52 protein-coding genes (2 of these 52 running past the window's edge) are annotated in these 55,864 nt (G+C 65.8%); 29 read left to right on the forward strand and 23 right to left on the reverse strand.

What is annotated here, in order from left to right; all coding sequences use genetic code 11:
- Positions 1–334, reverse strand: partial view of a ComF family protein gene (locus AC4PRM_RS13475; RefSeq protein ID WP_492040254.1) — the 5' end (the start) only. Its footprint begins 470 nt before the window's first position; the window shows 334 of its 804 coding nt (coding positions 1–334); its start codon is at positions 332–334; the stop codon falls past the left edge of the window.
- Here AC4PRM_RS13475 and AC4PRM_RS13480 point away from each other — a divergent pair.
- The gene (locus AC4PRM_RS13480; protein WP_492040255.1) at positions 333–1,217 is read left to right on the forward strand and encodes a methyltransferase domain-containing protein; all 885 of its coding nucleotides are present in this window, start codon (positions 333–335) and stop codon (positions 1,215–1,217) included. The two genes, AC4PRM_RS13475 and AC4PRM_RS13480, sit on opposite strands and share 2 nt — an antisense overlap.
- A 7-nt stretch (positions 1,218–1,224) precedes the next feature.
- Here AC4PRM_RS13480 and AC4PRM_RS13485 read toward each other — a convergent pair whose 3' ends face one another.
- Genes AC4PRM_RS13485 through AC4PRM_RS13500 form a run of 4 tightly spaced genes read right to left on the reverse strand, consistent with a single transcriptional unit; the run spans position 1,225 to position 4,133 of the window.
- The gene (locus AC4PRM_RS13485; RefSeq protein ID WP_373256436.1) at positions 1,225–1,407 is read right to left on the reverse strand and encodes a Flp family type IVb pilin; all 183 of its coding nucleotides are present in this window, start codon (positions 1,405–1,407) and stop codon (positions 1,225–1,227) included.
- 25 nt (positions 1,408–1,432) lie between these two features.
- Positions 1,433–1,843 (reverse strand): (deoxy)nucleoside triphosphate pyrophosphohydrolase, encoded by a 411-nt coding sequence (locus AC4PRM_RS13490; protein WP_492040256.1) that lies wholly within the window; start codon positions 1,841–1,843, stop codon positions 1,433–1,435.
- Positions 1,840–3,231, reverse strand: coding sequence for a bifunctional glutamate N-acetyltransferase/amino-acid acetyltransferase ArgJ (gene argJ / locus AC4PRM_RS13495; protein WP_492040257.1), 1,392 nt, complete (start codon positions 3,229–3,231; stop codon positions 1,840–1,842). Before argJ ends, AC4PRM_RS13490 begins: the two co-directional genes overlap by 4 nt.
- A complete protein-coding gene (locus AC4PRM_RS13500) occupies positions 3,228–4,133 on the reverse strand; it encodes a peptidylprolyl isomerase (RefSeq protein ID WP_492040258.1) in 906 nt (301 codons plus the stop codon). Before AC4PRM_RS13500 ends, argJ begins: the two co-directional genes overlap by 4 nt.
- Positions 4,134–4,378: 245 nt before the next feature.
- Between AC4PRM_RS13500 and secA the strand changes: the two genes are divergently transcribed.
- Positions 4,379–7,276 carry a preprotein translocase subunit SecA gene (gene secA, locus AC4PRM_RS13505; RefSeq protein ID WP_492040259.1) on the forward strand — a complete coding sequence of 966 codons (2,898 nt, stop codon included), beginning with the start codon at positions 4,379–4,381 and terminating at the stop codon, positions 7,274–7,276.
- 84 nt (positions 7,277–7,360) lie between these two features.
- The gene (locus AC4PRM_RS13510; RefSeq protein WP_492040260.1) at positions 7,361–8,530 is read left to right on the forward strand and encodes an aminotransferase class V-fold PLP-dependent enzyme; all 1,170 of its coding nucleotides are present in this window, start codon (positions 7,361–7,363) and stop codon (positions 8,528–8,530) included.
- Positions 8,531–8,537: 7 nt separating this feature from the next.
- Here AC4PRM_RS13510 and AC4PRM_RS13515 read toward each other — a convergent pair whose 3' ends face one another.
- The 4 genes from AC4PRM_RS13515 to AC4PRM_RS13530 all read right to left on the reverse strand — a co-directional run bounded on the left by AC4PRM_RS13515 (position 8,538) and on the right by AC4PRM_RS13530 (position 12,574).
- On the reverse strand, positions 8,538–9,482 hold the full coding sequence (locus AC4PRM_RS13515; protein ID WP_492040261.1) for a hypothetical protein: 945 nt from the start codon (positions 9,480–9,482) through the stop codon (positions 8,538–8,540).
- A gap of 86 nt (positions 9,483–9,568) precedes the next feature.
- Positions 9,569–11,071, reverse strand: a complete 1,503-nt coding sequence (locus AC4PRM_RS13520; protein ID WP_492040262.1) for a CoA-acylating methylmalonate-semialdehyde dehydrogenase — start codon at positions 11,069–11,071, stop codon at positions 9,569–9,571.
- 91 nt (positions 11,072–11,162) lie between these two features.
- Entirely contained in the window at positions 11,163–12,053 is an 891-nt protein-coding gene (locus tag AC4PRM_RS13525; protein WP_492040298.1) for an alpha/beta hydrolase, read from the reverse strand.
- A gap of 44 nt (positions 12,054–12,097) precedes the next feature.
- Positions 12,098–12,574 (reverse strand): Fur family transcriptional regulator, encoded by a 477-nt coding sequence (locus tag AC4PRM_RS13530; RefSeq protein ID WP_492040263.1) that lies wholly within the window; start codon positions 12,572–12,574, stop codon positions 12,098–12,100.
- 127 nt (positions 12,575–12,701) lie between these two features.
- Between AC4PRM_RS13530 and AC4PRM_RS13535 the strand changes: the two genes are divergently transcribed.
- Positions 12,702–13,493, forward strand: coding sequence for a SapC family protein (locus AC4PRM_RS13535; protein ID WP_373256446.1), 792 nt, complete (start codon positions 12,702–12,704; stop codon positions 13,491–13,493).
- A gap of 80 nt (positions 13,494–13,573) precedes the next feature.
- Here the strand turns inward: AC4PRM_RS13535 and AC4PRM_RS13540 are convergent, their stop codons facing one another.
- Together AC4PRM_RS13540 and AC4PRM_RS13545 are read right to left on the reverse strand one after the other, a co-directional pair.
- Positions 13,574–13,981: an acyl dehydratase gene (locus tag AC4PRM_RS13540; protein WP_492040264.1), complete on the reverse strand. Its 408-nt coding sequence runs from the start codon at positions 13,979–13,981 to the stop codon at positions 13,574–13,576.
- A gap of 10 nt (positions 13,982–13,991) precedes the next feature.
- Positions 13,992–15,014, reverse strand: a complete 1,023-nt coding sequence (locus tag AC4PRM_RS13545; RefSeq protein ID WP_487921426.1) for an NADP-dependent oxidoreductase — start codon at positions 15,012–15,014, stop codon at positions 13,992–13,994.
- Positions 15,015–15,359: 345 nt separating this feature from the next.
- Here AC4PRM_RS13545 and AC4PRM_RS13550 point away from each other — a divergent pair, with 345 nt between their 5' ends.
- Positions 15,360–15,719, forward strand: a complete 360-nt coding sequence (locus AC4PRM_RS13550) for a hypothetical protein (RefSeq protein WP_373256449.1) — start codon at positions 15,360–15,362, stop codon at positions 15,717–15,719.
- Positions 15,720–15,803: 84 nt separating this feature from the next.
- On the opposite strand, the gene phyR is transcribed toward AC4PRM_RS13550, so the two are convergent.
- Positions 15,804–16,595: an anti-anti sigma factor/receiver protein PhyR gene (gene phyR, locus AC4PRM_RS13555; protein WP_492040265.1), complete on the reverse strand. Its 792-nt coding sequence runs from the start codon at positions 16,593–16,595 to the stop codon at positions 15,804–15,806.
- Positions 16,596–16,785: 190 nt separating this feature from the next.
- On the opposite strand from phyR, the gene nepR reads away from it, so the two are divergent.
- From nepR to AC4PRM_RS13585, 6 genes are all read left to right on the forward strand, one after another.
- Entirely contained in the window at positions 16,786–16,980 is a 195-nt protein-coding gene (nepR, locus tag AC4PRM_RS13560) for an anti-sigma T factor NepR (protein WP_373256452.1), read from the forward strand.
- On the forward strand, positions 16,977–17,588 hold the full coding sequence (locus AC4PRM_RS13565) for a sigma-70 family RNA polymerase sigma factor (RefSeq protein WP_373256454.1): 612 nt from the start codon (positions 16,977–16,979) through the stop codon (positions 17,586–17,588). Before nepR ends, AC4PRM_RS13565 begins: the two co-directional genes overlap by 4 nt.
- A 1-nt stretch (position 17,589) precedes the next feature.
- The gene (gene phyK / locus AC4PRM_RS13570; protein ID WP_492040266.1) at positions 17,590–19,359 is read left to right on the forward strand and encodes a sensor histidine kinase PhyK; all 1,770 of its coding nucleotides are present in this window, start codon (positions 17,590–17,592) and stop codon (positions 19,357–19,359) included.
- Positions 19,360–19,398: 39 nt separating this feature from the next.
- Positions 19,399–19,536 (forward strand): entericidin EcnA/B family protein, encoded by a 138-nt coding sequence (locus tag AC4PRM_RS13575; protein WP_373256457.1) that lies wholly within the window; start codon positions 19,399–19,401, stop codon positions 19,534–19,536.
- A gap of 183 nt (positions 19,537–19,719) precedes the next feature.
- On the forward strand, positions 19,720–21,396 hold the full coding sequence (locus tag AC4PRM_RS13580) for an MFS transporter (protein WP_492040267.1): 1,677 nt from the start codon (positions 19,720–19,722) through the stop codon (positions 21,394–21,396).
- Positions 21,397–21,454: 58 nt separating this feature from the next.
- Positions 21,455–22,909 (forward strand): NAD-dependent succinate-semialdehyde dehydrogenase, encoded by a 1,455-nt coding sequence (locus AC4PRM_RS13585; protein WP_492040268.1) that lies wholly within the window; start codon positions 21,455–21,457, stop codon positions 22,907–22,909.
- Between the two features lie 212 nt (positions 22,910–23,121).
- Here AC4PRM_RS13585 and AC4PRM_RS13590 read toward each other — a convergent pair whose 3' ends face one another.
- Positions 23,122–23,589, reverse strand: coding sequence for an Lrp/AsnC family transcriptional regulator (locus AC4PRM_RS13590; protein WP_373256800.1), 468 nt, complete (start codon positions 23,587–23,589; stop codon positions 23,122–23,124).
- 146 nt (positions 23,590–23,735) lie between these two features.
- On the opposite strand from AC4PRM_RS13590, the gene ald reads away from it, so the two are divergent.
- The 11 genes from ald (at position 23,736) to AC4PRM_RS13645 (ending at position 34,855) form a co-directional block, all read left to right on the forward strand.
- Positions 23,736–24,854 (forward strand): alanine dehydrogenase, encoded by a 1,119-nt coding sequence (gene ald, locus AC4PRM_RS13595; protein ID WP_492040269.1) that lies wholly within the window; start codon positions 23,736–23,738, stop codon positions 24,852–24,854.
- A gap of 89 nt (positions 24,855–24,943) precedes the next feature.
- On the forward strand, positions 24,944–26,002 hold the full coding sequence (gene obgE / locus AC4PRM_RS13600) for a GTPase ObgE (protein WP_492040270.1): 1,059 nt from the start codon (positions 24,944–24,946) through the stop codon (positions 26,000–26,002).
- Positions 25,999–27,162, forward strand: a complete 1,164-nt coding sequence (gene proB, locus AC4PRM_RS13605; protein ID WP_487921421.1) for a glutamate 5-kinase — start codon at positions 25,999–26,001, stop codon at positions 27,160–27,162. The genes obgE and proB overlap by 4 nt, the downstream gene beginning before the upstream one ends.
- Before the next feature lie 36 nt (positions 27,163–27,198).
- Positions 27,199–28,491, forward strand: a complete 1,293-nt coding sequence (locus tag AC4PRM_RS13610; protein WP_492040271.1) for a glutamate-5-semialdehyde dehydrogenase — start codon at positions 27,199–27,201, stop codon at positions 28,489–28,491.
- 97 nt (positions 28,492–28,588) lie between these two features.
- The gene (locus AC4PRM_RS13615; RefSeq protein WP_492040272.1) at positions 28,589–29,275 is read left to right on the forward strand and encodes a nicotinate-nucleotide adenylyltransferase; all 687 of its coding nucleotides are present in this window, start codon (positions 28,589–28,591) and stop codon (positions 29,273–29,275) included.
- Positions 29,276–29,372: 97 nt separating this feature from the next.
- Positions 29,373–29,792, forward strand: coding sequence for a ribosome silencing factor (rsfS, locus tag AC4PRM_RS13620; protein ID WP_373256467.1), 420 nt, complete (start codon positions 29,373–29,375; stop codon positions 29,790–29,792).
- A 15-nt stretch (positions 29,793–29,807) separates the two neighbouring features.
- Positions 29,808–30,272 carry a 23S rRNA (pseudouridine(1915)-N(3))-methyltransferase RlmH gene (gene rlmH / locus AC4PRM_RS13625; RefSeq protein WP_373256468.1) on the forward strand — a complete coding sequence of 155 codons (465 nt, stop codon included), beginning with the start codon at positions 29,808–29,810 and terminating at the stop codon, positions 30,270–30,272.
- The gene (locus AC4PRM_RS13630; protein WP_492040273.1) at positions 30,272–31,354 is read left to right on the forward strand and encodes a murein hydrolase activator EnvC family protein; all 1,083 of its coding nucleotides are present in this window, start codon (positions 30,272–30,274) and stop codon (positions 31,352–31,354) included. The genes rlmH and AC4PRM_RS13630 overlap by 1 nt, the downstream gene beginning before the upstream one ends.
- 206 nt (positions 31,355–31,560) lie before the next feature.
- On the forward strand, positions 31,561–32,970 hold the full coding sequence (locus AC4PRM_RS13635) for a S41 family peptidase (RefSeq protein ID WP_492040274.1): 1,410 nt from the start codon (positions 31,561–31,563) through the stop codon (positions 32,968–32,970).
- 111 nt (positions 32,971–33,081) lie between these two features.
- A complete protein-coding gene (locus tag AC4PRM_RS13640; RefSeq protein WP_492040275.1) occupies positions 33,082–34,284 on the forward strand; it encodes a divergent polysaccharide deacetylase family protein in 1,203 nt (400 codons plus the stop codon).
- Between the two features lie 97 nt (positions 34,285–34,381).
- Positions 34,382–34,855, forward strand: a complete 474-nt coding sequence (locus AC4PRM_RS13645; protein ID WP_487921413.1) for an RNA pyrophosphohydrolase — start codon at positions 34,382–34,384, stop codon at positions 34,853–34,855.
- Positions 34,856–34,999: 144 nt separating this feature from the next.
- On the opposite strand, the gene AC4PRM_RS13650 is transcribed toward AC4PRM_RS13645, so the two are convergent.
- The 6 genes from AC4PRM_RS13650 to AC4PRM_RS13675 form a co-directional block, all read right to left on the reverse strand.
- Complete coding sequence (locus tag AC4PRM_RS13650; RefSeq protein ID WP_492040276.1) at positions 35,000–35,329, reverse strand: DMT family transporter; 330 nt, start codon at positions 35,327–35,329, stop codon at positions 35,000–35,002.
- A 281-nt stretch (positions 35,330–35,610) separates the two neighbouring features.
- On the reverse strand, positions 35,611–35,880 hold the full coding sequence (locus tag AC4PRM_RS13655; protein WP_492040277.1) for an ATP synthase F1 subunit epsilon: 270 nt from the start codon (positions 35,878–35,880) through the stop codon (positions 35,611–35,613).
- Positions 35,881–35,883: 3 nt separating this feature from the next.
- A complete protein-coding gene (atpD, locus tag AC4PRM_RS13660; protein WP_373256476.1) occupies positions 35,884–37,452 on the reverse strand; it encodes a F0F1 ATP synthase subunit beta in 1,569 nt (522 codons plus the stop codon).
- Between the two features lie 46 nt (positions 37,453–37,498).
- Complete coding sequence (locus tag AC4PRM_RS13665; protein ID WP_373256477.1) at positions 37,499–38,377, reverse strand: F0F1 ATP synthase subunit gamma; 879 nt, start codon at positions 38,375–38,377, stop codon at positions 37,499–37,501.
- Positions 38,378–38,409: 32 nt separating this feature from the next.
- Positions 38,410–39,945, reverse strand: coding sequence for a F0F1 ATP synthase subunit alpha (gene atpA / locus AC4PRM_RS13670; protein ID WP_373256479.1), 1,536 nt, complete (start codon positions 39,943–39,945; stop codon positions 38,410–38,412).
- A gap of 66 nt (positions 39,946–40,011) precedes the next feature.
- Positions 40,012–40,566, reverse strand: a complete 555-nt coding sequence (locus AC4PRM_RS13675; protein ID WP_492040278.1) for a F0F1 ATP synthase subunit delta — start codon at positions 40,564–40,566, stop codon at positions 40,012–40,014.
- A 284-nt stretch (positions 40,567–40,850) separates the two neighbouring features.
- On the opposite strand from AC4PRM_RS13675, the gene AC4PRM_RS13680 reads away from it, so the two are divergent.
- Positions 40,851–41,696: a TerC family protein gene (locus AC4PRM_RS13680; protein ID WP_373256481.1), complete on the forward strand. Its 846-nt coding sequence runs from the start codon at positions 40,851–40,853 to the stop codon at positions 41,694–41,696.
- A gap of 2 nt (positions 41,697–41,698) precedes the next feature.
- Positions 41,699–42,490: a glutaminyl-peptide cyclotransferase gene (locus tag AC4PRM_RS13685; protein ID WP_492040279.1), complete on the forward strand. Its 792-nt coding sequence runs from the start codon at positions 41,699–41,701 to the stop codon at positions 42,488–42,490.
- A gap of 2 nt (positions 42,491–42,492) precedes the next feature.
- On the opposite strand, the gene AC4PRM_RS13690 is transcribed toward AC4PRM_RS13685, so the two are convergent.
- Positions 42,493–44,655, reverse strand: coding sequence for a primosomal protein N' (locus AC4PRM_RS13690; protein WP_492040280.1), 2,163 nt, complete (start codon positions 44,653–44,655; stop codon positions 42,493–42,495).
- Positions 44,656–44,832: 177 nt separating this feature from the next.
- Here AC4PRM_RS13690 and fsa point away from each other — a divergent pair, with 177 nt between their 5' ends.
- From fsa to AC4PRM_RS13705, 3 genes are read left to right on the forward strand one after another with little or no spacing between them, the layout of a single operon-like run.
- Complete coding sequence (fsa, locus tag AC4PRM_RS13695) at positions 44,833–45,486, forward strand: fructose-6-phosphate aldolase (RefSeq protein WP_490334592.1); 654 nt, start codon at positions 44,833–44,835, stop codon at positions 45,484–45,486.
- Between the two features lie 21 nt (positions 45,487–45,507).
- Entirely contained in the window at positions 45,508–46,209 is a 702-nt protein-coding gene (locus AC4PRM_RS13700; protein WP_492040281.1) for a DUF484 family protein, read from the forward strand.
- Positions 46,206–47,147: a tyrosine recombinase XerC gene (locus AC4PRM_RS13705; RefSeq protein ID WP_492040282.1), complete on the forward strand. Its 942-nt coding sequence runs from the start codon at positions 46,206–46,208 to the stop codon at positions 47,145–47,147. The genes AC4PRM_RS13700 and AC4PRM_RS13705 overlap by 4 nt, the downstream gene beginning before the upstream one ends.
- A gap of 8 nt (positions 47,148–47,155) precedes the next feature.
- On the opposite strand, the gene AC4PRM_RS13710 is transcribed toward AC4PRM_RS13705, so the two are convergent.
- From AC4PRM_RS13710 to AC4PRM_RS13720, 3 genes are all read right to left on the reverse strand, one after another.
- On the reverse strand, positions 47,156–47,947 hold the full coding sequence (locus tag AC4PRM_RS13710) for an SDR family oxidoreductase (RefSeq protein ID WP_492040283.1): 792 nt from the start codon (positions 47,945–47,947) through the stop codon (positions 47,156–47,158).
- Between the two features lie 3 nt (positions 47,948–47,950).
- On the reverse strand, positions 47,951–49,384 hold the full coding sequence (gene lpdA, locus AC4PRM_RS13715; protein ID WP_492040299.1) for a dihydrolipoyl dehydrogenase: 1,434 nt from the start codon (positions 49,382–49,384) through the stop codon (positions 47,951–47,953).
- 341 nt (positions 49,385–49,725) lie between these two features.
- Positions 49,726–52,548 (reverse strand): TonB-dependent receptor, encoded by a 2,823-nt coding sequence (locus AC4PRM_RS13720; RefSeq protein WP_487921403.1) that lies wholly within the window; start codon positions 52,546–52,548, stop codon positions 49,726–49,728.
- A gap of 257 nt (positions 52,549–52,805) precedes the next feature.
- Here AC4PRM_RS13720 and AC4PRM_RS13725 point away from each other — a divergent pair, with 257 nt between their 5' ends.
- Positions 52,806–53,903, forward strand: coding sequence for a phytase (locus AC4PRM_RS13725; protein WP_492040284.1), 1,098 nt, complete (start codon positions 52,806–52,808; stop codon positions 53,901–53,903).
- A 458-nt stretch (positions 53,904–54,361) separates the two neighbouring features.
- Positions 54,362–55,864 carry the 5' portion of a tyrosine-type recombinase/integrase gene (locus AC4PRM_RS13730; RefSeq protein WP_492040285.1) on the forward strand. It continues 291 nt past the right edge of the window, so 1,503 of the gene's 1,794 nt are visible here — the first part of the coding sequence; its start codon is at positions 54,362–54,364; the stop codon falls past the right edge of the window.

Consider the following 55,864-nt stretch of genomic DNA (forward strand, 5'->3'; position numbering starts at 1 on the left):
CCAGGCCACGCGACGCCTCGTCATAGACACAGGCCGCACGCGCGCGGGCGAAGGCATAGGGCTGGGCCAGGCACGCCGCGCACCGGCTGGCGGCGAAAGCCCCACCATCGGCCTCGAACGCCGCACCGCAGCCGTCGCAGACCGGGTCTTCCAGAAACACGACCCGGCTCCAGGCGTCCGGCGTCAGCCCTGCGGAGGCCGTGGCCTCGGGACTGTCGTGCGCCAGCGAGGGCAGCAGCAGGTCCGCCAGGCCTCGCCCCATACGCCGTCCGAACAGCCCGACAGGCCCCGCACCTTTCAATCGCGCGCGCCAGCCCCCATCCTGAAGGTTCATGAACGCCTCCTCCGGTCCCCCCGCCATCTTCGACGCCCGTCGTCGTGCCGCCCGCCTGGCCCGCAGCGAACGCCTGTTCGCCGGGGCCGACTTCCTGCATGACCGCGCCGCCGAGAATGCGGTTCATAGCTTGGACGTCATCCTGCGCGACTTTCCGGACGCCGTCGACCTGTCGGCCCACCCGGAGCCTTTTGCGCGGCAACTGGCGGACAGCGTGGCGGCAACCAGGGTCGGGAACGTATTGTCGGTCGGCGATCCAGCGGCGCGCACGGCACCGGGGGCGCAGCCTCTACCTTTGGCCGATCAATCGCAGGACCTGATCGTCTCTTTGATGAGCCTGCACTGGGCCAACGATCTGCCCGGTGCCCTGACGCAGATCCGCCGCGCCCTAAGGCCGGACGGCCTGTTCCTGGGAACCCTGTTGGGAGCAGGCACTCTGAAGGAGTTACGAGGAGCTCTGACCCAAGCCGAACTGGAGGTGAGTGGCGGAGCCCAGGCGCGGGTGTCCCCCTTTGCCGACGGGTTCGACGGGGCTGCCCTGTTGCAGCGGGCTGGATTTGCACTGCCCGTCAGCGATGTTGACCGGGTGGTGGTGCGCTATCCCGACCTGCTGGCCCTGGTGCGAGACCTGCGGGCCATGGGTGAAACCAATGTGTTGACAGGCCACGTCAGACCGCTGACCCGCAAGATTTTGACGCGTACAGCGGAGCTATATGCGGAACGACACGCCGAGGCCGACGGGCGCATACCCGCCACCTTTGAGATCATCCACCTCGCCGGATGGGCCCCCCATGAAAGCCAGCAGAAGCCGCTGGCGCGAGGGTCAGCGAAAATGAGGCTGGCGGATGCACTCGGTGTTCAGGAGCAGACCGGCGAAGGCTGAGTAAGACTCAGCCGCCTGCGATAGCGGCGCTGATTTTGTTAAGCGCGGCGTTGAACATATTGGTGCTGGCTCCGCCAAAGGCGGTAATCGCGCCAAGCGCTACCAGAAAGACGAGAGAGGCAATAAGGCCGTACTCGATCGCGGTGGCGCCGCTGTCATCAACTATGAAGCGCGAAATCAGGCGTCGCATTCGGCCCCCTTTCGCGGCGGCGAGGTCAAAGCAGATCGCGCAACCAGGCGACCAGGGGTTCATCCGCCGGGGGCATGGGATAGTCCCGGAGCTGATCCGGTTTCACCCACTTCAGTGCCGCATGCTCGCGCCGTTGCACCGTGCCCGACCAGCGCCGGAGCAGATACAGTGGCATCAACAGGTGAAAGGATTCGTAAGCGTGACTGGTAAACACGAAGGGGGCCAGGCAGGCGGCATTGACGTCGATGCCCAGTTCCTCGTGCAGCTCGCGGATAAGCGCCTGCTCGGGCCGCTCGCCCGACTCGATCTTGCCGCCGGGAAATTCCCATAGGCCTGCCAGCGCCTTGCCCTCGGGCCTTTGCGCGATCAGCACGCGTCCGTCGGCATCGATAAGGGCCGCTGCCACGACCAGAACGGTGGGGAGGGTGCCGGTCACGAACGATAATCGCCGTTGATCTCGATGTAGCGCTTGGTCAGGTCGCAGGTCCACACGGTGGCAGAGGCGCGGCCCGAGCCGACATCGACCGTGATGTCGATCTCCGACTGTTTCATATAGGCGCTCATCTTCGCCTCGTCATAGGTCGGCGATGGCGCTCCATCGATGGCCGCCTGGTGCGGACCGAAGCGTATAGCCAGGCGGTCGCGGTCCACCGGTTCCTCGGTCTTGCCGACGGCCATGACCACGCGGCCCCAGTTGGCGTCCTCGCCGGCGATGGCGGTCTTGACCAGCGGGCTGTCGGCGATCGACTTGGCCAGTTTACGGGCCGAGGCGGGACTGGCGGCCCCGTCCACTGTGACTTTTACGAACTTGGTCGCCCCTTCCCCATCCCGGACGAGCTGATGCGCCAGGTCCAGCATGACCTTGTCCAGCGCGGCGGAGAACGCCTTCAGCCGCCGGTCGCCGACCCGGCCGATGCGCGGCGCACCGCTGGCTCCGGTGGCGAACAGCAGGCAGGTGTCATTGGTCGACGTATCGCCGTCCACGGTCACAGAGTTGAAGGTGGTTCGCACATGCAGACCCAGCAGGGCCCGCAGCACGCTTGGGTGGATGTCGGCATCGGTGACGATGAAGGCCAGCATTGTGGCCATGTCGGGCGCGATCATGCCCGAACCCTTGGCGATGCCGGCGATCCGGACCGTGTGTCCTTCGATCTGGCACTCTGCGAACGACCCCTTGGGGAAGGTGTCTGTGGTCATGATGCCCAGACCGGCTTTTGCCCAACCATCGGCATCCAGACCGGCCTCAATGTCATGCATCCGGGCCGCGATCTTCTTGTCGTCCAGCAGGACACCGATCACGCCCGTGGAGGCCAGCATCACGTCACGCTGGCGACAGCCGAACCGTTTGGCGACCTCTGACGCCGTGCGCCGTGCCGCATCGGCTCCGGCCTTGCCCGTGAAGGCGTTTGCGCAGCCCGCATTGACCACCAGCGCCCGCACATCCTTGCCGCCCTCGTCAGCATCAAGATGTCGCTTGCACCAGTCCACGGGGGCTGCACCGATCTTGTGGCGCGTAAAGACGCCCGCACAGCTCGTGCCCCGCGCGAAGGAAAAGACGACCAGATCGTCTCGTTCATGCTTGTAGAAGCCCGCCCTCGCCGTGGCGATCTCGACCCCGCCGATCGGCGGAATGGCGGGAAACGGCACGGCCAGCGGCGATATCTCCAGCCCGGGCTTTCCGGGCACGGCAACAGTGGCAGGCGACGTCGAGACAGCAGGCTTGCCCGCGCGTTTCAGCGCCGTGGCCAGCGGGTCCAGCGCCTTTTCGATGGCGTGCTCGATCTTCTGTCCCGTGGAACGGCCGGTCGTGGGAGTCTTGCTCATGGGGCAGGGGTCGCGGGCGCTTGAGTAGGGGCAGGAGACCCCGCCGCTGATTCGTCCAGCAGGCGCTCGATCTTCGCCCGACCTCGCAGGGTTTCCAACTGCTGGCGGATACCTTCGTACGTTAGGTAGCGGACAATTTGGGGCCGCGCCTGTTCCAGCGTCGGCGGGGTTTCGCGGCGCCGGTCCTCGACACGCAGGACGGCCCATCCCGCCTCGGTCTGGACGGGGCCGATGGTAGACCCTGCCGGTTGATCGCGCAGGGCGTCGGCATAGGCCTGGGGCAGGACATCCAGCGTGCGATAGCCCAGGTCACCCCCCGAAAAGCGCGTGGCGTCATCGATCGAACTTTGTGCCGCCACGGCCTCGAACGCAGCACCTTGGGCCAGGACGCCGATCACGGCCGCGGCCTCCTCGCGCGTACGACTGAGGATTAAGCGGACCCTCACCTCGTCGGTCGTCTGGGCCTGACGGACCTGGTCGCGGTAAAGTTCCTGGATTCTGGCCTCGCTAACCTGGCCGGCAACCTGCTCCTCGATCAGGACGTCGCCCAGAATGCGCTCGCGCGTCGCCACGAGTCGGCGCTGGACCAGGGCGTCATCGTCGAGCCCGCGCCGCTCGGCCTCGGCGGCTAGAAGTTTTCGGTCGATGACCTCGTCCAGCACGCGGCGGAACAGGTCTGAGTTGGTATCCAGGGGCTCAGCCTCGCCGATCAGCCCCTGGGCCACGGCTTCGCGTTTGACGTCAGAGGCCCAGACCGTCTCGTCCTGAACCCTGGCCACGGCGCGATCGTCGGCTTCCGGCGGGCGGTCATTACCGCCGCCACGTCCACAGGCTGAAAGTGCCAGGACGAGGGCCAGAAGAACCGGCGCGACAGTCATCACGGGGGGGCGAAAAGGCTGCATGAAGGCAGGCTCCGTCACAGGGCGGCAAAGGCCCTCGCGTTGACAGGGATAAGGTCGGTGCTTAAGTCCCGCCTGCGCCCAAGTCGAGGGGTTTCATCGTCCGCGCGGCCCCATGCAGCGCGCCCTGTTTCAGGTGCGACGGGCCGCCGCCGAAGAAGCCGCCGTCTCGGCGTCAGACCTTCGCCGCTCCTTCGGGACCGTTCCAGTACCAGAGCCCTACCCGCTCGCCCGCCTTCGGATCATTCATGCTCGGCATCGCCAAGAAGTTTTTCGGCTCCTCCAACGACCGCAAGGTCAAGGAATTCATGGGGCGGGTGCAGAAGATCAATGCACTCGAGGACAAGTTCGCCGCCCTGTCGGACGACGAACTGCGCATGATGACCGACGCTTTCCGCGATCGTCTGGCTGGCGGCGAAACGGTCGACAAGATCATGAACGAAGCCTTCGCCGTCGCGCGTGAGGCCTCCAAACGGGTGCTGGGCCAGCGCCAGTATGACGTGCAGCTGACCGGCGGCATGATCCTGCACGACGGCGGCATCGCCGAGATGCGGACTGGCGAAGGCAAGACCCTGGTCGCCATCGCGCCTGCCTATCTGAATGCCCTGAGCGGCAAGGGCGTCCACGTTATCACCGTCAACGACTATCTGGCCCGCCGCGACGCCGAATGGATGGGACGGGTCTATCGCTTCCTGGGCATGGAGGTCGGTGTGATCGTCAACGGCCTGTCCTCGGGCCAGCGCCAGGCCGCCTATGCCGCTGACATCACCTACGGCACCAACAATGAGTTCGGCTTCGACTATCTGCGCGACAACCTGGTCTATGACCGGCACGAGATGGTGCAGCGCCCGCACCATTTCGCCATCGTCGACGAAGTCGACTCCATCCTGATCGACGAGGCGCGCACGCCTCTGATCATCTCGGGCCCGACCGAGGATCGTTCGGACCTGTATCTGATCGTGGACGGCATCATCAAGGAGATGATCCAAGACAAGACCATCTATGACCTGGACGAAAAGCAGCGCCAGGTCCTGCTGACCGAGGAAGGCTCCGAAAAGGTCGAGCAGATCATGGAAGAGCGCGGTCTGTTCGCCGAGGACACGACCGGTCTGTACGACGCCGCCAACATCACCCTGGTGCACCACATCAACCAGGCACTGCGGGCCAACACGCTGTATCAGCGCGACAAGGACTATATCATCAAGGCCGGCGAGGTCGTGCTGATCGACGAATTCACGGGCCGGATGATGAGCGGCCGCCGCCTGTCCGAGGGCCTGCACCAAGCCATCGAGGCCAAGGAAGGCGTCAAGATCCAGCCTGAGAACCAGACCCTGGCCTCGGTCACGATCCAGAACTATTTCCGCCTGTACGAAAAGCTGTCGGGCATGACCGGCACCGCCGCGACCGAGGCTCAGGAATTCCTCGACATCTACAAGATGGACGTTCTGGAGGTTCCGACCAACCGTCCCGTCAAGCGGATCGACCACGACGACGAAATCTTCCGCACCGAGGCCGAGAAGAACCAGGCCATCGCCAATCTGATCGCCGAATGCCACGTCAAGGGCCAGCCGATCCTGGTCGGCACCGTCTCGATCGAGAAGTCCGAGACGTTGTCGGAACTGCTGAAGACCCACAGCTACGAAGTCCAGATCAAGACGCTGAAGCCCCAGCACCAGCATCTGCAGACCGAGGCGATCAGTGACGATCCCAAGGTGCGTGCCGCTGCCAAGAAGGCCTATCATGCGCTGAAGGACGAAGATTTCGACATCGAGATCAAGTCCGGCACCGGCATTCCGCACAGCGTGCTGAACGCCCGCCAGCACGAGCAGGAAGCCTTCATCGTCGCCGATGCGGGTCTGCCGGGCGTGGTGACCATCGCCACAAACATGGCTGGTCGCGGCACCGACATTCAGCTGGGCGGCAACCTGGAAATGAAACTGCAGAAGTGGCGTCAGGACCAGCGGAACCTGGCCATCGAGGTCACGCCCGAGGACGAGGCGGCCATGGAGGCCCAGTTCAAGGCCGAGATCGCGGTCCAGAGGGAGAAGTCGCTGGCGGCCGGTGGCCTGTTCGTCCTGGGCACCGAGCGTCACGAAAGCCGCCGTATCGACAACCAGCTGCGCGGCCGGACGGGTCGTCAGGGCGACCCCGGCGTGTCCAAATTCTTCCTGTCCTGCGAGGACGACCTGCTGCGCATCTTTGCCGGCGATCGTCTGGACTCGATCATGCGCAGCTTCGGTGTGGCCGAGGGCGAGGCGATCTCGCACCCCTGGCTGAACCGTGCCGTCGAGACCGCTCAGAAGCGCGTCGAAACCCGCAACTACGACATCCGCAAGAACCTGCTGAAATACGACGACGTCGTGAACGACCAGCGCAAGGCGGTCTTCGAGCAACGTCAGGAATTTATGGACTCCACCGACCTGTCCGAACTGGTCAATGAGTTCCGCGCCGACGTCATCTCCGACCTGGTCGAAAGGCACATGCCGCCCAAGGCCTATGCCGAGCAGTGGGATATCGACGGGCTGGACGAGAAGGTGAAGTCGACTCTCGGTCTGGACCTGCCGCTGCACGACTGGGCCGCAGAGGAAGGCGTCTCCAACGAGGAGATCGAGGAGCGGATCGTCGCCGCCACCGATGCCCGTGCCGCCGAACGTCTGGAAATGCTGGGCGCCGATCAGACGCGCGGGCTGGAGCGCCAGTTCCTGCTGCAACAGATCGACATGGCCTGGCGCGAGCACCTGGTTCACCTGGACCACCTGCGCGGCGTCATCGGCCTGCGCGGCTATGGCCAGCGCGATCCGCTGAACGAGTACAAGACCGAGGCCTTCAACCTGTTCGAGACGCTGCTGTACGAGCTGCGCCACAACGTCACCCGCTGGCTGATGACGGTCGAGTTCCGCTTCCAGGAAGCGCCCCCGCCCATGGACATGCCCGAGTTTCAGGAAATCCACCTGAATCCCGGCACGGGCGAGAACGAAATGAATCACCCCTCGGCCCAGAACCCGGAAGGCCAGCTGACCGGCGACGACCGTTCACGCCTGCCGGTCGATCTGCTGGCCGCAGGCTGGGAGCGCACGCCGCGAAATGCCGACTGTCCGTGTGGATCGGGACGCAAGTTCAAGCATTGCCACGGTAGCTTGATCTAGGGCGCTAACGCTTGCCGCGCGGCGGCTCGCTTCCAGAGCGCGTTATCGTGCGTTCTGCCGGTGACGTGAACGACGGAGAGACTGATGGCCGGTGCGCGTAAAGACCTTTTCTCCCGCGCCCTGTCGCTGGACCCCGATCGGCTGCACTTCGCGGCGCATAGCCACCACCTGTGGCCAGACGCCAGTTTCGATGGGCAAGTACGGGCCTGGGTCGAGGCCAATCAGTTTGCGGACCGCAAGTGGGATCTGGTGTTCGGCGATGTGGTGCCGGAGGCGCAGAAACATGTGGCGGCCGAACTGAACCTGCCGTCGCCGGACACAGTGGTGTTCGCGTCCAACACCCATGACTTCCTGCTGCGGATCATCTCAGGTCTCGAGCGCAAGCCGATCCGGATCCTGTCCACCGACGGCGAATTCCATGCCTTTCGTCGCCAGGCCGAGCGCTGGGAAGAGGCGGGTCAGGCCGTGGTCACGCGGGTGCCACTCGAGCCATTCGAAACGTTCGACGAGCGGTTCGTGGAGGCCGCGCGCGGCGGTGGTTTCGACCTGATCGTGATCAGCCAGATCTTCTTCAAGACCGGCCAGGGCTTCAACCGGCTGGAGGATCTGGCGGCTCTGGCCGATCCGGCGGGGCCATGGGTGGTCGTGGACGGCTATCACGGCTTCATGGCCACACCGACCGATCTCTCGGCAGTGGCGGACAAGGTGTTCTACGTCACCGGCGGCTATAAATACGCGATGTCGGGCGAGGGGGCGGGCATGCTCCATGCGCCCGACGGCTACTGCATGCGCCCCGTATCCACCGGCTGGTTCGCCGAGTTCGGCAATCTGATGGGGCCGCCGGACGGCGTTCAGTACCGGGCCGATGCGGGCCGGTTCTGGGGGGCGACGATGGATTCCACCCCCCTGTACCGCTTCAACGGTGTACGCCAGATGCTGGACGAGGCCGGGCTGACAACCGCCGATATCGCCGCCCATGCCCACGGCCTGATGCGCACCTTCCAGCAGGCGATCGAGGGCGGTCAGGTCGGCCGTCTCGCCGATGCGGAAATCCTGAACCCGATGACGAATGACGCCAACCGCGCGCGGTTCCTGGCTCTGCGCCACCCCAAGGCCCTGGCCTGGCGGGCGCGGCTGCTTGAGGCCAATGTGGTCACCGACGTACGGGACGACACCATCCGCTTCGGCTTCGGCCTGTATCAGGACGAGCCCGATCTGGAGCGTCTGATCGAGACCTGCGACCGGGTGCTCTGAGTCACCGTCAGAAGAAGGTCGTGTCTTCCTGCTGCTGCGGCTGAGGTGTCGTGCGCGGCCGGGGGGCTTGCGTCGGGCGTTGCGCTGGGCGAGCCGACGGATTTCCGGAACCGGAAGCGTTCGGCGCGGGAGCCGTCCCCGCCTGCGGCAGGGGCTGGCCCTCAACGCGGCCCGGGGTCGGCACAGGCGGCGCGGTCAGATCGGGATAGGGCAAAGCCTGTGTGCCCGCGGGCGGCGGGATGGCGGTGCCACCTTCATCATAGGGTACGGCCTCGGCTGTCTGGCCCCCGTCCGTGGCCACCCCGTCCGGTGCGCCCAGATCGTCGCGGATGTAGGCCCATGAGCGGGCATCGGTGCAGGCGCAGGCCTTCAGAAACCCCTGCCGGTCGCGCCAAAGAATGACGGGATAACCTTCCCGCACACCGTTCGGCTCCAGCAGTTCGCCAAGGCGGCGGGCGAAGTCACGACCACCGGCGACGATGGCCGTACGGGTCAGATCGCCGTCGGCAGGGGCCAGGCCCGGTGCGGTCCAGTTGGCCACCGGTGTGTCCGTCCAGCGGCGATACAAGGTCCAGTCGCGGGTCAGCCAGAGCTCTGCGACTGTGGCGCGTTCGGCAGCCGTAGACTGGGCCAGGCCCTCGAGGTCTGGCCGGGCGAACATCACCACACGCATCTCGGCCCCCGCCGTGCGCAGCTTGGGCCCCTCCTCGCGCTGGAACCGCATCAGGGCGTCGCTGTCGCGATGGCCGACGACATAGACTGGGGAGCCCGTCACATCGCCCGCCGAGACCCAGGGCGCGTCGTCTAGCAGACGCTGGATCTCGGCCTGATTCTGGCTGACCGTCACCGGCTGGAACCGCGCGAAATAGTTCCACCAGCCCCAGTAGCCCGCCCCGGCCAGTGCCAGGCCGACGATGATCAGAAGGGTGGTCCAGACCAGAAAACGACGCATGCGACAGGGCACTCCAGCTTGGCGGTATAGCTTAGTCTAACGCCCGTTTCCCGAAAGTGCTGCACCGAACGTCGCCCAGGGGAAAATCACCCCATGGTCGGGATGACGAAGCTGCTATCCGCATGCTCCAGCTCGGAATCCGGCCAGCGGGCCGTGACGGTCTTGACCTTGGTCCAGAACTTCACGCCTTCCATGCCATGCTGGTTGGTGTCGCCGAAGGCCGAGCGCTTCCAGCCGCCGAAGGTGTGGTAGGCGACCGGCACCGGGATCGGAACGTTGATCCCGACCATGCCGACATTGACCCGGGCGGCGAAGTCGCGGGCGGCCCGGCCGTTCTGGGTGAAGATTGCGACGCCGTTGCCGTACTGGTGCTTCGACGGCAACGACAGGGCCTCCTCGAAACTGGCGGCGCGGACGATCTGCAGCACGGGGCCGAAGATCTCTTCCTTGTAGGACTCCATCTCGGGCGTGACGTGGTCGAACAGCGACGGGCCGATGAAATAGCCCTTCTCGTGCCCCTGCAGGCTGAAGCCGCGACCGTCGACGACCAGTTCGGCCCCGTCCTTGACGCCCTGGTCAATCCAGCCCTCGACGCGCGCCTTGTGCTGGGCGGTGACCACCGGACCGTAGTGGGCCCCCGCGTCGGTCGAGACGCCGACCCGCATCGACGGGATCTCGGCCACCATCCGCTCGCGCAGTTCGTCGGCCGTCTTCTTTCCGACGGGAACGACGACCGGCAACGCCATGCAGCGCTCGCCGGCCGAGCCGTAGGCTGCGCCGGACAGGTCTTTGATAACTTGGTCCATATCGGCGTCGGGCAGGACGATGCCGTGGTTCTTCGCCCCGCCCATGGCCTGGACCCGCTTATGATTGGCGGCACCCGTCTGATAGACATAGTGTGCGATGTCGGACGAGCCGACGAAGCTGACGGCATGGACCAGCGGGTGCTCCAGGATGGCGTCCACCGCCGCCTTGTCGCCGTGGACGACGTTGAGCACGCCCGCGGGGGCTCCCGCCTCCATCATCAACTCGGCCAGACGCACCGGCACCGACGGATCGCGCTCGCTGGGTTTCAGGATGAAGGTGTTGCCCACCGCAATGGCCACGCCGAACATCCACATCGGGATCATGGCCGGGAAGTTGAACGGTGTGATGCCGGAGACCACGCCGAGAGGCTGGCGCATCGAATAGACGTCGATGCCGGGGCCTGCGCCCCAGGTGTATTCGCCCTTCAGCGCATGCGGAATGCCGCAGGCGAACTCGATGACTTCCAGCCCGCGCTGGATGTCCCCTTTCGAGTCGGCGACCACCTTGCCGTGCTCGGACGACAGCAGTTCGGCCAGCTCGGTCATGTTGGCTTCGACCAGCCGCTTGAACTCGAACATCACGCGCGCGCGGCGCTGGGGGTTGGTCGAGGACCAGCCCTCAAAGGCAGCCTGCGCCGACTGCACCGCACGGTCCATCTCGGCGACCGAGGCCAGCTGCACCCGTGCCTGGACCTCACCCGTATTTGGATTGAACACATCGGCGAAGCGGCCTGATGCGCCCGTAAAGCTGGCACCGTCGATGAAATGGTTGATGTCGCGCATGGTCGGACGTTCCCTGAAGAGCGGCTTGTTCTTGTTGGCGGCGGTTTAGCGGGTCGGGTGGGCGGACGCCAGCGGGGCCGTGCGCGTCAGATCATACCGCCGCGTCGAACAGGGCGTCGCGGGCCACGTCGGCCTGAAGCATGGGGAAGAAATGGGTGCCGCCCTGGACGGTTTGAACGGTGACGTTCGGGAGGCCGCGCGGCTGCTCCGGGACATGGCAGGTCGATCCGGCCTCCGCTTTCAGGATGCGAACCGGACCATCATAGTACTTGAGCGCGCGCCAAGGGTCGTGGCTCTGCGTCGCGTAGTTGGATGCTTCCCAATCCGGCGCACAGGCCAGCATAAAGCCGCCGTCTGTCTGGATCAGGCCGTCGGCCAGGTAGTCCGCCACCATCATCTCGGGCCAGCCGCGAAACGCCCCCCGTCCGGTGTAGGCCGTCATGGCCTGTTCCCGGCTGTCAAAGACAGCCCGACGCTTCAGGGCATTCTTCACAAGCGGAATTCTACCCGCCATCCGATCCAGCAGAGGCAGATGGAAGATCGCGACGGCCAGGCGGCTCCAGATTACAGGGTCGAACAGTACCAATTTCGAAACCCGCTCGGGACGTTCGGCTGCCGCCAGGATAGACGAGGTTGCCCCCATGGAATGCCCGGCCAGTATGACAGGCGGGCCCTCCAGCGCATCCAGCAACGCCACCAGGTCGTCACGGTGGTCGTTCCAGCTGCGTCGCCCTTGTGTCCGTGCCGGAAGAACTGACGCGCCATGGCCTCGAAGATCCGGCGACCAGAGCCTGAGCGAGCCCGACAGGGGGGCCAGCAAGCTGCGATAGGTCATGGCGTTAAAGCCATTGGCATGGACAAAGATCACATCGACAGGGCGTTTGGGGTCGCCGTAGTCCAGTACGGCCATGTCGCCCGCGCCCCATCGGTTATCAACCGGCAGGTTGAAGCGGCGGGGCGGGGAGAGCCGGATCGCGTCCATAGACGGCAGATAGGCCATACATAGGCGGGTTACCAGTGATCAGGTCAGGCGCAGGCGGAGCAGCGTCCGTGTGCCTCGATCGTCGTCCGCTCGATGACGTAGCCTGCCGAGGTCGCAGCTGCATCCAGCCCCTCGGCCAGCGTCGCAGAAACCTCCTGAGTCGCGCCGCAGCAATCGCAGATCAGGAAGGCGGCGGCATGATCGTCCGCTCCGGAGGTGCAAGCGACATAGGCGCTGATGGAGGCGATGCGGTGAACCAGCCCCTGGCGCTCCAGAAACTCCAGCGAGCGATAGACCGTGGGGGGCTTGGCCGGCGCCCCGTCCATGCCGAAACGGGCGATAAGGTCATAAGCCTTTACGGGTTCTCCGGCGCTGAGCAGCAACTCCAGCACGCGCGTGCGGGCGGCGGTCATCCGCTCGCCCTGAGCGGACAGTCGGCGATCGGCCTCGGTCAGCGCCCGGCCTACTGTTGCGGCGTCCGGTGGCCCGTCCTGATGTGCGTGATGACAGCTGTCGCCCATGGTCCACAGCTAGGGCTTCGTCGCTCTCGTCGCAACCGCAGCGACCTTCACCGTCGCGTTTGCCGCCGCCGCCGGTCTGGGTTAGACACCGGCCTTCCCTTTTCATTGCAGAGCCCGCATCGCGTCCATGACCGACACAACCTCGACTGCTTCCCTGACCGGCAATGTCCTGTTCTACAGCCAGCCTGAGCCCCTTTCGATCGAGGCCCACGGCACCCTGGGCGTCGATCCGGTTGATCGGCCTTATGATTTCGTGGCTCAGACCAATATCGTGCCGCTGACCGTGACCGAATTCGCGCCGGCCGCCCTGTCCTATCCGGTAATTTTCGTCGGTGACAACAAGCAACCGGTGGCCGTCATGGGTCTGCGCGATGGCGAGAACCTGTTCATCGACGATCAAGGCCAATTCCGTGGCGACGCCTACATCCCCGCCTATGTGCGCCGCTATCCCTTTGTCTTCGCCAATGACGACGCCCAGCAGCGCCTGGTGCTGTGCATCGACCGAAAGGCTCCCTTCGTGAAGGAGGGTGGTGCCCAGGCCCTGTTCGTGAACGGCCAGCCCGGCCCCTACGTCCAGCAGGCCCTGGAGTTCTGCAACAACTTCGAGACCGAGCGTCAGCGGACCGACAGCTTCGTCAAAATGCTGAACGATCTGGATTTGTTCGAAACGCGCGAGGCCAACTTCACGCCGAAAAATCCCGACGGTACGGCTGCCTCGGTTCAGAAAATCGCTGAGTATTTCGCGATCTCGGAAGATAAAATCAAAGCCCTGCCCGTCGAAAAGTTGGTCGAACTTCGTGACAATGGGGCGTTGGGCCAAATCTATGCCCATCTGATTTCTTTGCTGGGCTGGGACCGCCTGATCGTGATCGCATTCGACCGGATGGCACAACAGCAGAAGGCAGCAGGCAACGCCTGAAGCAGGTGATCTTGGTCAGGTTGGGGGTGGAAGTGTTCAAGGCTAATTGCTTCTTCCACCCCTAACGCCGGCACCAATCCTTATCTGCGCACGAACACGGCCCGCGTCAGGCACGAGAAGGCCAGTCGGCCGGCTTCGTCCAGCAGGTCGTGGGACGCAATGACGATGCCCTTGTCGTCGCCGACGGGGTCCTTGCCCATCACCGTCATCCGGCCGCGCATCAGTTCGCCCGGTGGGGGATTGCGCAGGAAACGCAGGCCGTCGACGGCCAGCACCTTGGACTGGGCCCAAGTGCCGGACTTTTCAGCGAACAGCCTACTCCACAGGGCATAGATCATGGCGTCGGGCGCGCCATAGCCGGCATCCCAGCCGGGCGCGAAACGCTCGACGAAGACGCCCAGCGCGGCCTCATCCACCATGCAGGCCCCCAGAGGGATAACTTCCCCGACGCCGATGTCCTCGAAATGAATATGGAGCGGTTCGCTCATGCGATCTGCCTCAGCCCGCGGGTTCTTCAGAGACCCGGACCAGCAGCTTGCCGTCGTGGTCGCCAGTGAACAGTCGGTTCAGGCTGTCCAGTGCACCATCAAGCCCATCGTCGACGTGAACCTTCCACTTGACCTGCCCGCTCGCCAGCCAAGGTCCCATCTCTTCGATCATCTCCTTGGCGCGATGGGCGTAGTCCAGCACCAGGAATCCCTGAACGTTCAGCCGGTGGGTGATGATGCGCGAGAAGTTGGGCGACGGCGGCATCTTTGTCGCATTGTAGGCCGAGATCAGGCCGCACACCGCCATCCGGCCGTGAGTCTTCAGACGGTTGAAGACGGCGATCATGATGTCGCCGCCGACGTTCTCGAAATTCAGGTCGATGCCGTCCGGCGCCAGACGATCCAGGGCCTCCCCGACATCCTCGCTCTTGTAGTCGATGGCAGCGTCGAAACCGAGTTCACCGGTCAGCCAGTGGCATTTCTCGGCCCCGCCCGCGATACCGATGACGCGGCAACCCCGGGCCTTGGCGATTTGTCCGGCGATGGAACCGACCGCGCCGGCTGCGGCCGAGATGACCAGAGTTTCGCCCGCCTTGGCCTTCAGGACATCTGTCACCCCGAAATAGGCGGTCATACCGGTCATGCCGAGCACGCTCATGTTCGCGGTGAGGGGCATGCCCGGCGCACGGTGTATCCGCGACACTGCGCTGTCAGGAATGGCGGCATAGTTGGACCAGCCGCCCGCAGCGGTAGAGACGATGTCGCCTTCCTTGTATCGCTCGGACCGGCTTTCTTCGACCACACCCAAGGTCAAGCCGCGCATCACTCCGCCAAGAGGCACGGCGGGCAGGTAGCCCTCGGCATCGTTCATCCAGGTGCGGTTGGTGGGGTCCAGAGAGAGATACACGGTACGAACCAGGACCTCGCCGTCCTGTGGCGTCGGTACCTCGCCGTCGACCAATTCTAGGTCACGGGGCTGGATCAAGCCTTTGGGGCGCTGGCGCAGGACCCACTGACGATTGATGCGAGCCATATCGGTCTCCTCAGGTTTTCTTTCGAGACGCGCATAGTGGTCAAGCGGGCGGCAGTGTCCAGTCGGTCTGGCGGCACAGGCAAAGAAACGGCGGTTCCGACATCGGAACCGCCGTGTGAGGTGGCATCATCGAGAATGAGCGCGAAGACGACAGACTGACTAGCGCCAGTCTCAAGTCGGGGGGGCGTCGTCGCCTTCGCATGACGTGAACGGACCTCGCAGACTCCGGTTCCGTGAAATGCAAACTTTCCATTTGAAAGTGACGGGGAGAAGACGGCCGGAACAGGGCCGCCCCCGCAGCGTTCCAAGGATGAAACCTACACTCAAGCTACAGGATTAATTGAGATGACCGACCCCTCACCGCACGACAAGGCTGCCGATGCCGTCCACGAGGGGCGTCCGGTTAATGCAAAATACGTCCGTGGCGGGCGTCCAGGGGGACGCATACTCGTTCTTCTGGTCATCTCCACGGCCGCGGTGGCAATACTTTTGCTGGGTATGTGGTTCGTAAGCCAGGGCGGCTTTGCCAATACCAACGCCAACGTCGGCGGACAGGCCGTAGATTCACAGGCCTTCGACGGTGACTCGGTCACGCCCCCAGCAGCCGATGCGCCCACTACCTCGACGGGGGAGCCGACGGCACCAGGCACGGGTGACGCACCCAATGTGAACGCCCCGACGACATCGGCTGAGCCATCCCGCTAACGGGACGTTGTTCATACGCAATAAGGGCCCGGTCGGCGACCGGGCCCTCTTTCTAGGCGCTGAAGTGCAGGCCCGCAGCAGGCGTCAGGCGGCCTGTTTCTGGCGCGAAGGGTGGAAAAACAGCGCCTGGCTGATCGCCGCCTTTACAGTTTCCGGCTGGAAAGGCTTGGTGATCAGGAAAGTCGGCTCGGGCCGCTCTCCCGTCAGCAGGCGTTCCGGGAAGGCGGTGATGAAGATCACCGGCACATCAAAGCGCTTCAGGATATCCTTGACCGCATCAATTCCCGACGACCCGTCGGCCAGCTGGATATCGGCCAGGACCAGACCCGGGCGATGACGGGCGACGGCATCCACGGCCTCATCATGGGTGGTGGCCGTGGCGGTGACACGGTGTCCAAGCTCGGTGACCAGGCTTTCAATATCGGCCGAGATGATGGCCTCGTCCTCGATGATCAGGACGTCGGTCGCCAGTTCGGCATCGATATCGGACTGGGCCTCGGCGATCAGGCGCTCGACCTGATGAGCGTCGGCATCCAGGATTTGCGCGGCCTCCGAAGGAGTGAACCCCTCCAGTGCCGTCAGCAGAAACGCTTGGCGCGATCGAGGCGATATTCTCATCAACCGGGTCGAGGCGTCGCCGTCGTCCATGCCGCTGCGGTCTTCCAGCTGCGCTCCGGTGGTCGTCCAGATTGTGTGGAAGACGTGATACAGTGCAACACGGGGCGTCATATCGGTCGACAGCTGGCGCTCGCCTGCGGCCAGGGCTTCCAGCGCGACGCGGACATAGTTGTCGCCGGTCGTCTGATCACCCGTGAGGGCGCGCGCATAGCGCCGGACATAGGGAAGGTGTGGCGCAAGGCGGGCCAGAAGGCTCATGTAGTATAGTCCCCGACAGGAAGTAGGCCCCTGACAATGAGGCCTTCGCAAGCCGCGTCAACGTGCCAATCGGGCAACGGTTCCCGCTCGGCACCGCAAGCTTGAGCATTAAACCTGTGTCATCTAGGAACCGCCCCCGGTGTGCGGCGTTCCGGGCCGACAACAGAGTCCAGGCGGCGACCGAATCTTGATGACAAACGATACCAATCCATCCGGCAAGTCCGACACCGCCAAGGGGCCAGGGCTTGAAGAGGCGCGCCTTCGACAACAGGCCATTGGCGTCAAGTTGCGCCATCTGTTCGACGATGTGGTCAACGAGCCTGTGCCTGACGAGTTCCTGGACATCCTGCGCCGCGCCGACGAGCGCGGGAGTGACAAGGCGTGAGCGCCCACAAACCTGCGCCGCCCAAGCCTGATTCTGCTGACGATGGTGCCTTCAAACGCGAACTGGTCACGCTGATTCCGCACCTGCGCGCCTTCGCGCGGACGCTGACGGGGGATCCGACGGCCGCCGACGATCTGGCACAGGATGCCATGATGAAGGCCTGGGATGCGCGCGCCAGCTATCAGTTGGGCACCAACATGAAGGCCTGGACCTTCATGATCCTGCGCAACCAGTTCTACTCGGAAAAGCGTCGGTCGTGGCGTCAGTCTCAGCTCGACCAGGAAGCCGCAGAGCGCACCCTTGTCGCCGTGGACGATCCGGAATCCCCCCTGGCGCTGGACGAGCTGCGTCAGGCGCTGAACACCCTGCCCGAAGAACAGCGTGAAGCGCTGATCCTGGTCGGTGCCGGTGGCTTTGCCTATGAAGAAGCCGCCGAAATCTGCCAGTGCGCCGTCGGCACGGTAAAAAGCCGGGTCTCTCGCGCCCGCAAGGCTTTGCTGGCCACACTGGAAGCCGGGGCCTATGGCCGTGACGGACGGGCCGCTGGCGATGCCATGCGCTCCATTCTGGCGGCTGCCGATCGCCTGAGCGGCACCCCGGATCGATAGGGTGGCAAGGCTGGCCAGGGCGTTTGGACGGCGGCGCGGATCGCGCCTGCACGGCATCCGCTTTCGCCTGGGTCTGGCCATGGCCGTGGCCCTGCTGCCGATTCTCGTGCTCGGTGCCTTCCAGGCCAACCGGGCCTTCGAGGCCCAGGACGCAGATCAGCGCGCGGATCTGCAACTGGCCGTCGAGCGTACTTCGGCTACTGCAAAGGCGCGGCTGGATAGCACCAGCGTGCTCCTCCAGGCCCTGCGCCCAGAGGCGCTGGAGCTGTTCTGCCGTCCTCGCCTGACCTCTCTGGTTCAGCGTCTGGAAGACATTGACGGTCTGGCTCGTCTCAGCGCGACGGGCCAGACGACCTGCGCGTCGCAGAACCTTTCGGAGCCCCTGCCTGCATGGCTGTCGCAGGCCGCAACCACCGAGTGGTTTCGACGCCTGCGGGCGGGTGAGGACACCATCCTGACCCGTGCCCCCGACGTTGCTGGCGCACCCCCCAGTCTGATCGTCGCCATCCGGCTGGAGCGGCCGATGGGGTCTTTCAACGGGGTGATGCTCGCCGTCGTACCCCTGTCGAGACTGCAGCCAGACATCAATGACCCGGCTCTCCCTGAGGGCTCCCAGGCGGCCCTGACTGATGCGAGCGGAAGACTTCTGACCGTCACCGACCGCGACGCCTTCCTGCTGCGCAACGGCTCGGCCTTGGACGGCTGGGTTGAGCAAGTGGGGGACACGCGATCGACCATCTTCGAAGGCCAAGACACGCTTGGCCGCAACCGCGTCTATGCCGGCACCGCCGTGGCGGGCCGCGATCTCTATGCGCTTCTGTCAGCCCCCTCGCCCGACCTGCTGTCCTGGGCCCGGCTGAATCCGCTGGGGGCCTTCTTCGCGCCGGTGCTGGCCTGGCTTCTGGCGCTGATGTCCGTGACCTGGGTCAGCGAGCGGATCGTGGTCCGCTGGCTGGTCTATCTGGAGCGGATCGCGGCCCTCTATGCCAAGGGCAAGTTCAGCGTCCGGCCGACACAGGCCGTGCATGCCCCCGCCGAAATCCGCAACCTGGCCAGCACGCTGAACGATCTGGCCGACACGATTTCTGCCCGCAACCAGAGCCTTACCGCCTCGCTGGAGGAGAAGGATGCGTTGATGCGCGAGATCCACCACCGGGTGAAGAACAATCTGCAGATCATCTCGTCCCTGCTGTCGATGCAGCAGCGAGCCCTGACCGACGCCCCGGCCAAGGCCGCGGTCGGCGACACCCGCCAGAGGATCGCGGCGCTCGCGCTGATCTATCGCACCCTCTACCAGAGCGACGACCTGCGCTATGCGGATGCGCGGGTGTTCCTGACCGATCTGGTCGGCCAGCTGATCGCGGGAGAGGCGGGGCGCGGACCGGTCGTGACCTCGTCCGTCGAAGCGGATTCTCTCGTCGTGGATCCCGACAAGCTGGCCCCCCTGGCCCTCTGGCTGGTCGAGGCTGTCAGCAATGCCCAGAAGCATGCTTTCGCCGGACGCGGTGGCGACCTGAAGGTCCGCTTCAAGGTGGATGGCGACACCAGTATCCTCGAGGTCGAGGATGATGGACCGGGCGTCAGCGAAACCGAACGAGCAGGCGTCGGCCGCACCCTGATGGGGGCCTTTGCCAAACAGCTTCGCGGCACGGCCGAAATGGTGCCTTCGCCCTCGGGCGGCACCCTCGCGCGGATGACCTTTGCCACGCCGGAAGCGATTACGCCGATTGATCCATCCGACCTGGGAACCTCCACCACACGAAGGCATTGATAGCCTCGACACAGCGTTTTCTGTTTCGAGGAGCCTACCATGCGCAAGATTTTCATTCTGGTCGCCGCCGCCGCAGCCCTGACCACCGCTGCCTGCAACACGGTTTCGGGCGTGGGCCAGGACGCCGCTGCCGCCGGTAACGCCGTCACCGGTGCCGCCGAGGAAGCCAAGAACTAGGTCTTACGACCTAAGACAGTTCCCGACCGCGTTTCCCCCCGACGTGCGGTTCGGTTGAAGAAGGCCCGCCGGTCCCCCCACCGGCGGGCCTTTGCTATTTCCGCCCTCGATTTCCAGCGTTAAGCAGGGACGGCGAGGGGCGCTACAGACGACCCCGCATGATCAGACGCGGGGAGGCGTTTCATGGCCAAGACGACGACAGCCGACACGGATGATGCCGAGGGGGCGGGCCCCGGCCTGCGCACCGTGGTCGGGGCTTCGGCCGCCGGTACCGCTTTCGAATGGTACGACTTCTTCATTTTCGGATCTCTGACCCTGATCATCGCCCGGCACTTCTATGCCGATGTGGGCGAAGCCACGGCCTATATCCTGGCCCTTCTGACCTTCGGCGTCGGCTTCGTGGTGCGCCCCTTGGGCGCTCTGGTCTTCGGCTGGTTCGGCGACAGGACGGGGCGCAAGACGACGTTCCTGGTCACCATCACCCTGATGGGTGTGGCCACCGTCGCCATCGGACTGTTGCCCGACTATGATCAGATCGGCATCGCGGCACCCATCCTGCTGATCTTCCTGCGCATCGTTCAGGGGTTTGCCTTGGGGGGCGAATACGGCGGGGCGGCCATCTATGTCGCCGAACATGCACCGCCGAAGAAGCGTGGCTTCCTGACCGGCTGGATCCAGACCACCGCCGCCATCGGCCTGATCATGGCGCTCAGCGTCATCCTGATCACCCGCGCCATCCTGGGGGTCGAGGCCTTCGACGCATGGGGCTGGCGCATCCCCTTCCTGCTGTCCTTCTTCCTGCTGGTCATCTCGCTGTGGATCCGGCTCAAGCTGCATGAGAGCCCGGCCTTCAAGCGGATGGTGGCCGAAAGCACCGAACGCCAGGCCCCGTTCCGCGAGAGCTTCGCCACCTGGAAGATCGGCAAGTTCGTCCTGATCGCCCTGGTCGGCATCATGTTCGCCCAGGGGGCCGTCTGGTACGCCGGCTATTTCTACACCCGCTTCTTCATGGAGCGGGTGCTGAAGATCGAGGTCTCGACCGTCGACAGCCTGATCCTGGCGATCACTGTGGCCTCGGCCTTCCTCTATGTCTTCTTCGGCTGGCTATCGGACAGGGTCGGGCGCAAGCCGGTCATGATCGGAGGCATGATCCTGTTTCTGCTCGCGGCCTTCCCTGGGTTCCAGGCCCTGACACGCGCCGCCAATCCGGCCCTGGCCGAAGCCCAGGCGACATCGCCTGTGACGGTCGTCGCCGATCCCGCCACCTGTGCCGTCCAGTTCGATCCGGTCGGCAAGGCCGCCTTCGCCTCGTCGTGCGACCTGGCCAAGAACGTGCTGTCGAATGCAGGCGTCAGCTATGACAATGTCGCGGCCCCGGTCGGTACCCCTGCGGTGGTGCGGGTCGGGTCGGTCGAGATCGCCTCGGTCGAGGGCACCGGCCTGGAGGCCGCTGCGCTGAAGGCCGCCCGCACCGATGTGGAAACGCGCGTGAAGACGGCACTGACCCAGGCTGGCTACCCCACCAAGTCCGACCCCGCGCGGATCAACCTGCTGGCCGTGTTCGGCATCCTGATGATCTTCATGATCGCTGCCACGGCCGTCTATGGGCCGCAGGCCGCGGCCTTGGTCGAGCTGTTCCCCACACGGGTGCGCTATACGGCGATGAGCCTGCCTTACAATGTCGGTACCGGCTGGGTCGGGGGTCTACTGCCCGCGGCCAGCTTTGCGCTCGTCGCCTGGTCGGGGAATATCTATTTCGGTCTGTGGTACTCGGTCGGGTTCACGGCGGTGGCGGCAGCGGTTGCCCTGCTGTTCCTGCCGGAAACCCGGGGTCGCGATCTGAACACCATCGGCGACTGAGCGTTGAAACGCGCTGGCATCATGCTCAACTAGTGATGCTCCAGCTCAAGGATCAGACATGAACACCGCCGCCCGCGACGCCGGACTGAAACTGCTGCGCCAGCACGCCCTGATTGCGGGCAAGGCCATTCCTGCCAATGGCCAGGGCATCGCCGTCGATGACCCGGCTACCGGCGAAACGATCGGCTGGATTCCCGATCTGGGCGTAGCGGAAACGCAAGAAGCCATCGACGCGGCGCACGACGCCTTCGCCGACTGGTCGCGCTCCGACCCGCACAAGCGCGCCGCCTTTTTGCGCGAATGGGCGCATCTAATCGACGAGAATACCGAGGGCCTGGGGGCCCTCATGGCGCTGGAGAACGGCAAGCCGTTCGAGGAGGCCAAGGGTGAGGTCGCCTATGCGAATGGCTTCATCAAATGGTTCGCGGGCGAAGCCGAACGCCTGCTGGGCGAAACCCAGGACAGCCCGCTGGGTCACGTCATCCTGACCTTCCGCGAGGCGGTTGGGCCGTGCGCCCTGATCACGCCCTGGAACTTCCCCGCCGCCATGCTGACCCGCAAGCTGGGGCCTGCGTTTGCCGCCGGCTGTACCGCCGTGATCAAGCCGGCCAGCCAGACCCCCTTCACCGCCATCGCCCTGGCCGAACTGGCCTATGAGGCGGGTCTGCCCAAGGGCGCCCTCAGCGTCGTCACCGGCGATGCGGCGACCATCGGCGGCGTCCTGACCGCATCGCCCCTGATCCGCAAGCTGAGCTTCACCGGCTCGACGCCCGTCGGCCGCAAACTCTCGGAGCAATGCGCCCCGACACTGAAGCGGGTGTCGATGGAGCTGGGCGGGGCCGCGCCCCTGATCGTCTTCGCCGACGCCGACATCGACCTGGCCGTGGCCGAGACCATCAAGGGCAAGTTCCGAAACTCGGGCCAGACCTGCGTCTGTCCCAACCGCGTCTATGTCGAGGCCTCGATCGCCGAGACCTATGCGCACAAACTGGCCGAGGCCGTGGCCAAGATCCCGGTCGGTCCCGCCTTCGAGGACGGGGTCAAGGTCGGCCCCCTGATCGAGGACAAGGCCATCGCCAAGGTCGAGGAGCATTTGAAGAAGGTGCAGGCTTCGGGCGGCAAGGTCCTGACCGGCGGCCAACGCCACGCCCTGGGCGGCCGTTTCTTCCAGCCGACGGTGAGTTTGGGCGGAGACGACAAGCTTTTCCGCGACGAGGAAACCTTCGGCCCCCTGATCCCCGTCTTCCCGTTCGACAGTGAGGACGAGGTCCTGGCCAAGGCCAATGACAGCGAATTCGGTCTGGCCTCCTATCTGTTCACCCGCGACCTGGACCGCGCGTTCCGCATCGGCCGCCGGATCGAGGCGGGCATGTGCGGCATCAACACCGGCCTGATGTCGACGGCCGTCGCGCCATTCGGCGGTGTAAAATCCTCCGGCTACGGCCGCGAAGGCTCCACCCACGGTATCGACGAATATCTGGACATCAAGGCCCTGACCTTGGCCCTGAAGTGAGGCGGCGGCAGTTTCAGCCCCTCGTCTGGCCGGTCGCCGTTCTGATCGCCTCGGGTGTCACGCCCTCATGGCCGAGGCGACGGCGCGGTCGGCTCAGACCGTGACCTTGTATGGCCTGATCAAGATAACCAGTGATTTGATCCTGCTCATCGGCGTGGTCTGGGCCGTCATAGCGCTGGTTCAGATCGCTCGGAGGCCAGGTCGCAAAGGTGTCAAACCGGCAAGGCCCCGCGCTTGACCACCGTCCGCATCGCCACGCTGGACGAGACCCGCGTCACGCCGGGGATGCGGGTCAGCTCGCGCGAGTGGACCCGCTCCAGGTCGTCCACGTCGCGCACGACCAGCCGCAGCAGGTAATCCGAGCCGCCCGTCATCAGATAGCACTCCACCACCTGGGGCACGCCGGTAATGGCGGTCTCGAAGGCGGTCAGGGCGCTCTCGGCCTGGGACGACAGGGTCACGGTCACGAAGACGCTGATCGGTAGCCCCACGGCCCGCTCGTTGATGATGGCGGCATAGCGGCTGATGACGCCCTCGGCCTCCAGCGCCCGGAGACGGCGCAGGCAGGCGCTTTCGGACAGGTTCACCGCGCGTGACAGGTCGCTGTTGGTCATGCGCCCATCGGACTGCAGGGCGCGGATCATCTTGCGATCAGTGTCATCCAGGGTGACGGCAGAAATCGTCTTCAAGGCACACTCCGTTCGCAGCTTCTGCGACTGTATGCCGATCAGTCGCCGAAAAGAACAGGAACCTGCGTCAAATCACTCGCTAGATTGCGCTCGAAACGCGGTCGGCCTTACCGACCCCTCATCACAGGAAACGTCCCATGCGCGTCGGTGTCCCCAAGGAAATCAAGAAGAACGAACACCGCATCGGCCTGACGCCGACGGCGGTGCGCGAATACGTCGCCCACGGCCACACGGTCTCGATCGAGACAGGTGCAGGCCTGGGTGCAGGCTTCACCGACGAGGACTACAAAAAGGCCGGGGCCGCCATCGTCGCCGATGCGGCCACCGTCTTCGCAAACAACGACATGATCGTGAAGGTCAAGGAGCCCCAGAAGGTCGAATGGGAAATGCTCCGCGAGGACCAGATCCTGTTCACCTATCTGCACCTCGCGCCCGATCCCGAACAGACCAAGGGGCTGTTGGCGTCCAAGTGCGCCGCCGTGGCCTATGAGACGGTGACCGATGCCAAAGGCGGCCTGCCGCTGCTGGCTCCCATGTCCGAAGTCGCCGGCCGCATCGCCGTCTTCTCGGCCGCCGAGACCCTGCTGAAGCACAATGGCGGCATGGGGCTGCTGTTCTGTGGCGTTCCGGGCGTGGCTCCGGCGCGGGTGCTGGTGCTGGGCGGCGGCGTCGTCGGGCTGAACGCGGCGCGCATGGCCATGGGCCTGGGGGCCGAGGTGGTGGTGCTGGAACGCTCCATCCCGCGCATGGCCTATATCGACGAAGTTACCCAAGGCCGGGTCATCACGCGCTACTCTTCGATCAATGCGATCGACGAGGAGATGGTCAAGGCCGATGTGATCATCGGTGCCGTGCTGGTTCCCGGAGCCTCGGCTCCGAAATTGATCAAGCGCGAAGATCTGAAGGCGATGAAGAACGGCTCGGTTCTGGTCGACGTCGCCATCGACCAGGGCGGCTGTTTCGAAACCAGCCACGCCACCACCCACGAAGACCCGACCTATGAGATCGACGGCGTGGTCCACTACTGCGTGGCCAACATGCCGGGTGCCGCCCCGCGCACCAGTTCCGAAGCCCTGAATAACGCCACCCTGCCGTTCGGCCTGGCCCTGGCCAACAAGGGCCTGGACGCCCTGCAGTCGGACCCGCACCTGGCGCGCGGCCTGAACGTTCTAAAGGGCGAGATCACCTATCCCGCCGTGGCCGAGGCCTTGGGCATGAGCTGGAGTGACCCGTACGGGGTCTGGCCGAAGAACTGAGGACAGCTAGATGAGCGCCCCCTCACGGTTTGTGAGGGGGGCTGCTCTACCGCCTGTAATTCTGCTCGCAGTTGCGGCATAAGTCCGCGATGAAGTTTCTCGACCAGGCCAAGATCTACATCCGCTCCGGCAATGGCGGGGCGGGTGCCGTTTCCTTCCGGCGCGAGAAGTTCATTCCCAACGGCGGACCGGACGGGGGTGACGGCGGCAATGGCGGCAATGTCTGGATCACGGCGGCCGACGGGCTGAACACCCTGATCGACTTCCGCTATCAGCAGCATTTCAAGGCCGCGACCGGCACCCACGGCATGGGCCGCCAGATGCACGGGGCCAAGGGCGAGGACGTGATCCTGAAGGTCCCCGTCGGCACCCAGGTGCTGGACGACGACAAGGAGACGGTGCTGCTGGACATGGACGTCGCCGGCAAGACCGAGATGCTGCTGAAGGGTGGCAACGGGGGCTGGGGCAATGTCCGCTTCAAGGGCCCGCAGAACCAGGCCCCCAAATACGCCAACCCCGGCCAGGAAGGTCAGGAACGCTGGATTTGGCTGCGGCTGAAGCTGATCGCGGACGTGGGCCTGGCCGGCCTGCCCAATGCGGGCAAGTCGACCTTCCTCGCCGCGGCCAGCGCGGCCAAGCCCAAGATCGCGGACTATCCCTTCACGACCCTGGTGCCCAATCTGGGCATGGTGGATCTGTCGCCGACCGAGCGGTTCGTCATCGCCGACATCCCCGGCCTGATCGAAGGGGCCAATGAGGGTGCCGGTCTGGGCACGCGCTTCCTGGGCCACGTCGAACGCTCAGCCAGCCTGATCCATCTGATCGACGGGACACAAGAGGATGTAGCCGAGGCCTACCGGATCATCCGGCACGAGCTGGACGCTTACGGCGCAGGTCTGGCCGACAAGACCGAAATCCTGGCCCTGAACAAGATCGACGCCTTGACGCCAGAAGTACGCGAGGAGAAGGCGGCGGAGCTGGAGGCCATCGCCGGACGCCGTCCCATGCTGGTCTCCGGCGTGTCGGGCGAGGGCGTGACGGAGCTGCTGCGCGCGGCCTGGAACGAGGTGCGCAAGACACGCGGCGATATCATCATGGTCGATGACGAGGAAACGGTCGCGGATACGCCCGGAGGGTGGGCCCCTTGACCCTTTCCGATCCGCCCATCGCCGCAACCGCCATCGCAGCGGCCAACCGGATCGTTCTGAAGATCGGATCCTCTCTGCTGGTCGATCGCAAGACCAATGCGGTCGACCTGGTCCGGCTGCGCGGGCTCGCCGCCGACATTGCGGGCTTCCAGGCCGAGGGCAAGCAGGTGCTGGTCGTCTCATCCGGGGCCGTGGCCCTGGGAAGGCGGCGCCTGGGCAATCTGGCGCGCGGCCCCGGCCTGGAAAAAAAGCAAGCCGCCGCCGCTACCGGCCAGTCGATGCTGATGCATGCCTGGGAATCGGTCTTCGACCCCCACGACATCATCGTCGCCCAGATCCTGCTGACGCGGGACGATACCGAGACGCGGCGCCGCTGGCTCAATGCCCGCGCCACCGTGGGAGCCCTGCTGGATATGGGGGCCGTCCCGATCGTCAACGAGAACGACACCATCGTCACCGACCAGATCAAATACGGCGACAATGACCGGCTTGCCGCCCGCGTGGCCCAGATGATCAGCGCCGACCTGCTGATCCTGCTGTCCGATGTCGATGGCCTTTACACGGCCGATCCGCGGGTCGATCCCCAAGCCGAACACATCCCCTATATCGAGACCCTGACCCCGGAACTGGAGGCCATGGCCACCGGGGCCAATGCCGATGCGGGTGTCGGGACCGGCGGCATGGCGACCAAGCTGATGGCGGCCCGCATCGCCGCCGAGGCCGGTTGCGCCACACTGATCGCCCAGGGACGGCCCAAGACACGTAGCGCTCCAACGCTTGAAGAGGGTCGCCGCTGCACCCTGATCGCCCCGGCCACCACGGTGAAGGCGGCGTACAAGCAATGGATCGGCGGATCGCTCGCCACGCGCGGGCGACTGACGATCGACAAGGGATGTGCCCGCGCCCTCACCCGCGGCAAGTCTCTGCTGGCCGTCGGGATCACGGCCAGCGAAGGCGATTTCAGCAAGGGCGATCCCGTCGAGATCTTCAACGAGGTGGGCGTGGAGATCGCGCGGGGGCTGGTGCGCTACGACGCCAAGGATGTGGCCAAGATCATCGGCGTCCGCTCCGGTGAACTGAAGGCCGCGCTGGGTTATGCGGGCGGTCCGGTGGTCATTCACGCCGATGATCTGGCTCTGCGAGAGACCGCCGCCCCTTGAAACCCTGCGGTTAGGGCCGACCTTAAAGAGATGATCATGACACAGGACGCCCCCGCCCCGACCGCAGACTCCTCTCTCCCCGACGACATGGCCGCCATGGGCCGACGCGCCCGGGCGGCGGCTCGCGCCCTGGCCCTCGCCGGGCCCGAAACACGTACGCGAGCCATCGCAGGAATGGCTACAGCTCTTCGGGCCCGGGCAAGTCAGGTCCTGGCCGCCAATGCCGCCGATCTGGACGATGCCCGCGCCAAGGGCATGGCCGGGGCCATGATGGATCGCCTCGCCCTGGATGAGAAACGGCTGGAGGGCGTGATCGGCGCGCTGGCATCCATCGCGGCCATCCCCGACCCGGTCGGGGTCGAGACGGCGCGCTGGACGCCCGAGAATGGCCTGGACATCGCCCGTGTCCGCACCCCCATCGGCGTGCTGGCCATCATCTATGAGAGCCGCCCCAACGTCACCGCCGATGCCGCCGCCCTCGCCGTTCGCGCAGGCAATGCGGTGATCCTCCGAGGCGGGTCCGAATGCCTGCGGTCCAATCTGGCGATCCACGCCGCCCTGACCGAGGGACTGCAAAGCGCGGGCCTGTCGCCCGACACCGTCCAGATCGTCACCACGCGCGACCGCGCCGCGGTGGGCCACATCCTGACCGGGCTGGACGGCGCGATCGACCTGCTGATCCCGCGCGGCGGCCGATCGCTGGTGGAGCGTGTGAAAAACGAAGCCCGCGTCGCCGTGCTCGGCCACCTGGAGGGCGTCAATCACGTTTATGTCCACGCCAGTGCCGATGCCGACATGGCCCGCGCCGTGGTTCTGAATGCCAAGATGCGCCGCGTCTCGGTCTGCGGGGCGGCCGAGACCCTGCTGATCGACCAGGCCGCCGCCGACACCCTGCTGCCGCTGATCGCCCGCGACCTGACCGAAGCCGGCTGCGAACTGCGTGGCGACCCCGCCGCCCGCGCCCTGGTCCCCGCTGCGACAGCCGCCAATGACGACGACTGGTCGACGGAATACCTCCAACCCATTCTCGCCGTGAAGGTGGTGGACGGCCTCGACGCCGCCCTTGACCACGTGGCCCGCTATGGCTCGGGCCACACAGAGTCGATCGTCGCCTCCGACGAGGCCGCCATCGAGCGCTTCCTGGCCGAGGCCGACGCTGGTATCATCCTGGCCAACGCCTCCACCCAGTTCGCGGACGGCGGCGAGTTCGGCTTCGGCGGCGAGATCGGCATCTCTACAGACCGCCTGCACGCCCGCGGCCCGGTCGGTGCCGAGCAGCTGACCAGCTTCAAGTATGTGATCCGGGGTCAGGGTCAGACGCGGCCCTGAGGTGCGCAGCCGTCCGGCGACGGACAATCACGCGCGACACGCCGCGATCTGCGTGTTAGGGCGCGAGTGAGCATAAGTCCGCGCGAGCCCTGCCGCCTTGTCCTTCTTTCACGCCGGCCCCGCGCCCCGCACGTCTGGACCCCGCAAGGGTGCCCTGCGAGATGGCCTGACCCTAAGCCCCGGCATGACGGTCGGGCTGTTCGGCGGCTCGTTCAATCCGGCCCATGACGGTCATGCCCATGTCGCCGAAACCGCTATGCGCCGCCTGGGTCTGGACCGGGTCGTCTGGCTGGTCTCACCCCAGAACCCTCTGAAGGATGCCCGCGACAGCGCACCTCTGAACCAGCGCATGGCCTCGGCCCGTCGGGCGGCGGACGCCGCTGCGCGTGGACCGGTCATGGTCGTGTCGGATGTCGAGACCCGGATGGGCACACAATGGACCATCGATACCCTGAGGGTTTTGGTGGCCCGTTACCCCGGGGTGCATTTCGTCTGGCTGATGGGCTCCGACAATCTGGCCAGTTTCCACCGCTGGCGCGGGTGGACGGATATCATGCGGCTGATGCCCGTGGCTGTCATCGCACGGCCCGGCAGCTTGCTGGACAGCCGTACCGCGCCCGCCGCCGCCCGCTTTGCCGGAGCCCGCATTCCCGCTGCCCGTGCTGGGCTGCTTCCCTTTATGGAAGCCCCCGCCTGGACCTATCTGACCGCACCGCTGAACCCGCGTTCGTCGTCAGCAATTCGGGCCGTAAGGGGCGTGGGTGACGCCGCCCCGCATTCGTGATAGGCTGCCGCTTTAGTAATTCCCCCGGAGCCTTCCGCTGACCCCCTCGACCGCGCACGATGCGCATGATGAAGCCGTTTCGAACACGGCGCACGAAATGGACGCCATTCCGCCCATCCACTCGGAAGACGGCCCCTACGAGAGCGGTTCCCAGGCCCCCCTTCCTGTCGGCTCGACCCCTCTGGAGCAGGCCATTCTGGCCAAGCTGGACGACGACAAGGCCCAGGACATCATCCTGATCGACCTGAAGGGCAAGTCGCCCATGGCCGACAGCATGATCATCGCCTCCGGGCGGTCGCATCGTCACGTCGGGGCCCTGGCCGACCACCTTCAGCGCACGCTGAAGGAAGAAGGTCTGGGCAAGGTCAAGGTTTCTGGTCTGCCGCACTGCGACTGGGTGCTGCTGGATGCGGGCGACGTCATCGTCCACCTGTTCCGGCCCGAGGTTCGCACCTTCTACAACATCGAGAAGATCTGGTCGGTCGACAGCGGCCACCGCGTCGACAGCCGCGACTAGTCCGGCCCGCAGGCGATGAAGCTGGGCGTCATCGCCATCGGCAAGCCGGGGCGTGGGCCCGAAGCGAACCTGGCCGCCGACTATGCCGAACGTACCAGCCTGGCCGGACGCGCGCTGGGCCTGGGTCCGCTCGAGCTCATCGATCTGGAGCCCCGCAAACCCGGCAAGGCCCCGGAGGCCGAGCTGATCCTGAAGGCGGCCGAGGGCGCTCACCTGATCGCCTGCGACGAGCGGGGCCGCACCTATTCCAGCCGCGCCTTTGCCGATCATATCGCCATGTTGCGGGACCGGGGTGAGCGGCGGCTGGTCTTTGCCATCGGCGGGGCGGATGGTCTGGACGACACCGTGCGTCAGGCGGCGTCCTCGACCCTGGCCTTTGGGCCCCAGACCTGGCCGCATGCGCTGGCCCGCGCCATGCTGGCCGAACAGCTGTATCGTGCGGTGACCATTCTGGCCGGTTCGCCCTATCATCGCGACTGATGCGTCGCCTGATCCTGACCCTCTGTGCGCTGGCCGCCGTGGCCGTCCCTGTCGGAGCCTGGGCAATTCAGGAACCCCGTGCAGGGGAGGTCGCCCGCCTTCAGGCCGAATACCGCGACGAACAGGTCCGCGCCCGCCGTCTGAGAGCCCAGGCCACCGAGGCCGCAGCCGAGAGTATCGAACTGGAACGTGAGCTGGCTCGGCTTCGCGCCGTTCTGGGGTCCGAGGACGCCCGTATCGTGGCCCAGCGCGAACGCCTGCGCGCGCTTCAGGCGCGCGAGGCCACGCTGATCGCCGAACTGTCCCGCACCCGTGCCCGCGAAGGTCGCCTGCTTTCCGCGCTGCAGATGATGAGCCGCCGCCCCCCGCCGCCCCTGCTGGTGCCCGCCGATCGCGCGGTCGATACGGTGCGGGCCTCCATCCTGATGCGCACCATCGCGCCGGATCTGCGCAGGGATGCCGAAGCCATCACCGACCGGCGCGAGGAAGTCAGCCGCGTCCGCCGCCTGGCCGCCCTGAACAGTGAAGCCCTTTTCACCGCCGAAAGTGCCCAAGGCAACCGCCGCGCAGAGATCGAAAGCCTGACGACGCGCAAGGCCGCGCTGGGCACCGTCCTGCGGGCCGAAGCCCAGGCTGCAGAACGCGCCGCCAGTGTGCTTCAGGCCCGTCTCCAGGCCCTGGGAGCCTCCATCCCCACGGTCGACGCCACCGCCACGACAACTGTCGCCCGTCTGCCTGCCGGACGCAGCCGCCTGACCGCCCCGATCACTGCGGCACCCTCCCAGCGCTATGGGCGCGGCGCAACCGGCTGGCGCTGGCGAGCCGACGAGGCCGAGGCCAGAGCCCCCGCCAATGCCCGCATCGTCCATGCCGGTCCGCTCAGCGGCTGGGGCGAAGTCGTGATCCTGGACCTGGGTCCCGGCTGGCGCGCCATCGTCTCGGGCATGGACAGCCTGTCGGTCCAGACGGGAGACACCGTCACCGACGGCCAGACCCTTGGCCGCACCGGCCCGGACGGCGAACTGTATTTCGAACTGCGCCGCGACGAACGGCCCATCGATCCGGCCCCGTGGCTGGAGTAGGTTCCAGGTTTCAGGGCTTAGGTTCTAGGGGCGATTGAGCACGGTTTCGAACATCACTTTCTTCACTAGAACCTAGGCCCTAAAGCCTAGACCCTTCCTGATGACGCTGATTTTATCGACAAACTGCGGTTGGCCACGAATAAGTCGCCGATAACTTCCTATCTGAGTGCACTGGCCGGTGTTGCGGCCCGACGGAAAGAGACTTGATGCGTAAGCTGCTTTTGATCGGTGCTGCTGCGGCCACTCTGGTGGGCCTGGGGGCCGCGACCGCTGTGGGCCAGACCCCGCGCAACGAGGCCTTCCGCATGGTGGCCCTGTTCGGCGACGTGCTGGGCATCGTCGAGCAGGCCTATGTCGTACCGGTCGATGACAAGAAGCTGATCGAGGCGGCGCTTCAGGGCATGATGACGTCGCTGGACCCCCACTCCAACTACCTGCCGCCGGACGGCTATGGCGACCTGCAGGAGCGGACGACCGGCCAGTATTCCGGCGTCGGCCTGACCATCCAGGCCGAGGGCGGTTTCGTGAAGATCATCTCGCCGATGGACGGCGGACCCGCTGCGCGCGCGGGCGTGCAGGCGGGCGACGTCATCTCGGTGATCGACGGCCAGAACGCTGCCGGCCTGACCGTGACCCAGGTCTCCGACAAGCTGCGCGGTGCCGCAGGCACCTCCATCAAGGTCACCTTCCTGCGTGACGGCGAAGAGCCGCGCGAAGTGACCCTGACCCGCGAGGTCATCAAGATCGAATCCGTTACGGGCCGGGTCGAGGGCGAGTTCGGCTATCTGCGTGTCTCGACCTTCAACGAAAACACCGGACGCGAACTGGGCGAAACCATCGCCCGGCTGAAGACCGAGAACCCGACCATCAAGGGCTACGTCCTGGACCTGCGGAACAACGGTGGCGGACTGCTGGACGCGGCCATTTCCGTGTCGGACGCCTTCCTCGGACGCGGCGAGATCGTCAGCCAGCGCGGCCGCACCGCCGAACAGATCCAGCGCTACTATGCGTCTCAGGGCGACCTGACCGGCGGCCTGCCCGTCGTGGTGCTGATCAACTATGGCTCCGCCTCCGCTTCCGAGATCGTGGCCGGGGCGCTCAAGGATCACGAGCGGGCGACCGTCATCGGCCTGACCAGCTTCGGCAAGGGGTCGGTCCAGACCGTTATCCCGCTGCGGGGGGGCCGCGACGGGGCCCTGTCGATCACCACGGCCCGCTACTATACGCCGTCCGGCGGCTCCATCCAGAAGATCGGCATCGAGCCCGATCTGGAGGTCTCGCGTTCCATGGCCGAGGCGCGGATCGTCTCGCGCTCCAACTTCATCTACTCCGAGGCTGGATACGCGACCGCTCTGGACGCCTCCATCGGGGCCGAGCGCAAGGGGCCGCACACGCCGGTTGAGGCCCCCGGTGAGGACTGGCCCGAAGACAAGGACTATCAGCTGGAACGCGCCTTCGACGTGTTGCGAGCGGGCGGAAATCTCAGCCAGCTGGCGGCTGCGCCCGAAGGCATCGTGGTTACCCCGCCGGGTACGCCGACGGTCGTCATTGCCGAGGCAGAGACGGACGAAGTGCGACCGCGCTTGCCCGCTGATATCATTCAGCAGCCCGAATAGTCGCACGTGCATGCCTAATGCCACGTTAGGCTTTCTTAACCGACAGCGTTCAGTGTGAGGCGTGAAGGGTCCTGCCTGCGCAGGGCCCGCCCTCGAGCCGTTCACACCGCCATGTTCGCCAAGCGCCAGTCCGTCCTCGCCGCCACTGCCGGAGCGCCTCCGGCCCGCAAATCCATGGGCGATGCCTTCGCCCCGGTCATGCGCCAGCTGAAGAAGCCGCCCGTCGCCGTGGCCGGTGCCGGCGTCCTGCTGCTGGCCGCGGCCGGCCTGTTCATCGCCGTCCTGGGCGACCCCCGCGCCGGCGTGCCCTCGGCCCGCGCCGAACTGGCCCGCACGCCCGTCGTCGAGGCCCCGGCCCCGACCGGACTGGAGGCCTTTTCCATGGGGGCCTACGGCAGCTATCAGGACCTGGCCGCCGACGGCAGCGTCATCGACCCCGCCCTGTCTGGCGAGGCGGTCATCACCCTGCCCAACGGCGCGACCGTGTCCGGCAATGGTGCGCCCGTCACCGCCCCGCGCCTGGCCATCGCCTCGCCCCTGCCCGCCGCGCCCCTGGCGGGTCTGTCGCAGCCGGGCCCAGACGGGCCTCTGCCGGTCATCGCCACCGACGGTCGCGTCCCGGCCCAGGCCTATGCGAGACCCTTTCGCGCCAACGGCCGTCCACGCGTCGCGCTGGTGGTCGGTGGGCTGGGTCTGAACGCCGTGACGACCCGTGCCGCCATCGAACGCCTGCCCGCCGATGTGACGCTCAGTTTCGTGCCTTATGCCGAGGGTTTGCAGGGCTGGATCGACCTGGCCCGCGCCCATGGCCATGAGGTCATGCTGGAAATGCCGATGGAGCCCACCGGCTATCCCGACAACGACCCCGGCCCCTATACGCTACTGGCCAGCGGCGACAGCGCTGACATCGCCGCCAGGATGAACTGGCTGCTGGGCCGCGCCACCGGCTATTTCGCCGTGACCAACTATATGGGCGACAAGTTCGCGACCTCGGATGGGGCCATGAACGCCTTCCTGGGCGTCCTGCGCCAGCGCGGCGTGGCCTTCCTTGACGATGGCTCCATGAGCCGCCGCCCCGGCGCCTGGGCCCGTGCCAGCGCCAACCGCATCATTGACGAGCAGCAGACCCCCGCCGCCATCGTCGGCCAGCTGAACGCGCTGGAGGCTCTGGCCAAGGCGCGCGGCCAGGCCATGGGCACTGGCTTCAGCTACCCCGTCACGGTCGAGGCCGTCGCCCGCTGGACCTCGGAGCTGGAAGCGCGGGGGCTTCAACTGGCCCCGGCATCGGCGATGACGCAAAGGCCGGGGAGATAGGGACTAGGGTCTAGGGAGTAGGGACTAGGGACTAGGGATGGCACGCACTCCACACCGGCTTTCTTCCCTCGAACCTAATCCCTAGAACCTAAAACCTATGACCGACCTCCCCCACCACCGCCCCAACGTCGGCGTCGTGCTGTTCCACCCGGACGGGCGAGTCTGGTACGGGCGACGGGCAGGACAGGCCGGTCCCTATAATTGGCAGTTCCCGCAAGGCGGCGTCGACGACGGCGAGGATCTGGAAACCGCCGCCCGCCGCGAGCTGGCAGAGGAAACCGGGGTCACATCGATTGAATACCTGAGCCGAACCGAAGGCTGGATCGCCTATGACTTTCCCGCCGATTTCGCGGACACCAAACGCGCGCGCGGCTGGAAGGGTCAGAAGCAGGCCTGGTTCGCTTATCGGTTCACGGGCGACGAGGCCGACATCGATCTGGAACAGCATGACGAGGTCGAGTTCGACGCCTGGCGCTGGGGCCGACTGGCTGAAGCGCCCGACCTGATCGTGCCGTTCAAGCGAGGGGTCTATGAGCAGGTGGTGGCGGCGTTCGCTGAGCTAGCTCGGTAGAGTTTCTCCCTCCCCTGAAGTGGGGAGGGACAGATCGCGCAGCGATCAGGGTGGGGCTCGTAAGGGCGTGAGCTCCGTCTGACATACCCCACCCTGTCGTCGCTTCGCGCCGACATCCCTCCCCATAAAGGGGAGGGAGAACGGTCAGACTGCCGCTCCTGTCGGGGCCAGCCGCATCAGCACAAGCCCCGCCACGATCAGACCGGCCGCCGCCACCCGCATGGGATGCACGCCCTCGTTCAGCCAGAGGATACCGACGACAAACGCCCCGATCGCACCGATGCCGGTCCAGATCGTATAGGCGGTGCCCAGCGGCAGGGTCTTCATCGACAGCGACAGCAGGCCGAAACTAGCCACCATGGCGACCAGCGTCACTAGACTGGGCCCCAGCCTGGTGAAGCCTTCGGACTGTTTCATGGAAAACGCCCAGACGATTTCCAGCAGACCGGCGATAAACAGATAGATCCAGGCCATGATCACGGCCCTCCTTCACAAGGGCCGGGCCGTCCCGGACTTGTCCCGCGTCGCAAGGATCAGCGCGACGCGAGGCGAGGACGTGGCCTCGTCTGATGCGTCTTATCTGGGACAGCTTGGCGGCGGGTCAAGTGCCTCACCCACACCGCTCATCCCGGCGAAAGCCGGGACCCAGACCTTTGGGTGACGACACTGTGGTCGCTATACGCAGCCCCTGTCCGAAAACTTGATGCCAAGCTGGACAGCACTGGGTCCCGGCTTTCGCCGGGATGAGCGGAGAATTAGGAAGCTGAGACTTCCGAGGCCTGTTCGGCCAGGATGGTCAGCCCGGCGGGCGTGACGTCGGCAAAGCCGCCGTGCACGTCGAACTGACGGCGCGCGTTCCCGTCGATGACCGTCACCACGCCTTCGCGCAGGGCCGTCATGAAGGGGGCGTGGTCCGCCAGGACGCCGAAGTCGCCTTCGACGCCGGGCGCATCGACCTGATCCACGAGGCCGGAGAAGACCTCGCGCTCAGGTGCCACCAGCGAGAAGTGGAGCTTGCCCGCCATGGATCAGGCCGCCTCGGCAGCCATCTTGGCGGCCTTCTCGACGGCTTCCTCGATGGCGCCGACCATGTAGAAGGCGGCTTCGGGCAGGTGGTCGTATTCACCGGCCACGATGCCCTTGAACGAGCGAATGGTGTCGGCCAGTTCGACGAACTTGCCGGGCGAGTTGGTGAACTGTTCGGCCACGAAGAAGGGCTGCGACAGGAAGCGGCTGATCTTGCGAGCGCGCGAGACGATCAGCTTGTCGTCTTCCGACAGTTCGTCCATGCCCAGAATGGCGATGATGTCCTTCAGGCCCTTGTAGGACTGAAGCACTTCCTGGACCGAGCGGGCGACGTTGTAGTGTTCTTCGCCGATGACCAGCGGGTCCATGATCCGCGAGGTGGAGTCCAGCGGGTCCACGGCGGGGAAGATGGCCTGGGCGGCGATGTCGCGGTTCAGAACGGTCTTGGCGTCCAGGTGGGCGAACGAAGCGGCGGGCGCCGGGTCGGTCAGGTCGTCGGCGGGGACGTAGATGGCCTGGATCGAGGTGATCGAGCCCTTCTTGGTCGAGGTGATGCGCTCCTGCAGATTGCCCATCTCGGTGGCCAGCGTCGGCTGATAGCCCACGGCCGAGGGGATGCGGCCCAGCAGAGCCGACATTTCCGAACCAGCCTGGGTGAAGCGGAAGATGTTGTCGACGAACAGCAGGACGTCCTTGCCCTCTTCGTCGCGGAAATATTCGGCCTGGGCCAGGCCGGTCAGGGCGACGCGGGCGCGGGCGCCGGGAGGCTCGTTCATCTGGCCGTAGACCAGGGCGCATTTGGAGCCCTCGGTCGAACCGCCGTTCTTGGCCGGGTCCACGTTCACGTTGGACTCGATCATCTCGTGATACAGGTCGTTGCCCTCGCGGGTGCGTTCACCCACGCCGGCCAGCACCGAATAGCCGCCGTAGGCCTTGGCGATGTTGTTGATCAGCTCCTGCATGGTCACGGTCTTGCCCACGCCAGCGCCGCCGAACAGGCCGGTCTTGCCGCCCTTGGTGTAGGGGCACATCAGGTCGATGACCTTGATGCCCGTGACCAGGATTTCCGACGAGGTCGACTGCTCTTCGAACGAAGGCGCCTCGCGGTGGATCGGGCGGTACATTGTAGTCTTGATCGGGCCCTGTTCGTCGATCGGCGCGCCGACGACGTTCATGATGCGGCCCAGGGTGCCGGGGCCGACAGGGGCCTGGATGGAGCCGCCGGTGTCGGTCACGGCCTGGCCGCGGGTCAGGCCCTCGGTCGTGTCCATGGCGATGGTGCGGACCATGTTCTCACCCAGGTGCTGGGCGACTTCCAGAACCAGGGTGAAGGGCTCGCCCGTCTTCTGGTCGACGTTCTGGGTGTGCAGGGCGTTCAGGATGGCGGGCAGGTCGCCGGTGAACTCGACGTCCACCACGGCGCCGATGACCTGGGCGATCTTGCCCACGCCCGTGCCTTCGATCACGACGGTGTTGCCCGTCGCGGCAGTGGCGGCGGGGGCCTTGGGCGCGGCCGGCTTCTTGGCGGCGGGCTTCTTCGGGGCGGGGGTCTTGGCGATGGTGTCGGTCATGGCAGGGTTCCGGTTCGGAATAACGTCTATGTCAGCGGGATCGGGATCAGAGGGCTTCGGCGCCGGCGATGATCTCGATCAGTTCAGTGGTGATCTGGGCCTGGCGCTTGCGGTTGTACTGCAGGGTCAGGGCATTGATGAGGTCGCCCGCATTGCGCGTGGCATTGTCCATCGCCGCCATCTGCGAGCCGAAGAAGCCCGCCTGGTTCTCGTACAGCGCAGCCAGCACCTGGGTGGTCAGGTTGCGCGGCAGCAGGGTCTCGAGGATTTCCTCTTCCGAGGGCTCGTATTCATAGACCGCACCGTTCAGGTCGATGGGGGCGGCGTCGCCTTCCACAACGGCGGGGATCAGTTGTTTGGCGGTCGGCACCTGGGCAATCACCGACTGGAAGCGGCTGTAGAACAGGGTGACCACATCGGTCTCGCCGTTCTCGAAGCTGTCGGCAATGAACTGGGCCACCGGCTGGGCGGCGGCCATACCCAGCACCTTGTGCTCGCTCAGCTCGAAAGTACGCACCACCTTGTCGCCGAACATTCGGGTCAGCTGGTCGCGCGACTTCTTGCCGACGGCGACGATGCGAACATCCTTGCCCGAGGCGATCAGGCTGCGGATGCGCTCGCGCGCGGCCCGGATGATGTTGGTCGAGAAACCACCCGCCAGACCCTTGTCCGCCGAGGCGACGACGACGAGATGACGCTGATCGCCACCCGTGCCCGCCAGCAGCCTGGGCGCATCAGCCCCCGAGACACCGGCCGCCAGATTGGCGATGACCGAGGCCATCTTGGTGGCATAGGGCCGGGCGTTCTCGGCCTGGTCCTGGGCGCGTTTCAGCTTGGCCGCGGCGACCATCTGCATGGCTTTCGTGATCTTTTGCGTCGCTTTGACGCTTCCGATCCGATCGCGCATTTCCTTGAGGCTGGCCATCCGGCGCTACTCTCTCGCTTTCCGGGTCAGTATCAGGCGAAGGTCTTGGCGAAGGCTTCGATGGCGGCCTTCAGCTCGGCTTCCAGGTCCTTGGACAGGGCCTTGGTCGTCTTGATGCTGTTCAGGATGCCGGCGTGGTTCGAATGCATCCGGGCCAGCAGTTCGCTCTCGAAGCGGGCGATGTCGGCCACGGCGATGTTGTCCAGATAACCGCGCGTCCCGGCATAGACCGAAACGACCTGCTCCTCGACCGTCAGCGGCGAATACTGGGGCTGCTTCAGCAGCTCCGTCAGGCGGGCACCGCGGGCCAGCAGGCGCTGGGTCGAGACGTCCAGATCCGAGCCGAACTTGGCGAAGGCGGCCATTTCCCGATACTGGGCCAGCTCGCCCTTGATCGAACCGGCAACCTGTTTCATCGCCTTGATCTGGGCCGAGGAGCCCACGCGCGACACCGAGATGCCGACGTTCACGGCCGGACGGATGCCCTGGTAGAACAGGTCGGATTCCAGGAAGATCTGGCCGTCGGTGATCGAGATCACGTTCGTCGGAATATAGGCCGACACGTCGTTGGCCTGGGTCTCGATCAGCGGCAGGGCCGTCATCGAGCCCGAACCATTGTCCTCGTTCAGCTTGGCCGAACGCTCCAGCAGGCGGCTGTGCAGATAGAAGACGTCGCCGGGATAGGCTTCGCGGCCCGGCGGGCGGCGCAGCAGCAGGGACATCTGGCGATAGGCGACGGCCTGTTTGGACAGGTCATCATACACGATCAGGGCGTGCATGCCGTTGTCGCGGAAGAACTCGCCCATGGCCGTGCCCGAGAACGGAGCCAGGAACTGCAGGGGAGCAGGCTCGGACGCCGTGGCGGCCACGACGATGGTGTATTCCAGCGCGCCGCGCTCTTCCAGAGTCTTGACGATCTGGGCCACGGTCGAGCGCTTCTGCCCGATCGCGACATAGATGCAGTACAGCTTGTCGCCTTCGGACGCGCCTTCGACGTTGATCGACTTCTGGTTCAGGATGGTGTCGATCGCCACGGCGGTCTTGCCGACCTGACGGTCACCGATGATCAGCTCGCGCTGGCCACGGCCGACGGGGATCAGGGTGTCGATGGCCTTCAGGCCGGTCTGCATCGGCTCATGCACCGACTTGCGCGGGATGATGCCGGGCGCCTTGACGTCCACGCGGCGGCGCTCGGTGAATTGGATCGGGCCCTTGCCGTCGATCGGCTCGCCCAGCGGGTTGACGACGCGGCCCAGCAGACCCTTGCCGACCGGAACGTCCACGATCTCGCCCAGACGGCGGACCTCGTCACCCTCGGCGATCTGGTTGTCCTGGCCGAAGATCACGGCACCGACGTTGTCGCGCTCCAGGTTCAGGGCCATGCCCTTCACGCCGGCCTTGGGGAATTCGATCATTTCGCCGGCCTGGACATTGTCCAGACCATGGATGCGGGCGATGCCGTCGCCGACCGACAGCACCTGGCCGACGTCGGACACGTCCGCTTCGACGCCGAAGTTGGCGATCTGGGACTTGAGGATGGCCGAAATCTCGGCGGCGCGGATGTCCATGGTCAGGCTCTCTGGCTTTCGTCGTTCTTGGGCGTCGGCACCGGGCCGACGGTCAATCGGGGTGTATCAGGCCCTTTTGAGGGCAAATTTCATCTGGTCGAGCTTGGTCTTCAGCGAGGCATCGAACAGTTTCGAGCCGACCTTGACCTTCAGGCCACCCAGGATCGACGGATCGACACGGGCGGTCATTTCGGCGTCCTTGCCCAGGGCGGTGCGCAGGGCAGTCTGGATGGACTTGGTCTGTGCGGCCGTCAGGGCCTGGGCCGAGACGATCTCGGCGGCGACCAGTCCGGTCTTCTTGGCATACAGCGCCTCATAACCGGCGATGACGCCGGTCAGGTCGCCCGAGCGACCATTCTGGGCCAGCAGGCCAAGGAAGTTGCGGGTCGTCTTGTGGAACTTCGCCTTGTCGGCGATGGCGACCAGACCTTTTTGCTGATCTTCGTCGGAAATCACCGGCGAGGTCGCCAGGCGGCGCAGGTCCGCGCTCTCGTGCCAGGCGGCGCGCAGCGACTTCAGGTCGGCGCGCACGGCGTCGATTGCACCGGTTTCGTCGGCGAGGTCGAACAGCGCCTGGGCATAGCGCTCTGCGACTTCTGTCGTCCTGAATTCGTCAGCCAAGGGTCTTGTCCGTCCGGATAAGCATGTTGTGTCACGAACGACCACGACGTTCGCGTCGATCAAGGGCTTGATATACTTATGGAAAGCACGACTAGAGCCGTTTCGTGAGAAACGCCTCCTGCAAGCCGGGCGCCTGATAGCATGGGCTTTTCACTCCCGCAACCGAGACGCCCCGCCGCATACCTTCCAACCACAGACGCATTGCCGCACCTGCAACCACGACTGTATGAAGGGCATTCAGGGTCGCGGCTTTACGACGGCCCCTCTCAGGAATCACAGCCCCGATGTTTGACAGCATTACCCCCCTGCTCACCGACCCCGCGGCCTGGGCCGCGCTCGTCACCCTGATCGTGATGGAAGTCGTGCTGGGCATCGACAACCTGATCTTCATCTCGATTCTCTCGAACAAGCTGCCGCCCGAGCACCGTTCGCGCGTTCGCCGCATCGGTATCTCCCTGGCGCTGGTCATGCGCCTGGCCCTGCTGTCGACCATCGCCTGGATCGTGACCCTGACCCAGCCCGTCTTCTCGGTCATGGGCAATGAGTTTTCGTGGAAGGACATGATCCTGATCGTCGGCGGCCTGTTCCTGGTCTGGAAGGCCACCAAGGAAATCCACCACTCGGTCGATCCGACCCCCAGCCACGACCTGCTCGACAAGAGCAAGGGTGGCAAGGCCGACGTCGTGATCAACAACGCCGGGGCCGCGATCTTCCAGATCATCCTGATCGACCTGGTCTTCTCGATCGACAGCATCCTGACCGCTGTCGGCATGACCGAGCACCTGCCGATCATGGTCGTCGCCGTTCTGGTGGCCATCACCGTCATGCTTCTGGCCGCCGACCCGCTTGGTGATTTCATCGACAAGAACCCCACCGTGGTCATGCTGGCCCTGGGCTTCCTGCTGATGATCGGCATGGTCCTGATCGCCGACGGCTTCGGCTATCATGTGCCCAAGGGCTACATCTACGCCGCCATGGCCTTCTCGGCCGGTGTCGAGGCGCTGAACATGCTCAGCCGAAGGTCCGCGACCAAGAAGCAGAAGGCCGAACGCGCCCGCGCGGAGGCCAATGCCGCCGAGTCTCGTGCCCAGGCCGCAGAGGCCGAAGCCGCCGCCGACCCGACCCACTGAACATGTCGCTCAGAGCCCTTCTCGCCGTCGGCGCGCTCCTGGTCGGAGCCCCGGCGGCGAGTTGGGCCCAGACCGAACCTGACCTGCCGCCCGTTCAGGGCTATGAGATCGTCGCCACCTACCCTCACGACCCGACGGCCTTCACCCAAGGTCTGATCGTGCATGACGACGTGCTGATCGAGACGACCGGGCGGTTCCCCTCGACGATCAGACGCGTGCGAATCGAGAACGGTGCCGTGCTGCAAAGGCGCGACCTCGACCTGGCCTATTTCGGTGAGGGCGTCACCGAGATCGGCGGCAGATTGTTCAGCCTGACATGGCAGAACGGCACCGGCTTCATCTGGAATGCCGATGACCTCACGCCCTTGGGGCAGTTCGCCTATCCGGGTGAAGGCTGGGGTCTGACCGACGATGAGGAACGCTTGATCATGTCGGACGGGACGCCGGTGATCCGCTTCCTCGATCCGGACACCTTTGCTGAAACGCACCGGATCACCGTGACCTATGGCGGGCGTCCCGTTTCACGTCTGAACGAACTGGAATGGATCGACGGCCAGATCGTCGCCAACCTGTGGCAGCAGGACTTGCTGGTGAAGATTGATCCGGTTTCAGGCCGGGTCGTAGGCGTGATCGATCTGACGGAAATCCATCCTTCCCGTGAAAGGGTCAGCCCTGCCGACGATGTGCTGAACGGCATCGCCTGGGACCCCGCGAACCGACGCCTGTTCGTCACCGGCAAGAACTGGCCCAAACTGTTCGAAATCCGCCTGACCGCTCCCGAACCGCCGGGCTGACGCTACAGGAAGCCGTAGGGGTCCACATCGACCGACAGCCGCACCGAGCCCGGCACCTTCACGCGTGCCAGCCAGGCGCGCAGGAAACCTTGCAGATCGACGTCCCGGTCGGCCCGGACCAGCAGCCGCTTGCGGCGTCGACCCCGCACCAGGGCCAGCGGCGCATCGGCGGGGCCATAGACCTCCAGCCGCTCGGCATTGGGAATGTTTTCGGCGAGGTCGCGGGCGGCCTTCTCGACCGCCTGCGGGTTCTCGCTGGACAGGATGATCGCGGCCAGCCGGCCATAGGGGGGCAGCGATCCGGCCTCACGCTCGGCCAGCTCCGCCTCGACGAAAGCGTCGCGGTCGCCAGCCGCAAGCGCCATCAGCACCGGATGTTCGGGCGTCCATGTCTGAAGCAGGGCCCGGCCCGGCTTGTCGGCTCGCCCGGCCCGGCCCGTCGCCTGGCTGAGCAGCTGGAAGGTCCGTTCCGCCGCGCGCAGGTCGCCACCGCGCAGGCCCAGGTCGGCGTCCACCACCCCGACCAGGGTCAGATTGGGAAAGTTGTGCCCCTTGGCCGCGGCTTGCGTGGCCACCAGAATGTCGATCTGGCCGTCCTGCATGGCCTGGATCAGGGCACGCGCTGACCGGGCATCCGGCGTGGTGTCCGAACTGAACACCGCCGTGCGCGCCTCGGGGAACAGCTGGCGCACCTCTTCCTCGACCCGCTCGACACCGGGCCCGACCGAGACCAGCGAATCCTCCGCCCCGCACGACGGACAGGTCTTGGGCCGCATCATCGAAAAGCCGGTCAGGTGACAGACCAGACGCCCGGTATAGCGATGCTCGACCAGCCAGCTGTCGGTGTCCGGTGCCGTCATCCGGTGGCCGCAGACCCGGCACAGCACCACAGGCGCATAGCCCCGCCGGTTCAGGAACAGCAGGCTCTGCTCGCCCCGCGCAAAGGTCTCGCCGATGGCCTCGCGCAAGGGCTGGGACAGCCAGGTCTGGGGATCCGGCGGTGTCTGCCGCAGGTCCAGCAAAGCGATATCAGGCAACATCGCCGCCCCGTGCCGCCGCTCCAGCCTCAGCCAGCCATACCGACCCTGCCGCGCATTCCACAGCGTCTCCAGCGACGGCGTGGCCGAGGCCAGGACCACCGTCGCCCCCTCGATCCGCGCCCGCGCCACCGCCAGGTCGCGCCCGTGATAGATCAGCCCCTCATCCTGCTTGAATGAGCCGTCGTGCTCCTCGTCCACGACCAGCAGTCGCAGATTGACGAAAGGCAGGAACAGCGCCGACCGCGCCCCGACCACAATGTTGCAGCGGCCCGCCACCACCGCCTCCCAGACCTGGCGCCGACGTGGCGGGGCAACGCCGGAATGCCATTCGGCGGGCGCCGCGCCGAACCGGGCCGTGATCCGCTCGATCAGAGCCTGGGTCAGGGCGATCTCCGGCAGCAGGATCAGGATCTGGGCGGTCGGATCGGCCCGCAGCGCCTGAGCCGCCGCCTCCAGATAGGCCTCGGTCTTGCCAGAGCCGGTGATGCCGTCCAGCAGGAAGGGCGCGAAACCGCCGCCCGTAACCGCCTTTGCGATGGCCTCGGCTGCCGCCGCCTGATCAGCATTCAGATCGGCGGGCGCATGGTCGGGATCGGGCGCGTCGAAGGTGGCGACGGCCTCGATCTCTACGACCACCAGCACCTCTTCGTCGACCAGCCCCTTGATGACGCCGGATGAGACGCCCGCCGCCCGCGCCAGATCGGCTGCCGGCACATCCCGCTGGCCCAGCGTCTCCAGAACCGCCGTCCGCGCCGCCGTTGGCCGAGCCGGCATACGCTCGGCGACACGCCGCACCCGTCGCTCGGGCCGTGGCCTGGGCGCGCGCAGGCCCTTCAAGGCCGTCGCCGCCATCTCGCCCGGCGCGCTGAGCGTCCAGCGCCCCGCCCATTCCACAAAATCCACGGTGCGTTCGGGCAGGCGCGGATCGGCCATCAGATGATCGATCGTCTTCAGCCGCCGGTTCGACCCGGTCGTCTCGCGCGCCTCGACCACGATGCCGCGCATCAGCCGCGGCCCCAGCGGCACCGCCACCTGATCACCGCGCACGACCTCGAGACCCTCCGGCACCTCGTAGTCAAAGGCCTCGGGTACCGGCAGGGGAATGAGGACGGAGGCGACTTTCAAATCCTCCCCCTTCGGGGGAGGTGGCGCGTCGCGGCTTTGCGACGTGACGGAGGGGGCTCACCGCGCACGCCGGTGTCCGGGGCAAGCCCCCTCCACCATTCTGCGCATGGTCCCCCTCCCCCGATGGAGGAGGATTTGGCTCGCCTCATCCCGCGAGGCCCGCTAAACATCCACCCCATGAAACTCTTTCTCGACACAGCCGACGTCGCCGTCATCAAGGACATGGTCCCCACCGGCATGGTGGACGGCGTCACCACCAATCCTTCGCTGATCGCCAAATCCGGTCGCAACATCGCAGAGGTCATCGCCGAAATCTGCGGCCTGGTCGAGGGGCCGATTTCCGCAGAGGCCGTTGCGACCGACTTCGAGACCATGGTCAAGGAAGGCGACAAGCTGGCCGCCATCGCGCCCAATGTAGTCGTCAAACTTCCCCTGACTTGGGACGGGCTGCGCGCGGCGCGCAACTTCTCCGACAAGGGCATCAAGACCAATGTGACACTGTGCTTCTCCGCCGCCCAGGCCATGCTGGCCGCCAAGGCGGGGGCGACCTTCGTCTCGCCCTTCGTCGGGCGACTGGAAGACCACGGCGCGGACGGGATCGGCCTGCTGGAGGAAATCCGGGTGCTCTACGACACCCATGGGTTCGAGACGGAAATCCTGGCCGCCTCCCTGCGCAATCCCGGCCATGTCTCGGCCGCCGCCATCGCCGGAGCGGATGCCGCGACCCTGCCGTCCGACACTTTCAAGGCCCTGGTCAAGCACCCGTTAACCGACAAGGGGCTTGATGCCTTCCTGGCGGACTGGGGCAAGACCGGTCAGTCGATCCTGTAGCCTGCCTCCGAGGAGAGGTCTGTGAGCGTATTGCCTGACCTCCCGACCGAAGACACCGGTCCGCACTGGCCGGAAATCCGCGCCTGGCTTCAGGCGCATCCGCAGATCCTGCTGGACGACCGCTCCCTGCTGGAGGAAGTCGGCCTGAAACCCCACGGCCGCAATGTCGTGGAATTCGGCCGCGCCGCCCTGACCAGGCTCGAGGAAGCCGCCGAGCGTGAGGCCGACGCGCGCAAACGCATCGAATCCGTCGCCCGCGCCAACTTCGCCGCCCAGACCCAGACCCATGTCGCGGCGCTGGACCTGCTGGAGGCCCGCAATCTGTCCGACCTGGCCCGGCGTCTGGATGCGGTCGCGCAGGGGCGCTTCGGTCTGGCCGGAGCCGCCCTGGCGCTGGAAAAGCCTGGCCCCGTCCCCTTCGGCTGGCGCGCGCTGGACGAAGGGCGGGTCGATGGCCTGCTGGGCGAGCACGGCCTGACCTGGCTGGGCCCGAACTTCGACGGGCTGAACCTGTTCGGCGCATCCGAGAACCAGGTCCGCTCCGTCGCCCTGATCCGGATGGCCCCGCAGTTTCCGGGAGCCGACACCCCCGCCCGTCCCGCCCTGTGCGCCTTCGGCTCGCCCGAGGAAGACGGCTTCACGGCGACCATGGGCTGCGAACTGGTGGCCTTCATCGCCCGGGTGGTCGAACGCACCGCCGAGCGCTGGCCCCTGTTTGGATGACGGCCTCCGAAGCCCTCGCTTCCGAGAGTTTGGCCGCCTGGCTGGAGCATCTGGCGCACGAGCGCCGCCTGTCGCCTCGCACGCTGGAGGCCTATGGCCACATCGGTCGGCTGTATGTCGCCTTTCTGGAGCGGCACCGCGGCGAAGCCCTCAGCCTGACCGACCTGGGCACCGTCAGCGCCGCCGAGGTCCGCGCCCATCTGGCCGAGCGCCGCGCCGGCGACGGCACTGACCGGTCGGGGCTGGCCGCCCGCTCCATCAGCCAGACACTGTCGGCCATCCGCGCCTTCCACGGCTTCCTCGATCGGCGCTGTGCCACGCCCGCCCCGCAGCTGGCCTTGGTGCGCGGTCCCCGCATCAAGCCGTCGCTGCCGCGCCCGGTCAACGAGGATCAGGCACGCGGCCTGCTTGAGGAATCCCAGGCCGATCCCGATGCTGCCCCGTGGGAGGCCGCCCGCGATCGCGCCGTCCTGACCCTGCTCTACGGCTGCGGCCTGCGCATTTCCGAGGGCCTGTCGATGACCCGCGCCGACGCCCCGCTTAGCGAAACGCTGCGCATCACCGGCAAGGGCGGCAAGACCCGCATCGCGCCGGTCCTGCCCGCCGTCCGCGCTGCCATAGACGACTATGTGGCGCTGCTGCCGTTTACTCTTTCACCGGACGAAGCCCTGTTCCGCGCGCGGCGCGGCGGGCCTCTGAGCCCCCGCCATGTCCAGGCCACCTTGCAGCACCTGCGCGGTCGCCTCGGCCTGCCCGCCAGCGCCACGCCCCACGCCCTGCGCCACAGTTTCGCGACCCATCTGCTCGGGGCCGGGGCCGACCTGCGTTCCATCCAGGAACTGTTGGGCCACGCCAGCCTGTCCACGACCCAGAAATACACCGCCGTCGATGCCGCGCACCTGCTGGCCGCCTATGCGGATGCGCATCCCCGCGCCTAACCCAGGCGTCAGATGGCCCGGACCGCCCCGCCGTCCAGCCGGATCAGCGAACCGGTGACGTAGGCCGCCTGCGGACTGGCCAGGAAGGCGGCGACGGCACCGAACTCCTCCGGCATGCCCAGGCGACCGACGGGAATGCCGGCCGTGGCCTCGGCCCGGGCCTGCTCGGGCGTTATGCCGTGGGCGGCCGCGCGAGCCGCGTCCAGCCGCTCGATGCGCGGCGTATCGATGCGGCCGGGCAGCAGGGTGTTGACGGTGATGCCGTGCGGCGCGACCTCACCCGCCAGCGTCTTGGCCCAGGCTGTGACCGAGGCCCGCAAGGTGTTGGACACGCCCAGCGACGCCACCGGCTCGACCACGGTGATCGACGCCACGTTCAGGATGCGGCCCCAGCCCATGGCCTTCATCCCCGGCAGGACGCGGTCGGTCAGGCGGAAGATCGACAGCACCATCGCCTCGAACTGCGCGCGCCACAGGTCGGGCTCCAGCCCTGACACCCCCGACGGGGGCGGCCCGCCGGTGTTGTTCAGCAGGATCTCGATCGGCCCACCCAGCGCTGCCTCGGCCACATCGACCGCTGTCAGCAGGGACGCATGATCCGCCATGTCGGCCGGCGCGATGACGGCGCGGCCTGGGCCCATCGCGTTCAAATCGTCAGCGACGGTCTGCAGCTTTCCGGCATCGCGCGACAGCAGGGCCACATGCGCCCCCTCGGCGACCAGCGCCGTCGCCACGGCCCGCCCCAGTCCGGCGGAGCCGCCGCAGATCAGGGCGCGTTTGCCGCTCAGCCCCAGATCCATCGATCAGGCCTGCATGGTCCAGCCTTCCACACCCATGGCCGCCTGTTTGACGGCTTCGGAGCGGGTCGGATGGGCATGACAGATGCGGGCGACGTCCTCGGACGCACCGCCGAAGGCCATGGCGACGCAGGCCTCATGGATCATCTCGCCCGCCTGCGGACCCATGATGTGGACGCCCAGAATCCGGTCCGTCGTCGCATCGGCCAAGACCTTGGCATAGCCGTCGGTCTCATGATTGATCTTGGCGCGGCTGTTGGCGGTGAAGGGGAATTTGCCGACCTTGTAGGCGATGCCGTCGGCCTTCAGCTGGTCCTCGGTCTTGCCGACCCAGGCGACCTCGGGGAAGGTGTAGACCACGCTGGGGACCATGTCGTAGTCGACGTGACCGGCCTTGCCGGCGATCAGCTCGATCACCGCGACGGCGTCTTCCTCGGCCTTGTGGGCCAGCATGGGGCCGCTGGTGACGTCGCCAATGACCCAGACGCCCTTGGCTCCGGTCTTCAGATGATCCTGGGTGACGAAGCCGCGCTTGTCCGGCTCGATCCCGACGGTCTCCAGCCCCAGGCCCTGCGTATAGGGACGGCGGCCGATGGCCACCAGGACGACATCGGCCTTCAGCGTCTCGGCCTCGCCACCCGCCGCCGGTTCGACCGTCAGCTCAACGCCGTCCTTGACCGACTTCGCGGCCGTGACCTTGGAGCCCAGCTTGAAGGTCATGCCCTGTTTGGTCAGCACGCGCTGGAAGGCGGTGGCGACATCGCTGTCCATGCCCGGCGTGATGCGCGGCAGATATTCGACCACCGTCACCTGTGCGCCCAGACGGCGCCACACCGAACCGAGCTCCAGCCCGATGATGCCGGCGCCGACCACGATCATGGTCCTGGGCACGGCGGGCAGGGCCAGGGCCCCGGTGGAATCGACCACCTTGCCCTCGATGAATTCCACGCCAGGCAGGGGTGTCGGCTCCGATCCCGTGGCGATGACGATGTCCTTGGCGGTCAGGGTCGTCTTCGACCCGTCGGCCGCCTCGACCTCGACCTGGCCCGGTCCGGTGATGCGACCGCGACCCTTGATCCAGTCCGCCTTGTTCTTCTTGAACAGGAATTCGATGCCCTTGGTCAGGGCGGTGACGCTCTCATGCTTCTGCTTCTGCAGCTGGTCGACGTTGATCTTCGGCGTGCCGATCTCGATCCCGAGGGTCGGAAACTCCTTGGTCGCCGCCTCGAACAACTCCGAGGCATGCAGCATGGCCTTGGATGGCATGCAGCCGACGTTCAGGCAGGTGCCGCCCAGCGTCTCGCGCATCTCCACGCAGGCGACGCTGAGGCCCAGCTGGCCCGCCCGGATCGCGGCATTGTAGCCGCCCGGTCCGCCGCCGATGATGACGACGTCATAGGCCTTGGCTGCGGCGGGGCTGGGGGAGGCGGCTTCGGCCATGGGCTTGCTCTGGTCCTGTTCGGGCGCGGATGGGGGCGCGGGCGTGTCCGGGGTGTCCGGCGTCTGGAAATGGCCCGCCGGGTCTGGGCTGAGGGTGATCGGCTCGGGTGCGGTCTCGGCGACAGCCTTGGTGGGCTTGCCGCCCAGCATCGACCGCAGGCCGCCCAGAAGTCCGCCGGATGTGTCTGTCTTGCGGGCCATGATCGGGGTTGTCCGGACGCGAGAAGGTTCGCGCCTGCATATAGGGGACCCGCCCCGCCTGCGGCAACGCCGGAAGGGCGCGATACGCAAAAGGGCCGGACGTTTCCGCCCGGCCCTTCGTCGATTGCTGTCGCGCAGGATCAGAAGTTCAGCTTGATGCCGAACTTGCCGGTCCAGGAATATTCTTCGTACTGGAGCAGACGATCACGACCCGGGCCGCGCTGGAAGGCGGTGTAGGTCGCGTCATTGGCGTTCACTAGTTCGGCAAACAGCTGGACGTTTTCGGTCACTCGATATTTGCCGCTCAGATCGATCTGGAAATGGTCATCGACATAGCGGTCGCTTTCGGCATCGCCGCCAAGTTCATCCAGATAGCCCGAGCGATAGGCTCCGGCGACGCGCAGGCTCAGCGGGCCCTTCTCATAGCCCAGAACAGCGTTGAAGGTATGTTCGGAAGATGTGGGCAGAGGCACGGTGCGCCCCAGAACCTCACCCTCGGCATCGGTGTACGTATAGTTCAGATTGACCAGCAGGCCATCGAACGGCGCGGGCAGGAACGACAGGGCCTGACCGTAGCTCAGTTCCGCGCCGAACACCGTGGCCTCGTCGCCGTTGATGGGGATGACGGCCTCATCGTAATCGATGCCCGCGAACGTGCCGTCCTCGAACTCGGCATCGATGATGAAGTCCTCGATCGACTTGTAGAAGATGCCGCCTTGGATCACGGCCTCAGGGGCGAAATAGTACTCAAGCGTCGCGTCGAAGTTCCACGCCTTGTAAGGGTCCAGGTCCGGATTGCCGAACTCGCCCGACCGCTCGTTTTCGTCATTTTCCTCAATCAGGAAGCGCGGTGCCTGACGACCGAAGCTGGGACGCACGACAGAGCGGAAGGCTCCAAAGCGGGCGATCAGGTTTTCTGCCGCTTCGTAGCGGACATTCACGCTGGGCAACCAGTCGGTATGACTGCGGTCGAACTGCACCGGCGTGATGAACAGGGTGTCTTCGTCCAGCTCGACGCCATCGATGATTGCGCCTTCCTCGACCAGGTCGATCCGCTGTCCGTTCAGCTGGACTTCAGTCTGCTCGACCCGAACCCCGCCGACGACGCGCCAGGCATCCCTCTCAAGCTTGGCCTGGGCATAGCCGGCATAGATGTCTTCGTCCGCCGAATAGCTTTCCGCGTTGGACGCGAAGGTGCTGTCCAGATCGTTGCGCTCGAAATCGCCGAAGCCACCGCTCAGGAAATCGCGCGTTTCCGACAGGCCCGGAACGGGGTCGATGGTGGCCAGGCCATAGCTCTGGCGGCCCACGACGTCCGCCAGGGTGAAGTCGCCGTCGTACCCGTCGTAGATGTCGAAGACATAGCTCAGACGCTTCTCGCGCTGGCGGGCCTTCCCGCCGAACTTGAACTCGATATTGCCGCCGTCGATGGCCATGTCATAGGCCGCGTCAGCCTTGACCGAGAACTCGCGGTCGCGCGCATCTTCACGGGTAGTGCGCTCCAGGGCGTCGAACTCATACTGCGACGGATCCAGGAAGAGGCTCTGGCCGAAGTCGATCTGATACGTCGGGCGGCGCAGGTCGCCGTAGTTGATGGTGACGCCCAGTTCGCCTGCATCCTCGAAGTCGCGACGGAAGACGATCGGGTCAATCGACCCATTTTCCTGCTGATCGGCTTCGGAATAGGCCACGTCATAGTCGAAGCGCCACTGGCCATAGTCGGTCCGGCCACCGGCCGAGATCGTGCGAATGGTCTGCACCTCGCGACGGTCCTTCAGATCGCGCTCGACCCGGATACGCCCGTCGGCTGAATCGAACGAGGCACTGTCCCCGACGATCTCGGTCGGTTCGTCGAAGCCGAAGACCAGGCGGGTGCGCAATTCGGTGTCGTCGAACTTGGAATACAGGCCGCGCAGATACAGGCGTGTCGAATCGTTGAGTTGGTAATCCAGCGTCAGGGTCGCGCCATAACGTTCGCGCATAACGTCATAATCGCGGTACTCCAGATCTTCGGCAAAGATACCGCCGTCGTCCGTCTCGCTCCAGCCGTCCATCTCGATGTTGTCGGTGGCGAATTCACGGTTGTAGTAGCTGGCCCCCCCAGCGATGCCGAGGCGGTCATTGAACTTGTAGACGAAATCGAAGCTGCCCTTGGGCGAGGTCTGTTCGTTCTGATCGTTGTACGAGCCCTCCAGCGACGCCGTGAACAGGTTGCGGCGACGGTCCAGCGAACTGGTCGTTGCGATGTCGATCGAGCCTCCGATGGTGTCGCCGTCCATGTCCGGCGTCAGCGACTTCTTGATCTCGATGGATTCGATCAGTTCTGACGGGATGACGTCCAGCGCCACGGCACGCTCGTCGCCTCCGGTCGCGAGCACACGGTTGCCGTTGATCGACGCCGAGTTCAGATTGGGGTCGAGACCCCGCACGGATACAAACCGGCCCTCGCCCTGGTCGTTCAGAACATTGATGCCGGGCGCGCGGCGCAGGGCCTCCGCCACGTTCTGGTCCGGAAACTGGCCGATGGCGTCGCGGGTCAGAACGGTCTGGACCGTGTCGGCGCTGCGCTGGCGCGAGACGGCGCTGAGGAAGTTGGCGCGCTGGCCGATGACCAGGACATCCTCGATCACCGTACCGTCCGAAGATGCGAGCGGACGTAGTGAGAAGTTGACGGAGGCAGTGCCCGTCGCGGGCACAACCACCTGGCGGGTCTCATCGACGGCACCCGCGAAACCAGCACGCAGCGTATAGGTGCCGGGTGCCACGTCACCAAAGCGGAACGTTCCGTCTGCACCGACCGTCGCCGTCTGGTTCAGTTCGACGATCGTGACCTCGGCCCCCTGTAACGTGCGAGTGCCTGAGGCGTCAGCCACAGTACCCACGACGGGTCCGGCAAAGGCAGGCGTCGCTGCGGCGGCGAAGATCGGAGCCAGGGCGGCACCGAGCAGAAGCGCGAATTTCATTGATGGCATCCCCGAGAGACCGGCAGCCAAAGGGCTCCGGTGTTCGGAAATCGGAGCTAAGCCGTAGCGACGACGCCTCCACGACGATTTGACGAACAAGCGGTGCCGATTTTCAGACGCGCGCGTGACGTTTGCTCTTGAACCGGATCAGTTGTCACATCGATGTTCGAGAACCGTCACAGGGCCTTGCTTGACCCGACGCGCGCGTGCGTGGTCTGCGCGGTCACGCTGGAACACCCTGCTTTCGAGAGGCCGCCATGTCGATCCGCACCCTGACCACACTGGTCGCGTCCGCCGCCCTGCTGACCGCCTGCGCCACGGCCGAGCCGGAAATTCCCCAGGGCGTTCTGGCGGCGGGCGATCCGGCCAAGCCCGTCGTCGCGGCGGTCGAGACCGTGGTCACCACTGACCCGACTGTGGATGCCGACGATCCTGCCTTCTGGGCCGATCCGCGCGATCCCTCGCGGGCCGTGATGTTCGGGACCGACAAGTCCGATGGCCTGTATGTCCACAATCTGGACGGCACGGTGCGGCAGTTCTTCCCGGACGGTCCGATGAACAATGTCGATGTCCGCTCAGGCTTCATGGTCGACGGCAAGGCGATGGTGCTGATCGCCGCGGCCGAGCGCGACCGGTTCGGCATCATGACCTGGCTGATGGACCCCGCGACCCTGGAGGTCCGCCGCTGGGGCTTCATCCCGACCAATATGGGCGAACCCTATGGCTTCTGTATGGGCCAGCGAGGGGATGCCTATTATCTGGTGCCCAACAACAAGGCCGGGCTGGTCCAGCAGATCCGCGTCACCGCGGGACCGAACGGCCCCGTCGGCGTGGTCGAAAAGTCGATGCAGCTGGGCAGCCAGACCGAGGGCTGTGTCGTCGATGACGTCGCCGACCTGCTGTACGTCGGTGAAGAGGATGTCGGCATCTGGCGTTTCGACTTCGACCCGGCCGGCTCCAGCGCGCCGACCGAAATCCAGCCCATCGACCGCGTCCGCCTGACCGACGATGTCGAGGGCCTGACGATCATGCGCGACGGCGCGAACAAATACCTGATCGCCTCCAGCCAGGGCGACAGCACCTATCCGGTCTGGCGTGTCACCGGGAGCGGAACACAGACGGCCTATGCCTACGTCGGGCGCTTCACCATCGTCGACGGTGTCGCCACGACCAGCGGCCAGCCCGTCGATGCCGTCACCCACACGGATGGTCTGGACGCCTGGAGCGGGGCCATCGGCCCCTGGCCGCAGGGTGCGCTGGCCTTCCACGACGACAGCGACGCCCCCAACCGCGGCCAGCAGAACTACAAGATGGTCGACTGGCGCGAGATCAAGCGCGCGCTGGGCATCGACTAGTCACTGACGCCACAATGATCCTGAGAGGCCGCTCCCTCGCGGGGCGGCCTTTTCGCTTTTCTGAAGGATCACAAACGAAAAAGGCCCGGTCTTGCGACCGGGCCTTTTCTGTCTCGACTGGAGCGGGCGAAGAGATTCGAACTCTCGACCCCAACCTTGGCAAACTTCGCCGCCCATGAGGCCGAGGTTGCGTAGCATGGGGCCAGATACGACAAAGGCCCGCCGTTTCCGGCAGGCCTTGTGCGTTTCGACTGGAGCGGGCGAAGAGATTCGAACTCTCGACCCCAACCTTGGCAAGGTGAGGCTGGCATCTTTCCCAATAGTTCCCTACAATTCCCTCCGGTTCCCTAGAGTGCCGCCCTGCGGGTTTTAGAGCCTGATTGAAGAGACCCGAGAGTTCTGCTGAGTGCCCGCCGATGGAAACCCGGTGATGACCATTTGATGACCAAGGAACAGTCGTGACTGCCTCAAGCCGCAAGAAGCTGACCAAACGAGTGGTCGATGCGACGGCCCCTAATCCAGCGGGCGATGTGATCGTCTGGGACACCGAGGTCGCTTGCTTTCGGCTTAGGGTGAGGCCCAGCGGTCGGAAGGCATACGAGGTTCGATACAGGCCGAAGGGCTCGACCACCCAACGGCAGATCAGCATCGGCAGGCATGGATCACCATGGACGACTGAGGCGGCGCGCGAGCGGGCCAAGGATATCCTTTACGACGCCGACGGCGGAAACGACCCGCTAGCCACCCGCCAGGCCGCACGCACAGCTCTCACGCTCGCCGAACTTGCTGACGCCTACTTATTGCAAGGGCCAGCCCACAAGCCCAACAAACGAGCCAGCTCCTGGGATGTCGATCGCTACAACTTCACCCATCACCTGAAACCCCTGCTGGGCCACCGCCCGGCTCGCGATCTCCGTCCGTCCGACCTGGCTGAATGGCAGTCCAAGGTGGCGACGGGCGCGACAGCCAAGCGTGAGAAGTCCGGCAAGCTAAGGGGCGTGACCAATGTCCGAGGGGGGCCAGGGGCTGCTGCTCGGGCAATGCGCTCTGTCGCTGCAATGCTGGCGTGGGCAAAAGGCCAAGGACTCGTCACTGCCAATGCAGCGGAGGCGGTCGAGAAGATCCCCGACCAGCAATCCGAACGATACCTATCCGACGAGGAGGGCGCAGCCATCTGGAGCGCCATCCATGACTTGTGCAGCACAGGTCGGCTGACTGATGCACAGGTCGCCTACTTCCGGCTTCTGATGCTCACCGGGGCCAGACGTGGGGAAATCCTAGGCCTTCGCTGGAATGAGATCGATTTTCGCCGCGGGCTGCTTTTACTCGCACCGGCCCGTCACAAGAGCGGCGGTCGGGCAAGGGCAAAGACCCTGCACCTATCGCCTACTGCGCTCGACATCCTGACCCGCCTCAAGTCACAGCGGAATGGCTTCACCCACGTGTTCCCAGCATTGGCGGCCCCAGCCAAAGCCGGAAACAAGGACGGTGAGAAACGAGCGGCGATCTACCGCGACACCCCAATGTCGCCACCCAAGGCGGCGTGGGCACGCGTGCTGGCAGCAGCCAAGGTCACCGGGGCCAGCTTCCACACCCTCCGACACACATTTGCGGCCCAGGTCGTCGCTGATGGGACCGGGCTCTATGCTTATCCCAGCATCGCAGACATGGCGCGTCAGTTGGGAGCGACTGAGACAGGCGTGAGCGGAGCGATCAAACAGTTGGTCGCCGCCGGCCGTCTGCGAGTCGTCGCGCCTTCTGGTGCCTGGGGCCGGACACGTCACAACCGCTACTACCTGATTGGGTCAGACGGCAGTCAACCGATCGCGGCCTGGTACAAGGCGCACAAAGCCAAAGAACCCCCAATAACCGTTGAGGGTTTAGGCGACGTGGACCCGAAACCCCCAATGGCTGTTACAGAAACCCCCAATGGCCATTGCCGAAACCCCCAACAGCCATTG

The sequence above is a fragment of the Brevundimonas sp. DW-iso22 genome, from assembly GCF_058725425.1.

What these genes read in the sequence shown, in the direction of transcription:
- AC4PRM_RS13535 (WP_373256446.1), top strand. Translation starts at nt 12,702, where the DNA reads ATGACCGACACAACCTCGACTGCTTCCCTGACCGGCAATGTCCTGTTC.
- AC4PRM_RS13540 (WP_492040264.1), bottom strand. Translation starts at nt 13,981, where the DNA reads ATGAGCGAACCGCTCCATATTCATTTCGAGGACATCGGCGTCGGGGAA.
- AC4PRM_RS13725 (WP_492040284.1), top strand. Translation starts at nt 52,806, where the DNA reads ATGTCGATCCGCACCCTGACCACACTGGTCGCGTCCGCCGCCCTGCTG.
- AC4PRM_RS13480 (WP_492040255.1), top strand. Translation starts at nt 333, where the DNA reads ATGAACGCCTCCTCCGGTCCCCCCGCCATCTTCGACGCCCGTCGTCGT.
- AC4PRM_RS13705 (WP_492040282.1), top strand. Translation starts at nt 46,206, where the DNA reads ATGACGGCCTCCGAAGCCCTCGCTTCCGAGAGTTTGGCCGCCTGGCTG.
- AC4PRM_RS13645 (WP_487921413.1), top strand. Translation starts at nt 34,382, where the DNA reads ATGACCGACCTCCCCCACCACCGCCCCAACGTCGGCGTCGTGCTGTTC.
- atpA (WP_373256479.1), bottom strand. Translation starts at nt 39,945, where the DNA reads ATGGACATCCGCGCCGCCGAGATTTCGGCCATCCTCAAGTCCCAGATC.
- AC4PRM_RS13585 (WP_492040268.1), top strand. Translation starts at nt 21,455, where the DNA reads ATGAACACCGCCGCCCGCGACGCCGGACTGAAACTGCTGCGCCAGCAC.
- atpD (WP_373256476.1), bottom strand. Translation starts at nt 37,452, where the DNA reads ATGACCGACACCATCGCCAAGACCCCCGCCCCGAAGAAGCCCGCCGCC.
- AC4PRM_RS13710 (WP_492040283.1), bottom strand. Translation starts at nt 47,947, where the DNA reads ATGGATCTGGGGCTGAGCGGCAAACGCGCCCTGATCTGCGGCGGCTCC.
- AC4PRM_RS13665 (WP_373256477.1), bottom strand. Translation starts at nt 38,377, where the DNA reads ATGGCCAGCCTCAAGGAAATGCGCGATCGGATCGGAAGCGTCAAAGCG.
- AC4PRM_RS13720 (WP_487921403.1), bottom strand. Translation starts at nt 52,548, where the DNA reads ATGAAATTCGCGCTTCTGCTCGGTGCCGCCCTGGCTCCGATCTTCGCC.
- secA (WP_492040259.1), top strand. Translation starts at nt 4,379, where the DNA reads ATGCTCGGCATCGCCAAGAAGTTTTTCGGCTCCTCCAACGACCGCAAG.
- AC4PRM_RS13640 (WP_492040275.1), top strand. Translation starts at nt 33,082, where the DNA reads ATGTTCGCCAAGCGCCAGTCCGTCCTCGCCGCCACTGCCGGAGCGCCT.
- AC4PRM_RS13515 (WP_492040261.1), bottom strand. Translation starts at nt 9,482, where the DNA reads ATGCGTCGTTTTCTGGTCTGGACCACCCTTCTGATCATCGTCGGCCTG.
- AC4PRM_RS13545 (WP_487921426.1), bottom strand. Translation starts at nt 15,014, where the DNA reads ATGGCTCGCATCAATCGTCAGTGGGTCCTGCGCCAGCGCCCCAAAGGC.
- AC4PRM_RS13530 (WP_492040263.1), bottom strand. Translation starts at nt 12,574, where the DNA reads ATGGGCGACAGCTGTCATCACGCACATCAGGACGGGCCACCGGACGCC.
- phyR (WP_492040265.1), bottom strand. Translation starts at nt 16,595, where the DNA reads ATGAGCCTTCTGGCCCGCCTTGCGCCACACCTTCCCTATGTCCGGCGC.
- AC4PRM_RS13575 (WP_373256457.1), top strand. Translation starts at nt 19,399, where the DNA reads ATGCGCAAGATTTTCATTCTGGTCGCCGCCGCCGCAGCCCTGACCACC.
- AC4PRM_RS13635 (WP_492040274.1), top strand. Translation starts at nt 31,561, where the DNA reads ATGCGTAAGCTGCTTTTGATCGGTGCTGCTGCGGCCACTCTGGTGGGC.
- ald (WP_492040269.1), top strand. Translation starts at nt 23,736, where the DNA reads ATGCGCGTCGGTGTCCCCAAGGAAATCAAGAAGAACGAACACCGCATC.
- AC4PRM_RS13550 (WP_373256449.1), top strand. Translation starts at nt 15,360, where the DNA reads ATGACCGACCCCTCACCGCACGACAAGGCTGCCGATGCCGTCCACGAG.
- fsa (WP_490334592.1), top strand. Translation starts at nt 44,833, where the DNA reads ATGAAACTCTTTCTCGACACAGCCGACGTCGCCGTCATCAAGGACATG.
- AC4PRM_RS13500 (WP_492040258.1), bottom strand. Translation starts at nt 4,133, where the DNA reads ATGCAGCCTTTTCGCCCCCCCGTGATGACTGTCGCGCCGGTTCTTCTG.
- lpdA (WP_492040299.1), bottom strand. Translation starts at nt 49,384, where the DNA reads ATGGCCGAAGCCGCCTCCCCCAGCCCCGCCGCAGCCAAGGCCTATGAC.
- AC4PRM_RS13525 (WP_492040298.1), bottom strand. Translation starts at nt 12,053, where the DNA reads ATGGACGCGATCCGGCTCTCCCCGCCCCGCCGCTTCAACCTGCCGGTT.
- AC4PRM_RS13485 (WP_373256436.1), bottom strand. Translation starts at nt 1,407, where the DNA reads ATGCGACGCCTGATTTCGCGCTTCATAGTTGATGACAGCGGCGCCACC.
- AC4PRM_RS13630 (WP_492040273.1), top strand. Translation starts at nt 30,272, where the DNA reads ATGCGTCGCCTGATCCTGACCCTCTGTGCGCTGGCCGCCGTGGCCGTC.
- nepR (WP_373256452.1), top strand. Translation starts at nt 16,786, where the DNA reads ATGACAAACGATACCAATCCATCCGGCAAGTCCGACACCGCCAAGGGG.
- AC4PRM_RS13580 (WP_492040267.1), top strand. Translation starts at nt 19,720, where the DNA reads ATGGCCAAGACGACGACAGCCGACACGGATGATGCCGAGGGGGCGGGC.
- rsfS (WP_373256467.1), top strand. Translation starts at nt 29,373, where the DNA reads ATGGACGCCATTCCGCCCATCCACTCGGAAGACGGCCCCTACGAGAGC.
- AC4PRM_RS13520 (WP_492040262.1), bottom strand. Translation starts at nt 11,071, where the DNA reads ATGCGCGACATCAACCATTTCATCGACGGTGCCAGCTTTACGGGCGCA.
- obgE (WP_492040270.1), top strand. Translation starts at nt 24,944, where the DNA reads ATGAAGTTTCTCGACCAGGCCAAGATCTACATCCGCTCCGGCAATGGC.
- AC4PRM_RS13510 (WP_492040260.1), top strand. Translation starts at nt 7,361, where the DNA reads ATGGCCGGTGCGCGTAAAGACCTTTTCTCCCGCGCCCTGTCGCTGGAC.
- AC4PRM_RS13655 (WP_492040277.1), bottom strand. Translation starts at nt 35,880, where the DNA reads ATGGCGGGCAAGCTCCACTTCTCGCTGGTGGCACCTGAGCGCGAGGTC.
- AC4PRM_RS13680 (WP_373256481.1), top strand. Translation starts at nt 40,851, where the DNA reads ATGTTTGACAGCATTACCCCCCTGCTCACCGACCCCGCGGCCTGGGCC.
- AC4PRM_RS13610 (WP_492040271.1), top strand. Translation starts at nt 27,199, where the DNA reads ATGACACAGGACGCCCCCGCCCCGACCGCAGACTCCTCTCTCCCCGAC.
- argJ (WP_492040257.1), bottom strand. Translation starts at nt 3,231, where the DNA reads ATGAGCAAGACTCCCACGACCGGCCGTTCCACGGGACAGAAGATCGAG.
- AC4PRM_RS13650 (WP_492040276.1), bottom strand. Translation starts at nt 35,329, where the DNA reads ATGGCCTGGATCTATCTGTTTATCGCCGGTCTGCTGGAAATCGTCTGG.
- AC4PRM_RS13685 (WP_492040279.1), top strand. Translation starts at nt 41,699, where the DNA reads ATGTCGCTCAGAGCCCTTCTCGCCGTCGGCGCGCTCCTGGTCGGAGCC.
- rlmH (WP_373256468.1), top strand. Translation starts at nt 29,808, where the DNA reads ATGAAGCTGGGCGTCATCGCCATCGGCAAGCCGGGGCGTGGGCCCGAA.